At 67.5% G+C, this 57,671-nt stretch carries 35 protein-coding genes and 1 pseudogene (2 of these 36 cut by a window edge); 14 read left to right on the top strand and 22 right to left on the bottom strand.

The window, feature by feature from the left end; all coding sequences use genetic code 11:
* From VHP37_18375 to VHP37_18345, 7 genes are all read left to right on the top strand, one after another.
* A protein-coding gene (locus tag VHP37_18375) for a filamentous hemagglutinin N-terminal domain-containing protein (protein HEX2828326.1) crosses the window boundary here: on the top strand, positions 1-7,336 show its 3' portion. The gene continues 3,320 nt to the left of window position 1, outside the view; 7,336 of the gene's 10,656 nt are visible here — the last part of the coding sequence; the start codon falls outside the window, past its left edge; its stop codon occupies positions 7,334-7,336.
* Between the two features lie 104 nt (positions 7,337-7,440).
* Positions 7,441-20,739, top strand: a complete 13,299-nt coding sequence (locus VHP37_18370) for a filamentous hemagglutinin N-terminal domain-containing protein (protein HEX2828325.1) — start codon at positions 7,441-7,443, stop codon at positions 20,737-20,739.
* A complete protein-coding gene (locus tag VHP37_18365; GenBank protein HEX2828324.1) occupies positions 20,736-22,046 on the top strand; it encodes a FecR domain-containing protein in 1,311 nt (436 codons plus the stop codon). The genes VHP37_18370 and VHP37_18365 overlap by 4 nt, the downstream gene beginning before the upstream one ends.
* Positions 22,043-23,611, top strand: a complete 1,569-nt coding sequence (locus VHP37_18360) for a ShlB/FhaC/HecB family hemolysin secretion/activation protein (protein HEX2828323.1) — start codon at positions 22,043-22,045, stop codon at positions 23,609-23,611. Before VHP37_18365 ends, VHP37_18360 begins: the two co-directional genes overlap by 4 nt.
* Before the next feature lie 100 nt (positions 23,612-23,711).
* Complete coding sequence (locus VHP37_18355) at positions 23,712-25,439, top strand: IlvD/Edd family dehydratase (GenBank protein ID HEX2828322.1); 1,728 nt, start codon at positions 23,712-23,714, stop codon at positions 25,437-25,439.
* A 65-nt stretch (positions 25,440-25,504) separates the two neighbouring features.
* Positions 25,505-25,984: an SET domain-containing protein-lysine N-methyltransferase gene (locus VHP37_18350; protein ID HEX2828321.1), complete on the top strand. Its 480-nt coding sequence runs from the start codon at positions 25,505-25,507 to the stop codon at positions 25,982-25,984.
* A gap of 63 nt (positions 25,985-26,047) precedes the next feature.
* Positions 26,048-26,695 (top strand): methyltransferase domain-containing protein, encoded by a 648-nt coding sequence (locus VHP37_18345; GenBank protein HEX2828320.1) that lies wholly within the window; start codon positions 26,048-26,050, stop codon positions 26,693-26,695.
* A 3-nt stretch (positions 26,696-26,698) separates the two neighbouring features.
* On the opposite strand, the gene VHP37_18340 is transcribed toward VHP37_18345, so the two are convergent.
* Together VHP37_18340 and typA are read right to left on the bottom strand one after the other, a co-directional pair.
* Positions 26,699-27,100, bottom strand: coding sequence for a group II truncated hemoglobin (locus VHP37_18340; protein ID HEX2828319.1), 402 nt, complete (start codon positions 27,098-27,100; stop codon positions 26,699-26,701).
* A 202-nt stretch (positions 27,101-27,302) separates the two neighbouring features.
* On the bottom strand, positions 27,303-29,117 hold the full coding sequence (gene typA, locus VHP37_18335; GenBank protein ID HEX2828318.1) for a translational GTPase TypA: 1,815 nt from the start codon (positions 29,115-29,117) through the stop codon (positions 27,303-27,305).
* 128 nt (positions 29,118-29,245) lie between these two features.
* On the opposite strand from typA, the gene VHP37_18330 reads away from it, so the two are divergent.
* Positions 29,246-30,226 carry a tripartite tricarboxylate transporter substrate-binding protein gene (locus VHP37_18330; protein HEX2828317.1) on the top strand — a complete coding sequence of 327 codons (981 nt, stop codon included), beginning with the start codon at positions 29,246-29,248 and terminating at the stop codon, positions 30,224-30,226.
* 66 nt (positions 30,227-30,292) lie between these two features.
* Here the strand turns inward: VHP37_18330 and VHP37_18325 are convergent, their stop codons facing one another.
* The 5 genes from VHP37_18325 to VHP37_18305 all read right to left on the bottom strand — a co-directional run bounded on the left by VHP37_18325 (position 30,293) and on the right by VHP37_18305 (position 35,657).
* Positions 30,293-31,192 carry an ABC transporter permease gene (locus VHP37_18325; GenBank protein HEX2828316.1) on the bottom strand — a complete coding sequence of 300 codons (900 nt, stop codon included), beginning with the start codon at positions 31,190-31,192 and terminating at the stop codon, positions 30,293-30,295.
* Positions 31,189-32,166 carry an ABC transporter permease gene (locus VHP37_18320; GenBank protein ID HEX2828315.1) on the bottom strand — a complete coding sequence of 326 codons (978 nt, stop codon included), beginning with the start codon at positions 32,164-32,166 and terminating at the stop codon, positions 31,189-31,191. The genes VHP37_18325 and VHP37_18320 overlap by 4 nt, the downstream gene beginning before the upstream one ends.
* Before the next feature lie 55 nt (positions 32,167-32,221).
* Entirely contained in the window at positions 32,222-33,748 is a 1,527-nt protein-coding gene (locus VHP37_18315; protein HEX2828314.1) for an ABC transporter substrate-binding protein, read from the bottom strand.
* Between the two features lie 77 nt (positions 33,749-33,825).
* On the bottom strand, positions 33,826-34,038 hold the full coding sequence (locus VHP37_18310) for a DUF559 domain-containing protein (protein ID HEX2828313.1): 213 nt from the start codon (positions 34,036-34,038) through the stop codon (positions 33,826-33,828).
* A gap of 53 nt (positions 34,039-34,091) precedes the next feature.
* Positions 34,092-35,657, bottom strand: a complete 1,566-nt coding sequence (locus VHP37_18305; protein HEX2828312.1) for an ABC transporter substrate-binding protein — start codon at positions 35,655-35,657, stop codon at positions 34,092-34,094.
* 96 nt (positions 35,658-35,753) lie between these two features.
* Here VHP37_18305 and argE point away from each other — a divergent pair, with 96 nt between their 5' ends.
* Entirely contained in the window at positions 35,754-36,914 is a 1,161-nt protein-coding gene (argE, locus tag VHP37_18300; protein ID HEX2828311.1) for an acetylornithine deacetylase, read from the top strand.
* Positions 36,915-36,929: 15 nt separating this feature from the next.
* Here the strand turns inward: argE and VHP37_18295 are convergent, their stop codons facing one another.
* From VHP37_18295 to VHP37_18280, 4 genes are all read right to left on the bottom strand, one after another.
* Complete coding sequence (locus VHP37_18295; protein ID HEX2828310.1) at positions 36,930-37,658, bottom strand: amino acid ABC transporter ATP-binding protein; 729 nt, start codon at positions 37,656-37,658, stop codon at positions 36,930-36,932.
* A 102-nt stretch (positions 37,659-37,760) separates the two neighbouring features.
* Positions 37,761-38,453 (bottom strand): amino acid ABC transporter permease, encoded by a 693-nt coding sequence (locus tag VHP37_18290; protein ID HEX2828309.1) that lies wholly within the window; start codon positions 38,451-38,453, stop codon positions 37,761-37,763.
* A complete protein-coding gene (locus VHP37_18285; GenBank protein HEX2828308.1) occupies positions 38,453-39,208 on the bottom strand; it encodes an amino acid ABC transporter permease in 756 nt (251 codons plus the stop codon). The genes VHP37_18290 and VHP37_18285 overlap by 1 nt, the downstream gene beginning before the upstream one ends.
* A 72-nt stretch (positions 39,209-39,280) precedes the next feature.
* Entirely contained in the window at positions 39,281-40,192 is a 912-nt protein-coding gene (locus VHP37_18280; protein HEX2828307.1) for an amino acid ABC transporter substrate-binding protein, read from the bottom strand.
* 143 nt (positions 40,193-40,335) lie between these two features.
* On the opposite strand from VHP37_18280, the gene aspA reads away from it, so the two are divergent.
* Positions 40,336-41,769 carry an aspartate ammonia-lyase gene (gene aspA, locus VHP37_18275; GenBank protein ID HEX2828306.1) on the top strand — a complete coding sequence of 478 codons (1,434 nt, stop codon included), beginning with the start codon at positions 40,336-40,338 and terminating at the stop codon, positions 41,767-41,769.
* Between the two features lie 58 nt (positions 41,770-41,827).
* Here the strand turns inward: aspA and VHP37_18270 are convergent, their stop codons facing one another.
* Complete coding sequence (locus tag VHP37_18270; protein ID HEX2828305.1) at positions 41,828-42,688, bottom strand: alpha/beta hydrolase; 861 nt, start codon at positions 42,686-42,688, stop codon at positions 41,828-41,830.
* Positions 42,689-42,757: 69 nt separating this feature from the next.
* Between VHP37_18270 and VHP37_18265 the strand changes: the two genes are divergently transcribed.
* The 3 genes and pseudogenes from VHP37_18265 (at position 42,758) to VHP37_18255 (ending at position 47,602) form a co-directional block, all read left to right on the top strand.
* Positions 42,758-43,642, top strand: a complete 885-nt coding sequence (locus VHP37_18265) for a TraB/GumN family protein (protein HEX2828304.1) — start codon at positions 42,758-42,760, stop codon at positions 43,640-43,642.
* Positions 43,643-43,714: 72 nt separating this feature from the next.
* Positions 43,715-47,185 (top strand): DNA polymerase III subunit alpha, encoded by a 3,471-nt coding sequence (gene dnaE / locus VHP37_18260; protein ID HEX2828303.1) that lies wholly within the window; start codon positions 43,715-43,717, stop codon positions 47,183-47,185.
* A 165-nt stretch (positions 47,186-47,350) separates the two neighbouring features.
* A pseudogene (locus tag VHP37_18255) lies at positions 47,351-47,602 on the top strand (GxxExxY protein).
* 168 nt (positions 47,603-47,770) lie between these two features.
* Here VHP37_18255 and VHP37_18250 read toward each other — a convergent pair.
* Positions 47,771-48,106, bottom strand: coding sequence for a YqcC family protein (locus VHP37_18250; protein ID HEX2828302.1), 336 nt, complete (start codon positions 48,104-48,106; stop codon positions 47,771-47,773).
* A gap of 55 nt (positions 48,107-48,161) precedes the next feature.
* Between VHP37_18250 and VHP37_18245 the strand changes: the two genes are divergently transcribed.
* Positions 48,162-49,154 (top strand): TIGR03557 family F420-dependent LLM class oxidoreductase, encoded by a 993-nt coding sequence (locus tag VHP37_18245; protein ID HEX2828301.1) that lies wholly within the window; start codon positions 48,162-48,164, stop codon positions 49,152-49,154.
* A gap of 4 nt (positions 49,155-49,158) precedes the next feature.
* Here VHP37_18245 and VHP37_18240 read toward each other — a convergent pair whose 3' ends face one another.
* From VHP37_18240 to VHP37_18200, 9 genes are all read right to left on the bottom strand, one after another.
* Complete coding sequence (locus VHP37_18240) at positions 49,159-49,533, bottom strand: VOC family protein (protein ID HEX2828300.1); 375 nt, start codon at positions 49,531-49,533, stop codon at positions 49,159-49,161.
* Positions 49,534-49,603: 70 nt separating this feature from the next.
* Positions 49,604-49,912, bottom strand: a complete 309-nt coding sequence (locus VHP37_18235; protein HEX2828299.1) for a cupin domain-containing protein — start codon at positions 49,910-49,912, stop codon at positions 49,604-49,606.
* 27 nt (positions 49,913-49,939) lie between these two features.
* Positions 49,940-50,215: an acylphosphatase gene (locus VHP37_18230; GenBank protein ID HEX2828298.1), complete on the bottom strand. Its 276-nt coding sequence runs from the start codon at positions 50,213-50,215 to the stop codon at positions 49,940-49,942.
* Positions 50,212-50,637, bottom strand: coding sequence for a hypothetical protein (locus VHP37_18225; protein ID HEX2828297.1), 426 nt, complete (start codon positions 50,635-50,637; stop codon positions 50,212-50,214). The genes VHP37_18230 and VHP37_18225 overlap by 4 nt, the downstream gene beginning before the upstream one ends.
* A 29-nt stretch (positions 50,638-50,666) precedes the next feature.
* Complete coding sequence (gene pdeM / locus VHP37_18220; GenBank protein ID HEX2828296.1) at positions 50,667-51,338, bottom strand: ligase-associated DNA damage response endonuclease PdeM; 672 nt, start codon at positions 51,336-51,338, stop codon at positions 50,667-50,669.
* Between the two features lie 21 nt (positions 51,339-51,359).
* Positions 51,360-53,969: a ligase-associated DNA damage response DEXH box helicase gene (locus tag VHP37_18215; protein HEX2828295.1), complete on the bottom strand. Its 2,610-nt coding sequence runs from the start codon at positions 53,967-53,969 to the stop codon at positions 51,360-51,362.
* Entirely contained in the window at positions 53,966-55,564 is a 1,599-nt protein-coding gene (locus tag VHP37_18210; protein ID HEX2828294.1) for an ATP-dependent DNA ligase, read from the bottom strand. Before VHP37_18210 ends, VHP37_18215 begins: the two co-directional genes overlap by 4 nt.
* On the bottom strand, positions 55,561-56,646 hold the full coding sequence (locus VHP37_18205; protein ID HEX2828293.1) for a ligase-associated DNA damage response exonuclease: 1,086 nt from the start codon (positions 56,644-56,646) through the stop codon (positions 55,561-55,563). The genes VHP37_18210 and VHP37_18205 overlap by 4 nt, the downstream gene beginning before the upstream one ends.
* 23 nt (positions 56,647-56,669) lie before the next feature.
* A protein-coding gene (locus VHP37_18200) for a HAMP domain-containing sensor histidine kinase (GenBank protein HEX2828292.1) crosses the window boundary here: on the bottom strand, positions 56,670-57,671 show its 3' portion. It continues 213 nt past the right edge of the window; the window shows 1,002 of its 1,215 coding nt (coding positions 214-1,215); the start codon falls outside the window, past its right edge; its stop codon occupies positions 56,670-56,672.

Raw genomic sequence — 57,671 nt, 5'->3', positions numbered from 1 at the left:
CGCGGACATCGGCAACGCGAACGCGACGACGCCGACGACTACCGCGCTGACCGTGACCACGGGCGGCATCACGGGCGGGGCCGGCACCGTCATCGGCAACACGGTCAACCTGCTCGCCTCGGCCTCGGCCATCGGTACGGCCGCGACGCGCGTGAAGACCTCCGCAGGGACGCTGTCGGCGCAGAGCCAGGACACCGGCATCGCGCGCAGCGTGTTCCTGCAGGAGAACGACGCCGTGTCGCTCACGACGAGCTCGGCCGCGCTGAGCGGGACTTTCGACCTCACCGCGGGCGGGCCGATCACGCTCATCGGCAACGTCACGACCAACGGGGCGGGCGCGGTCAATCTCGCGACCACCGGCAGTTCTTCGAACACCATCACGCAGACCGGCGGCGGAATCAGTACGGGTACGCTGACGCTCACGACGGCTGGCGCCAACGTCGACTTGCCCAGCGTCACGAACGCAGTGACGAACCTCGGCCTGACCTCGCTCGGCGCGGGCTCGCTCAATCTGCGCGACACCGGCGGCATCGCCTTCGCGGGGAACCTCAATGCCTCGGGCGGTGTGACCGTCAACACGACCGGCGCCGTGACCCAGACGGGCCCGATCACCGCCACCGGCGCGCTGACGGTGAGCTCGAACAACAACCTCATCACGCTCGGAACCGCGGGTAACGATTTCCAGGGCACGGTCTCGCTGAACAGCGGCGGCGGCACGATCACCGTGGTCGACACGAATGCGGTGTCGCTCGGCACGACGAACACCGGCGGTTCTCCGTTCAGCGTGACCGCGGGCGGTCCGATCACGCAGACCGGCGCGATCAGCGCGAGCACGGGCGCGTTCAATGCGAACGGCAACGCGATCACCCTCACGAACGGGAGCAACGACTTCACCGGCCCCGTGACCTTCACCAACAACACCGCAACCGTCAGCGATATTTCCATTACCGATGCGAACGCGCTCGCGTTCGGGATCGCGGGAGCCGGCGGTTACCGTAACTTCACCGCGAGGGCGCTCGGCGGCGCGCTGTCGGTGCCGGCGCTCACCACCTCCGGTGCGCAGACGTTCCAGGGCACCGGCGTCACGCTCAACGGCGATCTCACGACGACCAGCGGGTCGATCTCCATCACCGGCGCGACGACGCTCAGCGCCGACCGGATCATCACCGCCGGAAGCGCCGGCGACATCGCGTTCAACGGCACCGGCAGCACGATCAACGGTCCGGGCTTCAACCTCACCCTGAACAGCACCGGCACGACGACGCTCGGCGGCGCGGTCGGCGGCGCCGCGCCGGCAGTGCCGCTGCTGTCGCTCACGACGAACGCCGGCGGCTCGACCGTGATCGGCGGCGGCACGATCCGCACCAGCGGCGCGCAAACGTACGGCGATGCCGTCACCCTTGGCAGCGCGACGACGCTGACGAGCACCGGCAACAACGCGATTACGTTCGCGAACACGGGCTCCGTCAACGGCCCGAGCGCACTGACGATCGCGACGGGCGGCGCGACGGTGCTCAACGGTCCGATCGGCACCGGCACGCCCCTCGCGTCGCTCGCGACGGGCACCGGCCCGGTCACGATCGGCGGCGGTTTCGTCACGACCACCGCGGGGCAGACCTACTCGGGGGCGGTTACGCTGACTGCCGATACGACGCTCACCGGCACCAACCCGACGTTCACGTCGACGGTGGCCGGCGGCGGCAACAACCTCGCGCTCGACTTCTCCGGCCTGACGACCATCGGCGCGAACTTCAGCGGCATACGCAACCTGTCGACGGGCAACAACGGCACGACGAGCATCACGGGCAACATCAGCACGACCGGCACGCAAACGTACAACGACGCCGTCACGCTGGACGGATCGACGCCGCTCACGCTCACGAGCACTGGCGCCGGGACGAACGGCAACATCGCCTTCAACAACACGCTCAACGGCGGCGCGCTTCCCGTGGCACTCACGATCGTGAGCCCGGGCACGACCACGTTCGGGGGCACCGTCGGCGGCGTCACGCCGGTGACTTCGATCGCAACCGATGGACCGGGCTCGACGTCGCTCGCCGCGTCGATCACTACGGCAGGCGCGCAAAACTACGGCGACGAGATCACCGTCCCGACCGGGGTTACCACGACCCTCGCCAGCACCGGCGGGGGAGACATCGCGGTGGGCGCTACGCTGAACGGGCCGGGGGCGCTCGTCGCCAACACGGGCGGCCTCATTACCCTCCCGGCCGGGACGGGAGCCACCACGCCGCTCGCGTCGATCACGACCGGCGGTACGGGTACCACCTCGGTGACCGGCACGGTCACGACGGACGGCGCGCAGACCTACAACACTATCCTCTTCCTGCGTGGTCCCACCGACACCACGCTCGTGAGCAACAGCTCGGGCAACATCGTCCTGGGAGGCGCTGTCGATGGGGCGCAGGCGCTGACGGTGAGCACGGGCGGCATCACGCGGTTCGGTGCACCGGTAGGCGCGGTTGCGGGTGTGGTGCCCACTTCGCTCACCACCGATGGCGGCGGCACCACCGAGATCAACACCGCGACCGTAACGACCACCGGCCTGCAAGACTACGGTGACAACGTGACGCTGGGCGTGGCCAACACGACGCTCAACGCCGGCGCCGCGGCGATCACCTTCGGCGGCACGCTCAACGGCGCGTCGAACCTGACGCTCACCACGACGGGTAACAAGACCTTCGGCGGTCTGGTCGGGGGCGCGCCCGGAGGCGCGCTCACGAGCGTGACGAGCAACGGCGGCACGACGTTGGTCAACGGCGGCGTTACGACGACCGGCAATCAGACCTACGCCGGCGTGACCCTGATCGGCAACAGCACCTTCACCGGCGCCGTCGGCGATTTCGGCGGCACGATCACCGGCGGCGGTTTCGATCTCGCGCTCAATTTCAGCGGCGCGAGCACGCTCGATCCGGCGACGTTCAACGGCGTGAAGAATCTGTCGATCGGCGGCGGCGGCGCAACGACGATCAGCGGCACGATCTCGACGACCGGAACCCAGACCTACGACGACGCGCTGACCCTCGGCGGCGCGACGACTCTCGCGAGCGCCGCGCCTGGCGGCGACATCACGCTCAACAACACCGTGAACGGCCCGTTCGCGTTCACGGTCACGACGCCCGGCACGACGGCGATCAACGGTGGCTCGGTGACCACGACCGGCGCGCAGACGTATAACGGGGCCGTCGCTCTCGGCGCGGCTACGACGATTTCCGCCGGCACCGCGGCGGTGACGTTCGGCGGCACTCTCAATTCCGCGACGGCTACCGCGCGTGCGCTGACGATCGCCACGACGGGACCGACGACTTTCACGGGTGCCGTCGGCAACGCCAACCCGCTGGCTTCGCTCGACACTGCGGCGGGCACTACGGCCGTCAACGGCGGCGGCGTGACCACCACCGGCGCGCAGACCTACAACGGTCCCACCACCGTCGGCGCCAACACGCTGTTCGCGAGCAACGGCGGAGGCGCGATCTCGTTCGGCACGCTGAACGGCACTGCCGCCGGGCTCGACGTCACGGTGAATACGACGGGCGACACGATCTTCCGCTCGCCGGTCGGCGCAGGCGCCCCCGCACCGGGGTCGCTCGCTACCAATGCGGGCGGCAGGACGCTGATCAACGGCGGCGCGATCACCACGACGGGTGCGCAGTCGTACGGCGACACGGTCGTGCTCGGCGCGGCGACCACGTTCGATGCCGGCGCGGGTAACCTCACTTTCGGCTCGACGCTGAACGGCGCTTTCGACGTCAACCTGAACAGCACCGGCACGACGACGTTCTCCGCCACGGTCGGCTTGACGACGCCCCTGGCATCACTGACGACCAACGGCGGTGGCACGACTGCGGTCAATGGCGGTCCGATCAGCACGACCGGCGCGCAGACCTATAACGACGCGGTGACGCTGGGCGCCGATACGACGTTCACCAGCACCGCGGGCGGCGCAGTGACGTTCGGAGGAACCGTGCAGTCACCGGGCACGCCCCGGGCGCTCACCGTCAGTGCCGGCGGTGGGGCCGCGTTCGCAGGTGCGCTCGGCGGCGGCGGAGCGCCGCTCGCTTCATTCACCACCGGTGGCGCCACGACCGCCACGATCAACGGCGGCAGCGTGACGACCGTCGGTCCGCAATTTCTCAACGGGCCGGTGAACGTCGGAGCCGCCACGACCTTCTCCAGCACGGGCGGCGGCGCGATCGAGTTTGCGAGCACGCTGAACGGCGCGTTCGACGTGAACGTCAATACGACCGGTGGGACGATGTTTGCCGGCGCGGTGGGTGGGACGACGAATCTCGCCTCGCTGACGACCGACGGCGGCGGCACGACTCTGATCGCCGGCGGCGCGGTCACCACGACCGGTGCGCAGAGCTACAACGATGCCGTGACCCTGTTTTCGAACACCGTACTGAACGCGGGCGCGGGCAATCTCACGTTCGGCTCGACGCTCAACGGCGGCGTCACGCTCGATGCGAACAGCACCGGTACGACGACGTTCGCCGGCGCCGTCGGCGGGACGGCTCCGCTGACCAGCCTCACGACCAACGCCGGCGGAACGACGTCCATCACCGGCGGCTCCATCAGGACCACCGGCGCGCAGACCTACAACGATGCGGTGAACGCGGCCGCGGTCGCGCTGACGACGACGGGCGCCGGCGCCGGCATCACCGCAACCAACGCCGCAAACGATTTCACCGGCGTCACGTCGTTCAACACCGCAGGCGCCGGCAATGTCAGCGTCACCGACGCCAACGCGATCACGTTCGGATCGACGAGCGTGCCCGGCGGGACGCTGGCGGTCATCGCGCCCGGCGGCATCGCGCAGACCGCGCCGATCACGGCCAACACGCTGACGATCCAGACCACCAATGCGAACGCCACGCTGAACGGTGCGACCAATTCGATCGCCACTCTGGGCGCATCCGACCTCGGCACCGGCACGCTGAACCTGCTCAACGGCGGCGCGCTGAACGTGGCCGGTGTCGTGACCGCAGGTGGCGCAACACTCAATACCACCGGAGCGCTCACCGACAGCGCCGGCGCGCGGATCGTCACCGCCGGCAGCAACGGCGCGATCGCGCTGACGGGATCCACGATCGGCACCGCGGCGGCGCCTTTCAGCGTCAACGCGGGCACCGGCGCCGTGAACGCCACTTCCACCGTCGGCGGCGCATTTCTCGAGCAGTCCAGCGGAGACCTGCTGACCAGCCGCTACACGGTCAATGTCCCGACCGGCCAGAACATCGGGCTTGCGGCGAACGCCGGCGGAATCACCGTCGATGCGAGCGTGAACGCGCCGAACCGCAATCTCGCGCTCACCACGTTCACGGCCGGTAACACGATCGGCATCGGCAACGGCGTCACGGTCGATGCGGCGGGGCTGACGATCGACACCACCGCCGCGAGCGCGACCCTGAGCATCGCCAACAGCGACGTGACGCTGAATTCGCTGGTGACGACCGGCGCCAACGTCGCGACGACGATCAGCGGCACGTCCGTCGTGACCGCGAACGGTGCGACGACTTTCGGCGGACCGCTTTCGTGGTCCGGCACCGGCACGCTCGCAGGCACCGGCGGCGTCACTGCCGGCACGGTGAACATGGTCGGCGGCAGCCCGCACCTGGGCACGACACTGACGACGACGACGTATAACCAGGGGCCGGGCGGCCTCACCATCGACACCAACGGCGTGCTCAACCTCACCAACGCAGGCTCTGCCACGATCAACGGCACGCAACTCGTCAACAGCGGCCGGGTGAACGTCGGCGGGGCGGGCTCGGTCCTCCTACGCAACAACGGCTTCCTGATCAATGCCAACCTGCTCGACGTGCAAGGCGACGTGAGCTTCGACAGCGACACTCCGGCGAGCCCCGGCGTCCTGATCAACACCGCCGGCTCGACCTTGCAGAAGTCCGCGGGCGCCGGCACGAGCGCGATCGGCGCCACCGGCGCGCTCACGTTCACCAACGGCGGTGTCCTGAGCGCGCAAACCGGAACGATCGAGTACCGGCAGAACAGCAATACGTTCAACACGGGGACTCAGTTCACCGGCGCCGGCACGCACCTCATCACGGGCAACAGCAACTTCAACGGCACGGCCACGAACGCGGGGACGCTCACGGTCAACGGCGGCACCCAGACGATCGCCGGTTCGCTGGTGAACAGCGCCGGTGCGACGCTGAACCTCGGCGCCGGGGGAGGCAACATCGCCGGTACCGGCACGCTCTCGAACGCGGGCTCGCTGACTTCGGCAAGCGCGGGCACGCATACGATCGCCAGCGGCAGCTTTGCGAATACCGGCAGCGTCACGGTCAACTCGGGGGCGCTGGTCGTGAGCTCGAACGATGTGGATGGAACGAGGGCGTCCGGCGACACCGGATCGTACGTCGTGACAGGCGGGGCCAATCTCGCGTTCTCCGATTCGACGCGCGACTTCCTCGCGGGCTCGTCGATCGGCGGCGCGGGTAACGTGACCTTCGCGAGCACTGCGTCGAGCACGTTCAACGTGCGCGGGCCGTACAGTCCCGGCGGCACCTTCATCAGGGGCGCCACGACGACGGTGAACTTCTTCGGCCCGACGACCATGGCGGCGCTCGACATGAATGCCGGCGCCATGGGCATCGGCGCCGGCGGCGTGCTCACCCTCAACGGCGCCGGTACGACGAGCATTACCGGCGGAACGCTGACCAACTTCGGCGAGATCGACGTCACCGGCGGGACCGCGGCTCTGAACGGCGCATTCCCGACGAACAACGGGATCGTGCGCATCGGCGGCGGCGCGACGCTGGCGACGACCGCGAACCTGACCAACGCGAGCACCGGTTTCATCGGCGGTACGGGCACGCTCAACGTCGGCGCCGGCAACACCTTCATCAACAACGGCACGTTCTCGCCCGGCGCTTCGCCCGGCACGTTCACGATCACCGGCAACTACACCCAGGGTCCCGGCGGCACCATGGCGATCGAGCTCGGCGGGACCAATCCGGGCGTGACCTACGACCTCGTGAACGTGAGCGGAGTCGCCACGCTCGGTGGCACGCTGAACGTGGCGCTCGTCAACGGCTTTACCCCCGCGGGGAGCGACCGCTTCGATTTCATGACCTTCGCTTCACGCGTTGGCGATTTCTCGACGTTCGCCTTCCCCGCAGGCTCCGGGCTCATATCGCAGCCGGGTGCCACGACCTATGCGCTCGTCGGCACCTTGCTGCCCTTCGACATCTCGGGCGAGCTGCGGCGCCTCTACGACGACATGCAGCGCCTCGCGGCGGAGGACTCGGTCCAGGAGGTCAAGATCGTGAAGGGCGGCCGCCTGATCTGCGAGTGATCGCCGCCGGTTGAGCGGCCGATGTGGCCGGGCCGTATTCGTGTATCGTATCGAGGATGAGGCGCGCGCCACTCGGTGCGCGTCGGTTCCCGGCGGATAAGACGATGATTACGCGCCAGGCCCCCTTCGCGCTGCGCCCCGTCGCCTTCTGTGTGATGGCTGCGTGCTGCGAGCTTGCGGCCGCCAACCCCACCGGTCCCAGCGTCGCTGCCGGCGCTGCGACCTTCCAGAACGCCGCCAAGACCCTCACGGTCACCAACACCCCCGGCACGATCATCAACTGGCAGGGTTTTTCGATCGGCAGCGGCGAGACCACCCGCTTCCTCCAGCAGTCCGCATCGAGCGCCGTGCTCAATCGCGTGGTCGGCCAGGACATGTCGAGCCTGCTCGGCACCCTCACCTCGAACGGGCGGGTGTTCCTCGTGAACCCCCACGGCATCGTGGTCGGGGCGGGCGCGCGCATCGATACCGCGGGCTTCATCGCGTCCACGCTCAACATCACCGACAGCGATTTCCTGCAGGGAAGGCTGCGCTTCGAAGGCGGCGGCGGCCCGCTCAGGAACGCGGGGACGATCCAGGCGAGCGGCGACATCATGCTCGTCGGCCCGCAGATCGAGAACAGCGGCATCATCCGCAGCGACAACGGCGCGGTGCTGCTCGCCGCGGGCCGCAAGCTCACGATCACCAGCCCCGACGCGCAGGGCGTGCGCTTCGAGCTCCAGGCGCCGACCGACACCGCGCTCAACGTCGGCACGCTCGACGCGCGCACCGCGGCCTCGATGTTCGCCGGGACGCTGCGCCACTCGGGCGACATCCGCGTCGGCGCCGCGACCGACGGAGCAGGGCATGTGACGCTCGTGGCGCAGAAGGATGCGATCGTCGACAAGGGCGCGACGGTGACCGCGGGCGGGGTGGACGGCGGCCGAGTCGAGATCGCCTCGGGGAACCTCACGGCTGTTGCGGGCCGCATCGATGCAGGCGGCACCGCAGGCGCGGGCGGCAGCGTGAGTGTGTCCGGCCCTGTCGTGATCCAGACCGGAGACTTGCACGCCGACGGCGCGAGCGGCGGTGCGGTGAGCGTGCGCGCGGATCGCCTGCTGCAGGCCGGTGCAGCCACAGCCGACGGTCGCGCCGGTGCCGGCGGAACCGTGACTGTCGCCGCGGACAAGATCATCCAGACCGAGTCTGCGCGTCTGTCGGCCGACGGCAACGGCGGGGCAGGCGGCATGGTCACCGTGGCGGCCGGCCAGGCGGCCGGCGACGGCATCTTCAGCTCGGCGACAGCGAGCGCGACGGGAACGGCGGGCGGCCGCGTCGCGATCACGGGCAACGAGATCATCCTGCGCGGCGCGCACCTCGATGCGAGCGGCGACAGCGCCGGGGGCACGGTGCTCGTCGGCGGCGACTGGCAGGGCAGGAACCCCGACGTCGCGAACGCACAACTGACGCAGCTCAACTTCTCGACGACGATCGCCGCGGATGCGAGGCAATCGGGCGACGGCGGCAAGGTGGTCGTGTGGTCCGATCGCGACACGCAGTTCTTCGGCGCGATCAGCGCCCGCGGCGGCGCGCAAGGCGGCGACGGCGGGCGCATCGAAGTTTCGGGCAAGGAAAATCTCGTGTTCGGCGGCATGGCCGATGCGGGCGCGCCGAACGGCAAACCGGGCGTGCTGCTGCTCGATCCGAAGAACATCGTCATCGATGCCGCGGGCAGCGGTCCTGCCGCGAGGGACCTCGTCGATCCGAATCTCAACCCGGACAACAATTTCGGTGCAGGCGCGGTGGTCCTGGCCAACGGCAACATCGTCGCGCCCGTGCCGACCGACGACTTCGTCGCAGCCGACGCGGGCGCGGTCTATCTGTTCAACGGCGGCACCGGTGCGCTGATCTCGACGCTCACCGGTTCTGCGGCGTCCGACCGCGTCGGCAGCGGCGGCGTGACCGCACTGCCCGTCAACGGCAATTTCGTCGTGAGCAGCCCCAACTGGAACAACGCCGCCGGTGCGGCGACGTGGGGCAGCGCTACGAGCGGCGTGGCCGGTGTCGTCAGTGCCGCGAACAGCCTCGTGGGATCCAGCCCGAACGATCTGGTCTCAGCCGCTACAGTGGGCTTCGCAGGGGTCAGGGCGCTCACCAACGGCAACTACGTGGTCTCGAGTCCTTCGTGGGATAACGCCGGGATATCCGACGCCGGCGCGGCGACGTGGGGCAACGGCACCACGGGTGTCACCGGCGCCGTCACCGCGCTCAACAGCCTGGCCGGCACACAGGCCAACGACGGCGTTGGATATCACGGGGCCACGGCGCTGACCAACGGCAATTACGTCGTGATGAGCCCGCTCTGGAACAACGGCGCCACGTTGGGGGCCGGCGCGGCAACCTGGGGCGACGGCACGACGGGCATCGTCGGTGCGGTGACGGCTGCGAACAGCCTGGTCGGCACCAGCCCGTTTGACGCGGTGGGCTTCAACCAGGTCGTCGTGCTCACCAACGGAAACTATGTGGTGCTGAGCGCCTCCTGGCGTAACGGCGGGGCGCTGAGGGCCGGCGCGGCAACCTGGGGTAACGGCACGACCGGCGTCGTCGGCGCGGTGACGGCTGCGAACAGCCTGGTCGGCACGACCGCCGAGGACAAGGTCGGTTCCGGCGGCACGGCCCTCACCAACGGCAACTACACGGTCCACAGCGCCACGTGGACCAACGGTGCGGTAGCGAACGCCGGCCATGTCACGTGGGGTGACGGCACCACCGGCGTCACCGGTGCGGTGAGCGCCGCGAACAGTCTGGTCGGCACCACTGCCGATGACATGGTCGGCGCCGGCACCGTATTCGCGCTCACCAACGGCAATTACGTCGCGGTGAGCCCGTTCTGGGCCAACGGCGCGGTATCGCAGGCGGGCGCGGTCACGTGGGGCAACGGCACGATGGGCATCACCGGCGCGGTGAGCGCGGCCAACAGTCTCGTCGGTTCGATCGCGAACGATCGCGTCGGCTCCGGCGGGGTGACCGCGCTGTCGAACGGGAACTACGTCGTGGCCAGCCCGTTGTGGGACGCCGCGGTGCAGAACGTCGGCGCGGCCACGTGGGGTAACGGCACGACGGGCATCACCGGCGCGGTGAGCGCGGCCAACAGTCTCACCGGCAACGTGCTGAACGATGAGGTGGGCCTCGGCGGCGTGACCGCGCTCACCAACGGCAACTACGTCGTGACGAGCCCGAACTGGAACAGCGGCATGGGCGCCGCGACGCTGCGCAACGGCGCGGCCGCGGATCCGGGCATCGTGAGCCCCGCCAACAGCCTGGTGGGCTCGACCCCGGCCGACGGCCTCGGCATGACGGTGACGGCGCTCACCAACGGCAATTACGTGGTCACCAATCCCGCGTGGGACAACGGCGGGAACGCCGACGTCGGCGCGTCGACGTGGGGCAACGGTGCGAGCGGCGTCACGGGAGCGATCAGCGCGTCGAACAGCCTGGTGGGCAGCGCTGCCGGGGATTCGGTGGGCGACGGTGGTGTGACGGCGTTGCCGAACGGCAACTACGTCGTGTTGAGCGCCAGCTGGCGCAACGGCGCCGTGGCGAACGCCGGCGCGGTGACGTGGGGCAACGGCAGCACCGGGACGACCGGTTCGGTGACGGCGTCCAACAGCCTCGTCGGTGCCACCAGTAATGATTTCGCGGCTGCGGCCGTCAGGCCCATCTCGGCCAACCGCGTGCTCGTCGCCAGCCCGCTATACGACAACGGCGCAGACGAAAGCGGCCGGCTGCAGATCTTCGACGGCAGCGGCGAATCGATCTTCAGCCCGCTCACTTTCGCGAACAACCCGGCGGGCGCCGTGACCATCAGGCCCGCGGCGATCACGTCGATCACCAACACCGGCACAGCGGTCGAGTTGCAGGCGAACAACGACATCACGCTCGCGGCCGGCTCGGACATCGTCACGACCGCGCCCGGCGACGGCGGCGCGCTGACGATGCGCGCGGGCCGCAGCATCACCCTCAATTCGAACATCACCACCGACAACGCGACGCTGACGCTCGTCGCGAACGAGACCGTCGCCAACGGCGTGCAGGGCGCCTTCCGCGACCCCGGCGCCGCCAACATCACGATGGCCCCCGGCACCACGATCAACGCGGGCAACGCCGACGTTTTCCTGACCATTGCGCCGGGCTTCGGCCACGCCGCGACGAGCGGCGCCATCACCGTCGCCAGCATCACCGCTGCGAACGTAGCGGTGCAGCACAACGGCCCGACCGCGAACGGAAAAATTCTTCGCGCCGACGCATCGTCGATGCTGACCGGCACCACGTCGCTGTTCCTGCAGATGGGGACGACCGGCGCGACAGGGAGTATCGGCACGCTTGCCGAGCCGATCCGCGTGACCACACCGGCGCTCGAAGCGTTGACGCCCGCTGCGGCCGGCGGCATCTTCATCTCGGGCACCGGCGATCTCGGCATCGGCGGCGTGCCGCTCTCGATCTACGGGGGCACCGTGCGCGGCGTGCAGGCGGGTGCGGGCGGTCCGATCTCGATCGAGACCACGGGCAATCTCACTCACTCGCCCGTCGTTCTGCCGTCGAGCATGTGCGGCCCCGGCAGCAACATGGGGAGCAACCCGATCTGCGCGGTCGGCGTGGGGGCCTCGATCACGCTCAAGGCCGCGACCATCGGCTCGCCCGGCGGCGGACGATTGCAGGTGCAGACGAGCGGCGCCGGCGTAAGCGCCGAGAGCACGTCGGGCGGCGTCTTTCTCCAGCAGGTGAACGGCACGCTCAACGTCAGCGACTACTCGCTGTCGACGCCCACCGGACAGGCCATCGAGCTCGCCAACCTCAACGGCGCGATCGCGGTCGATACCTCGATGCCCTTCGCGACGCGCCCGGTCACGCTCGTCACCGGAAGCAGCGACACGACGTTCGGCATCGTCACCGTCGATGCGTCCACGCTGACGCTCTCCGGCGGCGGCGCGGCACGCTTCGACAGCGGCACGACCACGATCAACGCGACGGTCACGAGCGACAAGCCGGTCGGCATCGATGGCGGCACAGCCATCTTCAGCAGCGGCGGATCGCTCAACAACGGCGTGACCCTGTCGAACGGCGGCCTCACCGTGAACGGCGCGACGACGATCTCCAACGGCGCGCTCTCGTGGTCGAACGGGACGATCGCGGGAACGGGCTCGCTGGCATTCGGGACCGGCGGTAGCGCCGCGCTTCCGGGCAACGGCGCACGCATTCTCAACGGCCCGTCGCTCACGATCGCGGACATGAACCTCGGCGCCGGCTCGCTCGACGTGCAGGGCGGCACGCTGACACTGCCCGGCATCGTTTCCAAGGCGCCGTCGGCGGCGCTGCTGCTTTCGGGGAGCGGGCAGATCGACGCAGTCGGCAGCGGGTTGCCGGGGCTGGTCATGACGGGAGGCACGCTCGCGCGCTCGGTGGCCGGGGATCTCGGCATCGGCGGCGATTTCAGTGTTACCGGCGGTGCCATTCCGGCCGGCGGCGGCGAGCTTGTCACGCAGGCGAGCACCACGATCGGCGGCGTCGTGTTCGCGCAGCGCAACTGGCGCAACAACGGCTCGCTCAACATCGTACCGGGCGGACGCTTGAGCCCGAGTCCCGGCGGCGGCTTCCAGTTCACCAACGCAGCCGGCGGCACGGTCAACCTCAGCACCAACCTCGATGCGCCCTTCGGCGCGGCGAACGAAGCCGTCGTGAGCAATCAGGGCATCATGAACGTCGCGGCGCCCGGGCCGGACGCGATGATCGTTCCGAACGCGTTCACCAACGCCCCGGGGGCGAATCTCAACATCACCAACGGCACGCTCGACCTTGCCGACGCGCGTACGCTCGCCGGCAACATGTCGATCCCGAGCGGACGCGCGCTGCTCGTCTCGTCGGGGAACAGCGCGGTCTTCGACGGCACCGCGATCTCGGGAACCGGCACGGTGCTCGTGCGCGGCGTCGACGGCGCCACGCCGCAGGCGACGTTCAGGGGCGTGAGCGCGACGAACAACGCGCTGACGGTGGACATCAACGGCACGGTCACGTTCGATACCTCGCCGTCGGCCTTCGGCAGTGTCTCCGTTTCGGGGGCGGGGCCGATGCCCGGGGAATTCGCCGGCAGCCTGACTGCCAACACCGGCGTCACGATCAACGGTCCGCTCGACGTCGCGGGGCTCGCGACGTTCAACGGCACCACCAGCGTCACCGGAGACGTCGCGCTGCGGGGCACGCTCGGCGGCAGCGGCGCCTTTTCGGCGCCGGGTCTCAACTGGATCGGCGGATCGATCCAGGGCGCGGGCGTGAAGACTTTCACCACCGTCTCGTCGTCCGACTCGCAGAGCACGCCGCATCTTGCGGGCAACGTCGCGCTCGCCGCCGGCGGCACGTGGAATCACAACGGCGTCATGGCACAGGACGGCGCCGGGCAGCTTGCGATCGGCGCCGGCGCAGTGGTCACCAACAACAACCTCGCGAGCTGGAACCTCTCGTCGAGCGTGGGCAACGCGATTTCCGGCGCCGGGCGCTTCGACAACGCGGGCACGTTCGCCAACTCGGGCGCCACGTCGCACAGCGTCACTGCGCCGTTCGTCAATACCGGAATCGTCAACATCGCCGACGGCAGCGCGCTCACGCTGGGGCCGGGCGGTCCGAGCGCCGACACCGGCGTCATCAGCCTCGCCGGCACCTCGTCGATCGCTTTCGACGGCGACCGTACTCTCGGCGCGTCGTCGCTCGTTTCGGCGTCGGGCGGCACGATCTCGGTCAACGGCGGTGCGCTGACCGTGAACGGCCCGGTCGTCACGAACGGTCCGATGGCGTTTAACGGCGGCACCGCCCTGTTCAATGCGGACGCACCGCTCACCGCGCTCACGCCGACGACGATGACCGTCGACGGCGGCACCGCGGTCTTTTTCCGTCCCGTGAGCATCGGCAGCACGCTCGCGATCTCGTCCGGCAGAGCGAACTTCAACGAGAGCGCCACTGTCGGCACCACGCTCACCCTTTCGTTCGGCACGCTCGGCGGCACCGGGCCCGTCGGAGTCAACGGTCTGACGACGTGGAGCGGCGGCGGCATGGACGGCAGCGGCACGACCACCGTCGACGGCGGCCTCGCGATCAGCGGGCCCGCGACCAAAGCGCTGGCGCTCGACCGGCGCGTGACGATCCCGGTCAGCACGACGGCGACGTGGACCGGCAGCGGCAACATCGTGGTCAGTGACGGCTCGCGCATCACGAACCTCGGCGAGTGGCTGGATCAGAGCGCGGGCGCGACCATCTTCGGCGGCCCCACCGGCGGCACGTTCTTCAACCAAGGGCTGTATCGGCGCGCGGCAGGCGACGGCTCCGCCTCCAGGGTCGGCATCAGGTTCGACAACGAGACGCCGGCTGCCTCGGTCGAGGTGCAGAGCGGGACGCTGCGCCTTTCCGGCGGCGGTACGAGCAGCCGGCCTTTCAGCGTCACGGGCACGCTGGACTTCGCGAGCGGCGCGGGCGGCTACACGGTCGGTGCCGGTTCCGACATCACCGGTTCGGGCAGCGTGGTGTTCAGCGCGGGAACGACTGCGCTCGACGGCGGCACGTACAACGTGGCGTCGACGCAGGTAACCGGCGGCACCGCCAATTTCAATGCCGGCGTCAACGTCAGCAATATCGGCGCGGTGCTGGTGCAGAGCGGGACGCTCAACCTCTCGAGCGGAGAGGCGATCGCCGCGCCGACCCTGACGCTTACCGGAGGCACGCTGGCCGGCACCGACAACGTCACCGTCAGCGGCGCGATGACCTGGCTCGGCGGCACGATGGCCGGATCGGGCAGCACGACCGCCGCCGGCACCCTCGCCATCGGCAGCGCGTCCCAGAAGAATCTCGACGGCCGCGCGCTGAACAACACCGGCACCGCGACGTGGGACGGCGTCGCCGGCTCGAACGACCGTATACGCACCGGCAACGGCGCGTCGATCAACAATTCGGGCACCTGGAACGATCGCACCGGCAATGGCGCGCACATCGCCAACAATCTCGGCGGCACGATGTCGACGTTCAACAACACCGGCGACTACGTGAAGTCGCTGCGCGCCGGTACGACGGTGAGCGAGTCGATGTCGATCGATATCCCGTACAGCGTGAGCGGCGGCGGAACGACCAGCGTGCAGGCCGGATCGCTGAGGCTGACCGGCGGCGGCACGAGCTCGCGCCCGTTCAACGTCTCATCGGGCGCGACGCTCGAGTTCGGCGACGGCGTTTACAACCTCGAAGCCGGCAGTAATTTCACCGGTGCGGGCGGCGTGCTCGTGACCGTGGGCACGGCCAACTTCAACGGCGGCACCTACGACGTCACGGGCGGCACGACCGTCACCACCGGCGGCACGGCGAACTTCAACGCGGGCGCGAACGTCGTCAACGTGGGCGCGGTCACGGTCAGCGGCGGAACGCTCAACCTCTCCAGCGGCGAGACGGTCTCGGCTTCGTCGCTCGCTCTGTCGAGCGGCACGCTCGCGGGCAGCGACACGATCAACGTTGCGGGCGTGACGAACTGGACCGGCGGCACGATGACGGGCCCCGGGACGACGACCGCCGCCGGCGGCCTCACGATCGGCGGTACGCCGGTAAAGAATCTCACCGCCGGACGCACGCTGAGCAACACGGCGGCCGCGACGTGGACCGGGGGCGACATCGCCACGGCGAACGGATCGACGATCGATAACTCAGGCAGCTGGACCGACCAGACTTCGGCCGGCCAGATCGCCAACACCGGCGCGCCGTCAACGTTCAACAACAGCGGCACGTATACGCGGGCGAGCGCCGGCAGCGGCAGCGCCAGCACGACGATCGCGTCGGGCATCGCGTTCAACAACACCGCCACCCTGGCGGTCGACAGCGCCACGCTGAGGCTCGGCGCGGGCACGAGCACGGGCTCGATCGGCGTGGCCGGCACGCTCGAGTTCACGTCCGGCGCCTACGATGTCAACGGCGGAACGGTGAGCGGCGCCGGCACGGTGCGTGCCGCGGGCGGCACGGTGAATTTCAACGGCGGGACGTATAACGTCAGCGGCCGCACCGAGGCGGCGGTCGCGAGCAGCGCGGTGTTCAACTCGGGTGCGACCGTCAACGGCGTCGGCGCGCTCGTCGTCAACGGCGGAACCGTCACCCTCAACAGCGGCGAAACGGTCCCGGCTTCGGCCCTGGATCTGTCGAGCGGCACCCTCGCCGGCACCGACACGATCAACGTCGCGGGCGCGACGACGTGGACCGGCGGCACGATGACCGGCGCGGGCAACACCGTCGCGAACGGCAACCTGACGATCAGCGGCGACAGCCCCAAGAACCTCGACGGCGTCCGCACGCTGACGAGCAACGCGACCGCGACGTGGAGCGGCGCGAGCGGAACGGCCGGAAACATCCGTACCGGCAACGGAGCGCGCATCGTCAACAACGGCACGTGGCAGGACCAGTCGGTCTCCGGTCAGATCAGTCATGACCTTGGCGGAGCTGCGTCGACGTTCATCAACAACGGCACTTACGTCAAATCAGGCGCCGGCACGACGACCGTGCAAAGCGGCGTCGCGTTCGATAACGCCGCTACCGGGCAGGTGCAGGTTCAGAACGGCGGCGTGCTGACGCTGGCGGGCGGCGGTATGTCGGCCGGAGCTTTCAGTCCCGCAGTCGGCGGGACGGTCGAGATCGCGGGCGCGGACGGTTACGTGTTCGGCGCAGGCACCTCGCTGAACGGCGACGGCACGCTGCGTATCTCCGGCAGGCTCGACGTCAATGCAGCGTTCTCGACCGGCACGCGCGTGCAGCTCAACAGCGGCACGGTGAACGCTGCGGCGGACGTAACGCTCAACGGCGTTTTCGACGTGGCCGGCGGCGAGTTCAACGGCCCCGGCGTGCTCACGACCGGCGCCGGCTCGACCACGACCCTCAGCGGCGCCGAGATCGCGTCGATCACCAATACGGCCTGGAACAACTTCGGCACGGTTACGATGACCGGCGCGTCGCGGTTCGCCTTCGGCGGAGACGGCAGCGTGCCGGTGGTGATCAACAATCGCAGCGGCGGCGTGTTCGACGTGAGCACCAGCGCGGCCGTACCCTTCAGCAGCCTCACGACGACGGCGAACAAGAGGTTCAACAACGAAGGCACGCTCAATCTCAACAGCGAGGCGGTCACGACCTTCGGCGTGGCGGCCGCCAATGCCGGCACGATGAACGTCAACGCCGGCAACGTCGGCATCTCGATGGCCGAGAACGGCGGCACCATCAATATTGCCGATGGCGCGACGCTACGTCCGAACGCGACCTTCGTGAACGCCGGCACGATCGGCGGCACCGGCACCTTCGACGTCGATGCCGGCACGATTACCAACAACGGTCACCTGCGGCCGGGCGCGACAGCGGGCAATACGATCGGCACGCTGCATATCGCGGGCAATCTCGTGCAGGGCGCAAGCGGCGCGGTCGATCTCGAGCTCGGCGGGACGGGCGCTTTCGACGTGCTGGCGGTCACCGGCGGCGCGGCGCTCGCGGGCACGGTGAACGTGACGGTGCTGCCTTCGTATACGCCGGCGATCGGCGACAGCTTTCCGGTGATCACTGCGGCTGCGCGCACCGGCAACTTCGCGACCGTCAACAAGAACTTCGGCACCAACATGACGGCGGCCTATGGCGCCGCGCCGGACGCGGCGCTGCAGTTCACGATCGGCGGCGGCCCGGTGAACTCGTGGATCTCGGACGCGAGCGGCGACTGGAGCGTGGGCGGCAACTGGAGCCTCGGCCACGTCCCGACGAATACCGAGACCGCGTTCATCGACCGCCCCGGCACGCTCACGATCACGATACCCACCGGCACCTTCACGCCCGACGCGCTGACCAGCCAGGAAAACGTCACGATCGACGGCGGCACGCTCTCGCTCGCGAATGCGTCCACGATCAACAATGCGTTCGCGATGAACGGCGGCACGCTCGCGGGCAGCGGCCTGCTCACCGTGAACGGCCCGGTCACCGTGACCGGCGCGTCGCAGCTTTCCGGCCGGCTCGCGACGAGCGCGCTGAGCCTGCCGAGCGGCTCGCTCATCGTTGCGAATGGCGGCGTGCTCAATCTCAACGGCGCCGTCGTCACCGACCTGCGCAGCGGGGCTTTCTCCAACGCCGGCAGCGTGAACCTGGCGAGCGGCGGCGCGCTCACGCTGGGCAACGGCGCGGACGGCGGGGTCTACAGCCTGCCCAGCGGGAGCACGCTCGAGTATGCGGCGGGCACGCGCGATCTCGACGCCGGCATCGCCTACACCGGAATGGGGACGCTGCGCATATCGGGCGGCACGGTGAACATCGACACGCCGCTGACGCAGCCGAGCGGCGGCGTGGCGCTCGCTATGGCGGGGGGGACGGTGAACAACGCCGCGGGCCTGGCGCTCAACGGCGCGTTCACATGGTCGGGCGGTACGTTCACCGGCGCGGGCGCGCTGACGACCGGCGGGGCGACCACGATCGACGGCATCGCGACGCTGTCGGGCACGACCTGGACCAACTTCGGCCCGATCGCGCTGACCGGAGACGGCCGCCTGGTGCTGTCAGGCAGTCCCACCACCGCGACGACGATCTTCGACAACCGCTCGAGCGGCGTGATCACCGACACGAGCGCGTCCGCGACGCCGATCGGTTTCTCGGGAATGCGCGCGAGCACGCGCTTCGACAACAGCGGACGCTTCGTCAAAGGAGCCGGATCGAACGCGACGCAGACGCTCGACGTGCCGATGACCAACACCAGCGGCGTCAATCCGGCGGCCATCGATGTGGACGGGGGCACGCTCGTCGTGAACGGTCTGCCGACGAACGCGGGCGCTATCAGCGTCGCGGGCGGTGCGACGTACTCGACCGGCGGCGCTGCGTTCAACAACGATGGCCGGGTGGCGCTCGCTGCGGGCGCCGCGTTCACGACAGTCGGCAACACATTCACCAACGTGGGACGCGTCGACCTCGTCGAAAGCTCGACCGTGTCGACCGGGGCGCAGCCGTTCACGAACGCCGCCGGCGGCGTGGTGAATGTGAACGCGGCAGGACGCACCGACCTCTCCGCCACGACCTTCAACAACGCAGGCGCGGTCAACATCACCGGCGGCACGCTTGCGCTCGGCAGCGGAACCGATTCGGGCGGGTACGACATCGCGAGCGGCAGGGTACTCGAGCTCGCCGCGGGGACGCGCGACCTCAACGCCGGCGTCGCTTACACCGGCACGGGCACGCTGCGCGTCGCGGGCGCGACGGTGAACGTCAATACGCCGCTGACGCAGCCGAACGGCGGCGCAGCCTTCGAGATAACGTCGGGAACGCTGAACAACGCCAACGCAGAAGGTCTCGCGCTCAACGGTGTGTTCACGTGGTCGGGAGGAACGGTCACCGGCGCGGGTCCGCTGACGACCCGCGGGACGACCACGATCGACGGCATCGCGACGTTGTCCGGCACGACCTGGAACAACTTCGGTCCGGTCGCGCTGACCGGAGACGGACGCCTCGTGCTGTCGGGCAACCCGACGATCGCGACGACGGTCTTCGACAACCGCTCGAGCGGCGTCATCACCGACACCAGCGCGGCGGCGACGCCGATCGGTTTCGCGGCGACGCGCGCGAGCACCCGCTTCGACAACAGCGGCCGGTTCGTCAAGGCGGCGGGATCGGCCGCGACGCAGACGCTCGACGTGCCGATGACCAATACCAGTGGCACGACGGACGCGGCGATCGTCGACGTTCAGAGCGGCACGCTGGTCGCGAACGGGCTTTCCACGAACGCGGGCATCATCAACATCGCGGGCGGCGCGACGTTCTCGACCGCGGGTGCGCCGCTGACCAACGGACCGCGGAGCGTGCTGCAAGGCAACGGCACGCTCGATCTGGGCGGCGAGACCTTCAGGAACGACAACATCGTCGCGCCGGGCACGTCGCCGGGCACATTGACGATCGCGGGCAATTACGTGCAGGGACCGAACGGGATGCTGGAGATCGATCTCGAGGGCCCGCGGCAAGGGATCGACTACGACCTCCTGAAAGTGAACGGCAACGCTACGCTCGCCGGGACGCTGCTGCTCAAACCGGGCCCGGCGGTGGCCCCCGGAGACAGCTTCCAGCCGATCACATACGCGAGCGTGACCGGCGACTTCGCGAAGATTCTGCCCCCCGACGTGCCGTTCAGCGGGACGCCCGGGCCGACGTCGTATACGACCACGCGCACCGCGTCGACCACGCCTGCCGAGTTCGCACGGGACGAAGTGCTGCCCGAGAGAAGAGACCCGGTGGTCTTCGACCCGTATCAGCAGCGGCCCGACAAGCCGCAAGGCAACCTGCGCGAGCAGCAGGACCAGCGCGAAGCGCGCGACGACCGCCGGAAGGTCATCCCGGAGTGTCGATGACGGGCGCGCGTTCGATCCTCCTGTTGATCGGCGCGGTATTGCTGCCAGCCTGCGCGCATGCCCAGGTCGCGCGCGTGATGAGCCTCGAAGGCACGTCGATGCTCGAGCGCGCGGGGCAGGCGCCGCGCATCCTCGGCCTCGGCGACGCGCTCGCCGAGCGCGACACGATCAATGTCGGCCGCGCGAGCAATGCCCTGCTCGAGTTTCGCGACCGTACGCGCATCACGCTGCGACCCAACACCATCTTCCGCATCAACGCCTTCTCCGACAACGAGCGCGCGGCGATGGACGTGCGGCTCGTCAAGGGCGGCATGCGCACCACCACCGGCGACATCGCCAAGCGCGAGCCCACCGCGGTGAAGTTCCAGACCAACACCGCGGTGCTCGGCGTGCGCGGCACCGAGTTCGACGCGCGCATCTGCGAGGAGGACTGCACCGCGGACGAGCGCTTCAAGCCGGCCGCGGGACTGATCGCGATCGCGGCGCGCGCGATCGAGGTGAACGGACAGGTGACCGCGGTCGCGAACCGGGTGCCTCGCGACCTCGCTGCCGGCGGCGCGCTCCAGCAGGAAGAGAGCATCGTCACGTCCGCCGACGGCACCGTCGTGCTCGCGTTCCGCGACGGCACCCGCATCTCGCTCTCGCCGCGCAGCGAGCTCGCGATCCAGCGCTTTCATTACGACGAGCGCGCGCAGTCGGGTCACGTGCACCTCAAGCTCATCGCCGGGCATGCGCACGTCTATACCGGCCAGCTCGCCAAGCTCGGCGGCGATGCGTTCCTGTTCGAGACGCCCGCCGGCATGCTGCGGCCGCAGGGCACCGGTTTCTCGGTCGGTGCGGAAGACTTGATCGTCGTGCACACCTGGGACGGCACGGTGATCCTGCAGCTCGGCGACCAGCGCGTCGAGATCAAGAAGACCGACACCGTCGCGATCGCCGTCGTCGACGGCAAGATCACCTTCCTCGCGTCGCCGCCGCCGTTCGTGACTGACCCCAAGGTGCCGCGGCCCGACGGCGTGCAGGTCGATCCCGCGACGTTCGGGGACGCCGGTACAGTCGAGCGCGGGCTCTACGTCTGGGTGCGCGACGGCGCGGTCGTGATGGACAAGGATGCGAAGCAGCTCGTGATTCCCGCCGGTGGCGCCGCGCTCGCGACGGGTGACAAGCTCGCGCCGCTTGGTACCATACCGAACTTCATGCGCTTCGATCCCACGCCCCGCGGCAACTTCACGCCGCGCACCACCGGTTTCCAGCTTCCCGTCTTCAAGGCGCCTGACGGCTCGACCGTCGGCCTGTGCAAGCCTTGACTCGGTTAACGCGCGCCAAGCGCGTTAACCTCCTGCGCGGCGCGGTGTCGGCGGCGCTGCTCGCGCTCGCATTGGCATGCCCGGCGCACGCGCAGGACGGCCCGCGCTTCGCGGTGCGCTCTTTCGACATCGAAGGCGAGCTGCCGATCCCGCGCGAGCGCGCGCTCGCGATCGTGGCGCCTTATACCGGCGACGCCGTCGATCTCGATCGGCTCCAGGAAGCGGTGAAGGCGCTCGAAGGCGAGCTCGCCGCGCGCGGTTTCCCTTTCTATCGCGTGGTGCTGCCGCCGCAATCGCTCGACGGCGTGGCGGTGATCCGCGTGCTGCCGTTCAGGCTCGCCAACGTGAACGTCACCGGCAACCAGTACTTCTCGCGCGAGAACGTGCTCGCGAGCCTGCCGGCGCTCAAAGCGAACTCGTCGCCGAACATCGCGGAGGTCGGCCGCAACCGCTCCGCCGCCAACGAGCATCCGTCCAAGACCGTCGAGGTCACGTTCCGCCAGAGCGAGACGCCGGACTCGGTCGACGCCGACGTCGCGGTGACGGATCTGCCGCCGCAGAGCTTCTTCCTGGGACTCAATAACACCGGCGAGCCGCGCACCGGCCACTGGCGCGCGTCCGTCGGATATCAGCACTCCAATCTCTGGAACCGCGACCACAGCCTCACCGCGAGCTACACGACCTCGCCCGATCATTTCAGCGACGTGAAGCAGTACGGCTTCTACTATCGCATCCCGTTCTATTCGGTCTCGGGGGCGCTCACGCTGTTCTATGCGTTCTCGGACGTGAACTCCGGGACGGTCGCCGGCGCTTTCCAGGTGAGCGGGCGAGGGCGCTTCTCGGGCGTGCACTGGCGGCAGCATCTCACGCCGTTCGGCGCGTACTCGCACGCGCTGGAGGCGGGCATCGACGATCGTTTCTTCGACAACAGCGTGGACTTCTCCGGCCAGCAGATCGGCGTCGACGTGAGGAGCCGGCCGGCGACGCTCCAGTACAACGCGCGTTACGACACCGCGAATTCGATCGTCGCGGGCAACGTGCAGTACGTGCGCAACCTGGGCGGGGGCAAGGACAACAACGACACTGCCTATATCGGCAACCGCGCCGGCGCTTCGCCCGACTGGGACGCCCTTCGCTACGGCGGCGACCTGAACCTGCGCGTTTCCACCGTGCTGCTCTCCGCACGCCTGCGAGGACAGATCTCGAACGAGCCGCTGATCCCGGGCGAGCAGTTCGGCATGGGCGGCGCGCTCAGCCTGCGGGGCCTGCGCGAGCGCGAGGTGGTCGGCGACAGCGGCATCACCGGGACCGTGGAAGCGCTGGTGCCGCTGCCGTTGACCGGCTTCTCCGCGCTCGCTTTCGTCGATGGCGGCGAGGTCCGCTCCAGGGAGATCGCCGCGGGCACGCCGTCGCATCAGGCCGCGTTCAGCGCGGGCGTGGGCATTCGCTGGAACCTCCCGCGCAGGATGTCGCTGGGCATCGATGCCGCGCACGTGCTCGACGGCACGACGACGACCTCGTCGGGTGACCGGCGCGTTCATGCATCCGTGGTCATCCGTTTCTAACCGTAGGGTGCGTGCCAACGCGCCGCTAGAGGCTCGGTGCGCTCGCGCGCACCCTACGGAGTAAACTGCCGCTTTCCCTCGTTTTACCTCGAATCCCCTCATGGCAAACGACAAGCGCGGCATGCGCCGCAACCTCACCGCTTACGGCGACGAGGAGTTCTCGCTCTTCCTGCGCCGCGCGTTCATCAAGGCGATGGGCTATACCGACGATGCGCTCGAGCGGCCCATCATCGGCATCACCAACACCTTCAGCGGCTTCAACGCGTGCCATCGCACCGTTCCCGACCTGATCGAGGCGGTGAAGCGCGGGGTGATGCTCGCGGGCGGCCTCCCGGTCGAGTTTCCGACGATCACGCTGCACGAATCGTTCGCCCACCCGACGAGCATGTATCTGCGCAACCTGATGGCGATCGACGCCGAGGAGATGATCCGCGCGCAGCCGGTCGACTCCGCGGTGCTGATCGGCGGCTGCGACAAGACCGTGCCGGCGCTGCTCATGGGAGCGGCGAGCGCCAACGTCCCGGCGATCCTCATGGTGACCGGGCCGATGCTCACCGGGAACCACAAAGGCGAGCGCCTCGGCGCGTGCACCGACTGCCGCCGCTTCTGGGCGCGCTACCGCGCCAAGGAGATCGACGACGCCGAGATCAACGAGGTGAACGCCAAGCTCGCGCCCACCGCGGGCACGTGCATGGTGATGGGCACCGCGAGCACCATGGCGCTCTGCTCGGAAGCGATGGGCATGATGCTGCCCGGGGGCGCCGCGATCCCCGCGGTGCTCGCCGAGCGGCTGCGCAACGCCGAGGCGACCGGCGCGCGGGCGGTGGCGCTGGCGAAAGAGCGTCTCACGCCCAGGGACATCATGACCCCGGCGGCGATCGAGAACGCGCTGCGCATGCTGCTCGCGATCGGCGGCTCGACCAACGCGATCGTCCACCTCGCGGCGGTCGCGGGGCGTCTCGGCTTCGAGCTCGACCTCGACGCTTTCGACCGCATGGGGCAGGAGACCCCGGTGCTCGTCGATCTGAAACCGACCGGTCAACATTACATGGAGCATCTGTACGAGGCGGGCGGCTGCTCGACCATCCTGCGCGAGCTGAAACCGCTGCTGAACCTGGACGCGAAGACGATCACCGGCCGTACGCTGGGCGACGAGATCGAGGCGGCGCGCATCCCCGAGAAGCAGGACGTGGTCCGCCCCCGCGACAATCCCATCTTCGGCACCGGCGGCATCGCGGTGCTGCGCGGCAACCTCGCGCCGAACGGCGCCATCATCAAGCAGGCCGCGGCGACGGCGAAGCTCATGACCCACACCGGACGCGCGGTCGTCTTCGAGTCGCTCGAGGATCTCGCGGACCGAGTCGACGATCCGAAGCTCGACGTGAACGCCGACGACATCCTCGTGCTCAAGAACGCCGGACCGAAAGGCGCGCCGGGCATGCCGGAAGCAGGGTACATACCGATACCCCGGAAGCTCGCTGAGAAAGGCGTGAAAGACATGGTGCGCATGTCGGATGCGCGCATGAGCGGCACCGCGTTCGGATCGATCGTGCTGCACATCTCTCCCGAATCGGCGGTCGGCGGTCCGCTCGCGCTGGTGAAGAACGGCGATCGCATACGTCTCGACGTGCCCGGCCGCAAGCTGGAGCTGCTCGTCGAAGACGCCGAGCTCGAAGCGCGGCGCAAGCAATGGAAGCCTCCGCAGCACGACGAGCAGCATCGCGGTTATCGCAAGCTCTTCCTCGATACCGTGCAGCAGGCGCACCAGGGTTGCGACTTCGATTTTCTCGCCGCGAAGGTTACAATGAGCGTCCCGAGGTCGCGGTGAACAACAAACCCACGAAGCACTGAACAAACGCTTCATCCGGCGCCTCTACTCGCATCTGAAGGCTCATGGCACGCATCAACGGCAATAGCGACACGAAAACCGGGCGCCGCATCATCGTTCGCCGCTCGGGCATACACGGCAAAGGCGTCTTCGCGCTGGCCGACATACCCAAGGGCACACGGCTGATGGAATACGTCGGCGAGCGCATCTCTCACAAGGAAGCCGACCGCCGTTACGCGGCCGAGCACGAGCATTCGCCGCACACCATGCTGTTCGCGGTGGACGACAAGGTCGTGATCGACGCCACCCAGTGGGGCAACTCGTCGCGCTTCATCAACCATTCGTGCTCGCCCAACTGCGAGGCCGACGAGATCGACGGCCGCATCTTCATCTCGACGATCAAGGACGTCACCGCCGGCGCCGAGCTCACCTACGATTACAACCTCATCCTCGAGGAACGCCACACCGCCGCGGTCAAACGCGCGCACGCCTGCTTCTGCGGGACGCGCAAGTGCCGCGGCACGATGCTCGGCAGCAAGCGGTAGACGTGCGCCGCGCCGGCGGCGTCAGCAGCACCCGGACGCTCGAATAACGAGAACGGAACAGGGATGGCCATCGATCGCGACCACTTGGAACGGGTTTATTCGAGCTACGCCGGCGTCTACGATCGGGTGTTCGGGCGCGTGTTCCAGGAGTCGCGCGAGGCCGTCGTCCGCAACCTCACCATAGCGGAGGGCGAGCGCGTCCTCGAGGTCGGCGTCGGAACCGGCCTGTGCCTGCCGATGTATCCCGGGCACGCCGACGTCACCGCGATCGATCTCTCGCAGGCGATGCTCGACAAGGCTGCCGAGCGCGTGAAGGACGAGGGGCTCGCGAACGTGAAGCTCCTCAGGATGGATGCGGGGGAGATGAGCTTCCCCGACGACAGCTTCGACCTCGTCATCGCCGCGTACGTCGTCACCGCCGTCCCCGACTATCGCAAGCTCATGTCGGAGATGGTGCGCGTCTCACGCCCCGGCGCGCGCCTCGTGCTGCTCAACCACTTCACCCAGGATTCGCCCCTCATCTCGTTCGTCGAGAAGGCGATCTCGCCGATCTGCGTGAAGATCGGCTTTCGCACCGATCTCTCGGTGGACGAGGTCATCAACGGCTGGCCGCTCATCAAGGAGCGCGACCAGAAAGTGAAGCCGCTGGGGATGTGGCACGTCGTGGAGTGTGTGAACGCCAAGACCAACGGCGTGCGCCACGAGCCGTAAACCTTATTCCGGCCGGTTCCTCATCCAGTCCGCCGTCCCGAACAGCGACTGAAGCAGCCAGGCGCGCATCCCTTCGTCGACCTCGGAGTCTTCCATCGCCTGCTTCATGCACGCCATCCAGCCGTCGCGCTCGGCGACGCCGATGGAAAACGGCAGGTGCCGCGCGCGCAGCATCGGGTGGCCGTGCTTCTGCACGTAGAGCTGCGGGCCGCCCAGCCATCCCGACAGGAACATGAAGAGCTTCTCGCGCGACCCGGTGAGGTCCGCGGGATGCAGCTTGCGCACCACATAGAACTCCGGGACCTCGTCCATGAGGTCGTAGAACCTGTCGACGAGCTTGCGGACCGCGGCTTCGCCGCCGAGGAGGTCGTAAGGAGGGACGTCTGGAGTGGGATGGGCTGACATTACGAAAATCTAAAAGCTGTTTAACCGCAAAGGACGCCAAGGAAAATCAAGTACGTCATTGCGAGGAGCGCCAGCGACGAAGCAATCGCGTTACGAACGAAAGGCCGTGTGCGCGCCACGGGATCGCCACGGCGCTTCGCGCCTTGCGATGACCGTTCAGGTTTCCTTGGCGTCCTTCGCGTCCTTGGCGGTCACTTACGCCTTAAGCCGCTTCGCGCGAAGCGCGCTTGCGCTCGTGCTCCTTGAGGAACCGCTTGCGGATGCGGATCGACTTGGGCGTGATCTCCACCAGCTCGTCGTCGGCGATGAACTCGATCGCGGACTCGAGGGTCACCTGGATCGGCGGCACGAGGCGGACCGCTTCGTCGGTACCCGAGGCGCGGATGTTGGTGAGCTGCTTGCCTTTGATCGGGTTCACCACGAGGTCGTTGTCGCGGCTGTGGATGCCGATGATCATGCCTTCGTACAGCGGATCGCCCGGGCTCGAGAACATCCGGCCGCGGTCCTGGAGCTTCCACAGCGCGTAGGCGACCGCCGCACCGTCCTCGCCCGAGATCAGCACGCCGTTGCGGCGCTCGGCCATGTCGGGCTTCATCGGGCCGTAGTCGTCGAAGACGTGGCTCATGAGACCGGTGCCGCGAGTCATGGTCAGGAAGTCCGACTGGAAACCGATGAGGCCGCGCGCGGGAATGCGATAGTCGAGGCGCACGCGCCCCTTGCCGTCGGGCTGCATGTCCTGGAGGTCGCCGCGGCGCAGCCCCAGCGCTTCCATGACGCCGCCCTGGTGGTCTTCTTCCACGTCGACGGTGAGCATCTCGTACGGCTCCTGCTTCTCGCCGTTCACTTCCTTGATGACCACGCGCGGACGCGATACCGCGAGCTCGTAGCCTTCGCGGCGCATGTTCTCCAGCAGGATCGTGAGGTGCAGCTCGCCGCGTCCCGACACTTCGAAGATGTCGGCGTCGGCGGTGTCGTTCACGCGCAGCGCGACGTTCGCCATCAGCTCGCGCTGGAGGCGCTCGCGAAGCTGGCGGCTGGTGACGAACTTGCCCTCGCGGCCGGCGAGCGGCGAAGTGTTCACCTGGAAGTTCATGGTGAGCGTGGGCTCGTCGACTTTCAGCAGCGGCAGCGCTTCGGGCTGGTTCGGATCGGCGATCGTGACGCCGATGCCGACTTCCTCGACGCCGTTGATGAGCACGATGTCGCCGGCCTGCGCTTCGTCGACGACCACGCGCTCGAGGCCTTCGAAACTCAGCACCTGATTGATCTTCGCATTGACCGGCGGCTTGTCGCCGTTGAGCACCAGGACCTGCTGGCCCGGGCGGATGCGGCCGCGCTTGATGCGGCCGATGCCGATACGGCCGACGTAGCTCGAGTAATCGAGCGAGGAGATCTGGAGCTGGAGCGGGCCGTCGGGATCGTCGTCGCGCACCGGCACGTACTTGAGGATCGCGTCGAAGAGCGGCTTCATGTCGGGGCTCTTCTTCGACAGGTCGTCGGTCGCCCAGCCTTCCAGCGCGGAGGCGTAGATCACCGGGAAATCGAGCTGCTCCTCGGTCGCCCCGAGCTTGTCGAACAGGTCGAAGGTGTGGTTGATCACCCAGTCCGGACGCGCGCCGGAGCGGTCCACCTTGTTGACGACGACGATCGGCTTCAGGCCCAGCGCCAGCGCCTTACGCGTGACGAAGCGCGTCTGCGGCATGGGCCCCTCGACCGCGTCCACCAGCAGCAGCACGCTGTCGACCATCGACAGCACGCGCTCGACCTCGCCGCCGAAATCGGCGTGCCCGGGCGTGTCCACGATATTGATGTGCGTCCCGTCATAGGTGACGGCGCAGTTCTTCGCGAGGATGGTGATCCCGCGCTCCTTCTCGATATCGTTCGAGTCCATCACGCGTTCTTCGACGTGCTGGTGTGCCGCAAACGTGCCTGACTGGCGCAGCAACTTGTCCACGAGCGTGGTCTTGCCGTGGTCGACGTGGGCGATGATGGCGATGTTGCGGAGCGCGCGGGCCATTAAGGTTCCTGGTGACGAGCAAAGCCGGCCATTATACCATGACAGGTCGTGCTATTTACCTGTTTCAACGCAAAGTTCGGGCCGACTTTGCCCTTCATAATCACGGCCCCACCTGAGGAGACACAGCTATGGCATTTCGCATCATGAAAACGTTCCTGACAGCGACCGCGTTCGCCGCGGCCGCGTTCCCGGCGGCGGCGCAGGAATACCCGACCAAGCCGGTGGTCGTGGTGATCCCGTTCGCCGCGGGCGGCCCCACCGACACGCTGGGTCGCCATCTCGCTCAGGTGATGTCGAAGTCGCTGAAGCAGCAAGTCCTGATCGACAACACCGTCGGCGCCGGCGGCACCATTGCCGCGGGCAAGGTCGCGCGCGCCAAACCCGACGGTTACATGATCCTGCTGGCCCACATCGGGATGTCGACCGCTCCGGCGCTGTACCGCAAGCTTTCCTTCGACCCGCTGAAAGACTTCGAGTACATCGGACAGATCGCCGACGTGCCGATGACCGTCATCGCGCGCAAGAGCCTGCCGCCCGACAACTTCAAGGACTTCATGTCCTACATCCAGCAGAACAAGACCAAGCTCAACTACGGCAATGCCGGGCTCGGTGCGGCATCGCACCTGTGCGGCCTGCTCCTCCTTTCCGCGATGCAGACCGACGTGCAGACCGTTCCCTATAACGGCACGGGGCCGGCGATGACCGCGCTGATGGGCGGCCAGATCGACTTCATGTGCGACCAGACCACGAACACGACCGGCCAGATCATGTCCGGCGCCGTCAAGGTCTACGGCGTCACGAGCCCGAAGCGCGTGCCGTCGCTGCCGCAGGTGCCGACGCTCCAGGAGCAGGGCCTCAAGGGCTTCGACGTGGTCGTGTGGCACGGTCTGTACGCGCCGAAGGGCACGCCCAAGGCCGCGCTCGACAAGCTCAACGCCGCGCTGAAGGCCGCCGTCGTCGATCCGGGCTTCAAGGAAGGCCTCGCCAAGCTCGGCTCGGTGCCGGTGACCCCCGACAAGGCGACGCCGGAGAGCCTGCAGAAACACCTCGCCGCGGAGATCGCGAAGTGGGGCCCGGTCATCAAGAAGGCCGGCGTCTACGCCGACTGATCCAGCGAATCCCCCGTAGGGTGCGCGCAAGCGCACCGCGCCTTTAGCGGTGCGTTACCACGCACCCTACGTCTGCAATCGCGGGTTGAGCACGTCCCGCAGGTGATCGCCGACCAGGTTGATCACCACGATCGTCACCAGCAGCGCCACTCCAGGAAAGAAGCTGATCCAGTAACGCCCCGACAAGAGGTGCGCGTAGCCGTTCGCGATGAGCAGGCCCAGCGACGGCGAGGTGATCGGCATCCCCAGCCCCAGGAAAGAAAGCGTCGCCTCGAGCGCGATCGCGTGCGCGACCTGCACCGTCGCGACCACGATGAGCGGCGGCAGGCAGTTCGGCAGGATGTGCCGATAGAGGACGCGCAGCGGGCCGTACGCCATCACCCGCGCCGCGTCGACGTATTCCTTGCGCTTCTCCACCATCGCCGAGCCGCGCACCGTCCGCGCGTAATACGCCCACTGCACGGCCACCAGCGCGATCACGATCTTGTCGACGCCCTGGCCGAGCACCGCGAGCAGCACCAGCGCGATCAGGATCGACGGAAACGAGAGCTGGAGGTCGACGATGCGCATGATGAGGCCGTCGACCCAGCCGCCGGCATAACCCGCCGCGAGCCCGATCAGCAGTCCCAGCGTCAGCGCGATCACGGTCGAGGTGACGCCGACCCCGAGGCTGATGCGCAGGCCGTAGAGGATGCCCGAAAGCATGTCGCGGCCCTGGTCGTCGGTGCCGAGCCAGTAGGTCTTGCCGGCCATGCTCTGCGCGCCGGGCGGCAGCTTCGAATCGAGGATGTCGAGCTGCGCGAGGTCGTACGGGTTCTGCGGCGCGATCACCGAAGCGAGGACCGCCGCCAGCACGATCGCCGCGAGCACGATGAGGCTGCCGAACGCGATGCGGTTGCGCGCGAAGCTCGCGAAGAGCTCGCGCGACGGCGCGCGTCCGCCGGCGGCTTGCGCGGCCGCGCTCATGCGCGCGCTCCGCTCAGGCGCACGCGCGGATCGAGGGCGGTGTAGAGCAGGTCGACGACGAGGTTGATGACCACGAAGAGCACCACGATTACGAGGAGGTAAGAGACGATCACCGGACGGTCGAGCACGTTGATCGAGTCGATCAGCAGCTTGCCCATCCCCGGCCACGCGAAGATCGTCTCGGTGACGATGGCGAACGCGATGACCGAGCCGAACTCGAGACCGACCACCGTCACGATCGGTATCAGGATGTTCTTCAGCACGTGCACGCGCACGATCGTCTTCTCCGGCACGCCTTTGGCGCGCGCGAATCGCACGTAGTCCTGCACCATCGCTTCGCGCGTGCCGGCGCGCGTGAGCCGGATGAGCAGCGCGAGCTTGAACAGCGCGAGGTTGAGCGCGGGCATCGCAAGGTGGCGCAGGCCGTCGAGCGTGAGGAAGCTCACTTCGATGCCGAGCACTTCGACCGTCTCGCCGCGGCCGGTCGGCGGCAGCCAGCCGAGCCACACCGAGAACACCATGATCAGCATCAGCCCGACCCAGAACGTGGGCAGCGAAAAGCCGACGATCGATCCGGCCATGATCGCTTTCGAGGAAGCGGATTCGGGATGCAGGCCTGCCCACAGGCCCAGCGGCAGGCCGAGCACGAGGGCGATCACTATCGCCGCGAGCGCGAGCTCCACCGTCGCCGGCATGCGCTGGAGAATGAGATCCATCGCCGGCACGTTCGACGAGAACGAGCGTCCGAGCTCGCCGCCGAGCGCGCCCTGAAGGAAATGCCAGTATTGAACCGGCAAGGGTTTGTCGAGCCCCAGCGCCGCGGTCGCGCGCGCGATCTCCGCCTGATCGGCCTGCGGGTTGATCAGGATATCCACCGGGTTGCCGATCGCGTAGACGCCGACGAACACGAGCGCCGACATCGCGAGGAGCACGAGCGCGCTCTGCGCCAGGCGGCGCAGGACGTAGGTCAGCACAAAAACATTCCCTCCCCCTCAGGGGGAGGGTTAGGGTGGGGGTGGGTTTTGTTTGTCACTTCACCGTTCTGAAAAAGTGCGCATACGTGAACTCATCGACCCGCGCGGTGTAATCGAGGTTGCGCTTCATCGCCCACGTCGCGACCTGATAGTGCAGCGGGATGAACACGACCTCTTTCGCGGCGTACGCGCTCGCGGCGCGCGCGGCGGCTTCGCGCCTGGCCGGATCGACCGTCGTCAGCGACTGCTCGACGAGCTTGTCGAGCTGAGGGCTCGAATAGCGCGCCCAGTTCCACGCGCCCCAGCCCTTGTCCGGATTGGTCGTCGCGGCGAGCGAGCGCAGCGCGAGGTCGGACGCGAGCGAGCCCCATCCGAGCAGCGCGACGCCGAACTCGCGGTTGCGCGCGCGCCCGAGGTACGCGGCCAACGGCAGCGCTTCGACCCTGGTGGTGACGCCGATGCGCGAGAACATCTGCGCCACCGCCTGCGCGACCTGCTCGTCGTTGATGTAGCGGTTGTTGGGCGTGGCGAGCGTCAGGGTGAAACCGTTCGGATAACCGGCTTGCGCGAGCAGCTTCTTTGCGCCTTCGGCGTCGTACGCTTCGGGTTTCACCGCCGGATCGTGCCCGATCACGCTCGGGCTGACCGGGTTCGCCGCGGGCATCGCCAGGCCTTCCATCACGCGCTCGGCGATCGCCTGGCGGTTGATCGACTTCGACAGCGCGAGCCTCACGCGCGCGTCCTTGAACGGGTTGGCGGCGAGCGGCTTGCCCGATTTGTCGGTGACGCCCGGCGGCGGCACGCGGTCCTGGTCGAGGTGCAGCAGGATCGTGCGCCACGACACCGCCTGCGCGAGGCGGTGCGCGCTGCTCTTCTTCAGGCGCGCGAGGTCGGCGGTCGGCACGTTCTCGATCGCATCGACCTCGCCCGAGAGCAGCGCGGCGGTGCGCGCGGGATCGCTCGGCAGGATGCGCAGCGACACCGAATCCCATTCGGGCTTGCCGGCCCAGTACGCGTCGTTGCGCGCGAGTTGCACGCGGTCGCCGCGCGCGAACTTCACCAGCTTGAAAGGACCGGTGCCGATCGCGGCCTTGCCGCTGTCGAAATCCTCGCTGCTCGCGTTCGTTGCGGCTTTCCTCGACACCAGCAGCACCTGGGCGAGGTCCTGAAGCAGCGGACCGTACGGCGCCGCGGTCTTGAGGCGAAGGGTGTGTTTGTCCACGACCTGCTTCGCGATGATCGGCTTGACGTAAGCCGCGAAACCGCCCGGGCTGCCCTTGATCGTCAGCGGCCGCTCCAGCGAGAACACGACGTCGTCCGCGGTCAGCTCCGAGCCGTCGTGGAACTTCACGCCGGGCCTCAGCTTGAACTCCCACGTCAGCGGATCGGGCGTCGACCACGACTGCGCGACCCCCGGCGTCACGCGGCCCTTTTCGTCGATGCGCACCAGCCCCTCGAACACGTGCATCTGCACCGTGAGATTGGGCTGCGCCGCGACGAAGTGCGGATCCATCGTCGTCACGTCCGCGGAGAGGCCGATGCGAAGCTCGGCGGCGAAGGCGGGGGTGGTGATGAGCAGCACGAATAGGATGTAGATTCGACGCCATAGCGATTGCCGCGGAGCGCGCGACGAACATCCCCTCCCCTTCAGGGGGAGGGTTAGGGTGGGGGTGGGGTTTTCTGCTGCAATGCGTTCCAAATCGCTTCCTTCACCGAATCGATCGCGGTGAGCACGTCGCGATCGGAGAATCGTAATACCACATAGCCACAAGAATTCAGGTACGCAGTGCGCGCTTCATCGTAGTGCGACTGCTCGGCATGTTGGCCGACCTTCCGCAGCTCACGCCAGAGCTTTTGCTCCGCGTCCGTCATGTTCGAACGCAGCTTGCGGACCCCGGCCCTCCCCCTGAGGGGGAGGGAGAGTTTTACTGCGGCCTGAACTCGAACGCGAACGTCCGCTCGTCGGCGCGCGGGGTGTAGACGACGCCTTTGCGGGTGGCCCAGATGCTTTCCTGGTGGTAGAGCGGCACGATGCCGACGTCGGCCATCGCGATGGCGGTCGCGTCCTGCAGGAGCTTCTCGCGCCTGGCGTCGTCGACGGTCGCGAGCGCCTGCGCGAGCAGCGCGTCCAACTTCGCGCTCGAATAGCGGCCGCGGTTCGCCTGCCCCATGCCTTTCTCGGCGCTGTAGGTCGCGAGCAGCGCCTTGAGCGGCGACGAGGCCTCGGCCGTATCGGAACCCCAGCCGACGAGCATCAGCGAGAACTCGAGCTTGTTCGCGCGGCTGAAATACACCGCCGAAGGCATGGTCTCGACCCGGGTCGCGATGCCCACGCGCGACAGCATCTGCGCGATCGCCTGCGCGATCTGGTCGTCGTTGACGTAGCGGTCGTTGGGGCCGTGGATCGTCAGCCCGAAGCCGTCGGGATACCCCGCTTCGGCGAGCAGCTTCTTCGCGCCGTCAGGGTCGTACGGCTCGGCCTTCAGCGCCGACGACCAGCCGAACATCCCTTCCGGCATGAGTTGTCCGGACGGCCGCGCCGCGCCTTCCATGACGCGCTCGACCAGCGCCTGCCGGTTGATCGCCTTGGAGATCGCGCGGCGCACGCGCACGTCCTTGAGCGGATTCTTCGGCAGCGGCTTGCCGGCCTTGTCGGCGACGAACGGCGAGACGTCGCGATGCGAGTCGACGTGCAGGTACATGATCCGGTGCGACACGATCCGATAGACCGAGAGATCGGGCTGTTTGGAGATGCGCGCGAGGTCGGCGGTCGGCACGTTCTCGATCGCGCGCACTTCGCCCGAGAGCAGCGACGCCACGCGCGTCGGATCGGACGTGATGATGCGCAAGGTCACGCGGTCCCACGGCTCCTTCGCTCCCCAGTAGCCGTCGAACCGCGAGAGCTCGATGCGGTTGCCTTTCTGCCAGCGCACGAAGCGCAACGGGCCCGTGCCTATCGTCGCCTTGCCGCTGTTGAAATCGTCGGTCGTCGCCCCTTTCGCGGCTCGCGACGAGACGATCAGGACCGTGCTCATGTCGTTCGGCATGAGCGGGTAGGGCGCCGCGGTCTTGAAGCGGATGGTGTACGGATCGACGATCTGCTTCTCGGTGATCTGCTTGGTGTACGTCGTGAACGGAGACGGACTGTTGGGCACCGTCGGCACGCGGTCGATGCTGAACGCCACGTCCGCCGCGGTGAAGTCCGAGCCGTCGTGGAACTTCACGCCTCTGCGCAGCTTGAACTCCCACGTGACATCGTCGATCGTGCGCCACGATTCGGCCAGCGCCGGCACGAGCTTGCCGCGCGCGTCCTTGGCGACCAGGGTCTCGAAGACGTGGCTGCCGACGTTGATGTTCGGCGTGAGGTTGTGGAAGTGCGGATCCATCGACGTCACGTCGGCGGAGAGCGCGAGGCTCAGGTCCGCCGCGCGGGCGACGGGAGAAACGAAGGCGACAGCGACCAAGTACAGCGCGAGTGCGACGATTCTCATGGACGAGGCTCCCCGAACGTTTCGCGCAAGCATACCGCACAACATACCCGCCACAGCGGCGTTGACGCCGCGGTGACGCGCACCTATGCTGGCCCGATGGTTACGAACGCAAGCTCACCCGCGATCGACATGATCGCGAAGCTCATCGGCATTCCGACGGTGAGCCGGGATTCCAACCTCGCGCTCATCGACTTCGCGCGCGAGCACCTGGCGCGGCTCGGCGCCGACATCCGCCTCACCTTCGACGACGAGCGCCGCAAGGCCAATCTCTTCGCGACGCTGGGGCCGCGCACCGACGGCGGACTGGTGCTTTCGGGGCATACCGATGTGGTGCCGGTGGAGGGGCAGGCGTGGGACACCGATCCTTTTCAGCTCGCCGAGAAGGACGGCCGCCTCTACGGCCGCGGCACGTCCGACATGAAAAGCTTCATCGCGATCGTCCTCGCGTTGCTGCCCGAGTACGCGCCGCGTCTGGACAAGCCGCTGCACGTCGCGCTGTCGTACGACGAGGAAGTGGGCTGCATCGGGGTCGGGCGCCTCATCGACGACGTGGTGCGCGCGGGCGTCAAGCCTTCGGGCTGCGTCGTCGGCGAGCCGACGCTGATGTCGCCGGTGATCGCTCACAAGGGCAAGCGCAGCTATCGCTGCGACGTGCGCGGGCGCGCATCCCATTCCGCCTACGCCCCTACCGCGGTCAACGCGGTCGAAGCGGCCGCCGAGGCGATCGCGTATCTGAAGCGCATGGCGCGGCGCTTCCGCGATCAGGGACCGCACGACCACGGCTTCGACGTGCCGCACACCACCGTGCACACCGGCGTCGTGCGCGGCGGCACCGCGCTCAATATCGTCCCGCACGAGTGCACGTTCGACTTCGAGTTCAGGTATCTGCCCGGCGAGGACCCCGACGCGCTGCTCGACGAGCTGAAGTTGCACATCGGCCGCGATATCGAGCCGGAGATGCACGGGATCGATCCCGACTCGGGCTTCAGGATCGCTCAGCTTTCGGAGATCCCGGCGCTCGATGCAGGGCCCGAGTCGCCCATCGTCGGCCTCGTGCAGGAGCTCACGGGAAATGCCGAGATCGGCAAGGTTTCCTACGGCACCGAAGCCTCGCAGTTCCAGCGCGCGGGCATGCCGTCGGTCGTCTGCGGTCCCGGCTCCATCCTCCAGGCGCACAAGCCGAACGAGTACGTCGAGATCGCGCAGGTCGAGGCGTGCGAAGCGTTCCTCCGCAAGCTCCTCGACCGTTTGGTTTGATGCCGGCGCAGCGCGTCAGTGCTGCAGGATCTTCGACAGGAACACCTGCGCGCGCTCCGAGCGCGGGCTGCCGAAGAACTCGTCCTTCGACGCGTCCTCGACGATCTCGCCCTGGTCCATGAAGATCACGCGGTTCGCGACCTTGCGCGCGAAGCCCATCTCGTGGGTGACCACCATCATCGTCATGCCTTCGTGCGCGAGCCCGACCATGACGTCCAGCACCTCGTTGATCATCTCCGGGTCGAGCGCGGAGGTCGGCTCGTCGAAGAGCATCGCGATCGGGTCCATCGCGAGCCCGCGCGCGATCGCCACGCGCTGCTGCTGACCGCCGGAGAGCTGGCCGGGAAACTTGGCCGAGTGCGCTTCGAGGCCGACGCGCTTCAGGAGCGCCATCGATTTCGCCGTCGCGTCCTCGCGGTTGCGCCCCTTCACCTTGATCTGCCCGATGTTGAGGTTGTCGACGACGCTCATGTGGGGAAAAAGCTCGAAGTGCTGGAACACCATGCCGATGTTCGAGCGCAGCTTGTTGAGGTTCGCGCCCTTGTTGCCGACCGATTCGCCGTTGACGACGATCTCGCCTTCCTGGAAAGGCTCGAGCCCGTTCACGCACTTGATCAGCGTCGATTTCCCCGAGCCCGACGGCCCGCAAACCACGACGACCTGGCCCTTCTCGACCCGCGTCGAGCAGTTCTTCAGGACCTGGAAGCTGCCGTACCACTTGCTGACGTTCTTAAATTCGATCATGGGAACTTCGCTCCGTGCGTCCGTAGGACGCACCTCGAATTTCCCCTCCCCCCCAGGGGGAGGGGTCGGGGGTGGGGGTGGGTCGTTGGTCGATAAACCATCTCACCTGACGATCGCAATGCGGCGCTGAAGTACCTTCACCAGGTACGACAGCGAGAACGAGATGACGAAGTAGACCACCGCGCAGAAGGTGTACATCTCGACCAGCCGGTAATCGCGGTTGGCGATCTTGGCCGCCGCACCGAAGAAATCGGTCACCGAGATCACGTACACGAGCGAGGTGTCCTGGAACAGGATGATGGTCTGCGTGAGCAGCACCGGCAGCATGTTGCGGAACGCCTGCGGCAGCACGACGTGGCCCATCACCTGCCAGTAGTTCAAGCCGAGCGCCTGGCCCGCCGCGACCTGGCCGCGCGGGATCGACTGGATGCCCGCACGCATGATCTCGGAGTAGTACGCCGCCTCGAACATCGTGAACGTGATGACGCACGACCAGAACGCGCCGACCGCGATCGGCTGGGAGGCGCCGACGATCCACGCCGCGATATACGGCACGAGAAAGTAGAACCAGAAGATGACCAGCAGCAGCGGCACCGAGCGCATCAGGTTCACGTAGCCGCCGGCGACCGTGCCGAGCACCTTCAGGCCGGAGAGACGCATCATCGCGAGCAGCGTGCCGAAGATGATGCCGCCGGTCATCGCCATCACCGTGAGCGTGAGCGTGAACGTCATGCCCTCGCGGAAGAGGTACTGCCACGAGCGCGCGATGACGTCGAAATCGTAGCCGGCGAACATCAATGGCCTCCGCCGGTCGGCGCGGAGCCGATGAAGCCCGGCACGCGCACCTTGCGCTCGAGCACGCGCATGAGCAGCACGACGATGAGGTTGGTGAGCAGATAGATCACCGTCGCCGCCGCGAACGCTTCGAAGACCTTGAAGGTGAACTCCTGCATCGCGCGCGCTCGCCCGGTGAGCTCGAGCAGGCCGATGGTCAGCGCGACCGACGAGTTCTTGATGATGTTGAGGAACTCGGAGGTGAGCGGAGGCAGGATGATGCGGAACGCCATCGGCAGCACGACGAAGCGATAGGCCTGCGGCATGGTGAGGCCGAGCGCGGTCGCCGCCATCATCTGGCCGCGCGGCAGCGACTGTATGCCCGCGCGAACCTGCTCGGCGACCCGCACCGACGTATACAGCCCGAGACAGAGCACGGCGGGCAGGAACGAGCCCCACGGCGGCGCCATCTGCTTGACCGCGTCCCCGAGCTGCTGCGGCAGGAGCTCCGGCATCACGAAGAACCAGAGGAACATCTGCACCAGCAGGGGAACGTTGCGGAAGATCTCGACGTAGGCGTTGCCGATGCGCACCACCCACTTCATCGGCGTCGTGCGCAGCGTGCCGACGATCGAGCCGATGACCAGCGCGATGACCCACGCCGACAGCGCGGTCGCGAGCGTCCACACGAGGCCGACGAGCAGATACTGAATCCACGGTCCCGAGCCGTCCGTGGCCGGCTGGAGATACACGCCCCACTGCCAGTTGTACTTCAAGCGGGTCCCCTTACCCGATGGTCACAAACGAAACGGGGGACCTGCGAGGTCCCCCGTGTGAGCGGCCGCTCGTTACTTGTACGCGTGCGGATCGGGCGAATCGGTCGGGTTCGCGAAGAGGTTCTTCATCTGCGACGACAGCGGAACGTTCAGGTTGATGTTCTTCGGCGGGATCGGCTTGAGGAACCACTTCTCGTAGAGCTTCGCCGCTTCGCCGCTCTTGTAGATGCGGCTCATGGCGTTGTCGACCACTTTCTTGAACGCCGGATCGTCGCGGCGGAGCATGATGCCGTACGGCTCGGGCAGCGACAGCGCGAAGTCCGAGATCACGAACTCGGACGGATTGCGCGACGAGGCGACCAGGCTGTAGAGCAGGATGTCGTCCATCACGAAGCCGACCGCGCGGCCGGTCTCGACCATCTGGAACGCTTCGGGGTGGCCGTTCGCCGGGATGATGTTCATCCCCATGTTCTTGGACGTGTTGAGGTCGGTGAGCTGCTTGATGTTGGTGGTGCCCGAGGTCGACACCATCGTCTTGCCCTTGAGGTCCGCTTCCGATTTCAGGTTCGCCGATTTTTTGCTGACGATGCGGTTGGCGGTGAGGAAGTGCGTTATGGTGAAGGCGACTTCCTTCTGGCGCGCGGCGTTGTTGGTCGTCGAGCCGCACTCCAGGTCGATGGTGCCGTTCGCCATGAGCGGGATGCGGTTCGCCGACGTGACCAGCTGGTACTTGACGTCGAGCTTGGGCATCTTCAGCTCCTGCTTGATCGCGTCGACCACGCGCAGGCAGAGATCCATGGCGAAGCCGATGGGCTGCTGCTTGTCGTCGTAGTAGGAGAACGGGATCGAAGCGTCGCGATGGCCGATGGTGATCGAGCCGCTGTCGTGGATCTTCTTGAGCGTGCCGGACTGCTCGGCTGCGTTGGCGTTGGTAAACCCGACGCAGGCGGCCAGCGCCAGCGCCAGTGCAGTGAAGCGTTTCATGCGGGAATCCTCCTGGCACGAAGCCGGATTAGTTATGGAGATTTAACGACTTGGCAGCGCCAATCTAGCCGAAGGCCTCCGGGTTGTCTAGCATGGCACTACCCTTGCGTCTGCGGCACCGAAATGTATCAAGGTAAGCACCTATGACTTCGTCCCCATTCCGGCGGGAGCACGACCTCCTCGGCGAGCGCTCGGTCCCTGCCGCCGCCTATTACGGCGTCCACACCCTGCGCGCGCTCGAGAACTTCGCGATCAGCGACACACCCATTTCCATTTACCCCGATCTCGTGGTCGCGCTCGCCTGCGTGAAGGAAGCGGCGGCGCTCGCCAACTACGAGCTCGGGCTGCTCGACGAGGAGAAAACCAACGCGATCACCCGCGCCTGCGTTGACATCCGGGACGGCATGCTGCTCGACGAGTTCGTGGTCGACGTCATCCAGGGCGGCGCGGGCACCTCGACCAACATGAACGCCAACGAGGTCATCGCCAACCGCGGCCTCGAGATCATGGGCCGCGACAAAGGCGAATACCGGTTCCTGCACCCGGTCGAGCACGTCAACATGAGCCAGAGCACCAACGACGTCTACCCGACCGCGGTGAAAGTCGCATTGGATTTCGGAATACAGCGGCTCGGCGAGGCGATGGCGGAGCTCAGGCACGCGTTCGAGGAAAAAGCGGAAGAGTTCAGGGACGTGCTCAAGCTGGGCCGCACCCAGCTCCAGGACGCGGTGCCGATGACGCTCGGTCAGGAGTTCTCGACCTATGCGGTCATGCTGTCGGAAGACGAGCAGCGCCTGAAGGAGGCGGCGCTGCTCATCCACGAGATCAACATGGGCGCGACCGCGATCGGCACCGGCATCAACGCGCACCCGAAGTACGCGGAGACCGTGACCCGCAAGCTGTCCGAGGTGACCGGGATCGACCTCATCGTCGCCGTGAACCTCGTCGAAGCGACGCAGGACTGCGGCGCGTTCGTGCAGCTCTCGGGCGTGCTCAAGCGCGTCGCGGTAAAGCTGTCCAAGGTCTGCAACGACCTGCGGCTCCTGTCTTCGGGGCCGCGCGCGGGCCTGAACGAGATCAACCTGCCGGCGATGCAAGCGGGCTCGTCGATCATGCCGGGCAAGGTGAACCCGGTGATCCCCGAGGTGGTGAACCAGATCGCGTTCGAGGTGATCGGCAACGACGTGACGGTGAGCTTCGCGGCGGAAGCGGGCCAGCTCCAGCTCAACGCGTTCGAGCCGATCATCGCGCACAGCCTGTTCAAGGATTTGAAGCACCTGCGCGCGGGCTGCCTCACGCTCGCGCAGCGCTGCGTCAAAGGCATCACCGCCAACCAGCAGCACCTGCGGCGCATGGTCGAGAACTCGATCGGCATCGTCACTGCGCTCAACCCCTACATCGGCTACGAGCGCACGAGCGCGGTCGCCAAGGAAGCGCACGAGACCGGCAAGAGCGTCTACGCGCTCGTGCTCGAAAAAGGCTGGATGTCCAAGGAACAGCTCGACGAAGTTCTGCGGCCGGAAGTGCTGACCCAACCGAGGCCGCTCACGCTCCCGCCGGACGCCGCGGCCCCGTAGCGCAGGCGCCTCGCCTGCAGTAAAGGGCGCCGGGATAAGGCAGGCGAGGGCGCCTGCGCTACAGGAAAGCTTCGATTGTTTGCGCGAGCCTCGCCGGTTGATCGTGATGCATCATGTGCCCGCAGTCCTCGAGCTCCGCTTCCTGCAAGTCCCTGAAAGCCGCCTTGCGCTCCGCGTACTGCTCGGGATGGTCCTTGAGCCACGCGCGGATGTGCGAGTCGCGCCCTTCGACGAACAGCGCCGGCGCGGTGATGCGCCGCCAGCACGCGAGCGCTTCCTCGATGCGATAGAGATAGGGGTTCGCGGCCTTGTGCCGCGGATCGCTGCGCAGCTCCACTTTGCCGTCCGTCGTCTCGCGGCCCCAATGGCGCGCGAGGAACTCGGCCTTGTCGTCGGGCAACCGCGGATTGTTGCGCTTCAGGCGCGCGGCTAGCTGTGAAAACGACGCATAGGGCGCGAAGCGCGGTGCTTCGATCTGCGCGTCCATCCAGTCGACGATGCGCTCGGGCGCTCCCGACGGGTCGGTGCGGCGCATCCCCAGGCCTTCGAGCAGGACGAGCTTCGCGACGCGCTGCGGGCGCAGTCCCGCATACGTCCCGGCGATGTTGCTGCCCATGCTGTGGCCGACGAGCAGCACGGGCGAGTCCGGCTGATACAGGGCGAGCAGGGCGTCGAGATCGGCGTAGTAATCGGGGAACCAGTAGCCTTCGCGCGCCCAGTCGGTGAGGCCGAAGCCTCTCCAGTCGGGGGCGATCACGTGCCAGTCGCGCGTCAGGCAGTCGACGAAGAACTGGAACGACGCCGACACGTCCATCCAGCCGTGGAGCAGGAACATCTTCGGCGCCGCAGGATCGCCCCACGTCCGCACGTGATACTGCAGCCCGCGGATCGGATGGTATGCGGAAGTGCTCGGTTTCATGAACGATTCCGTGGCAGGGTCGGGCAAGGCGGCGCATTATGCGCCGAATCATCCGCGTCCCCCAACACCGTGACCTTCGCCGCCCATCGCATTCTCTTCGCGCTGCTCCTCAGTCTGTTCGCGCTGTCGTCGGCGATCGCGCAGACGACGGCGTACACGCAGGGGCTGTTGTGGAAGGTCGAAGGCCGCGGGCGGGAACCGAGCTACGTCTTCGGAACGATCCACATCAGCGATCCGCGCGTGACCGCGCTGCCCGCGCCGGTGAGAAGCGCCTTCGACGCGGCGCGCAGCTTCGCCGTCGAAGTGACGCTCGATCCGGCGACGATGCTGCAGGCGGCGCATCGCACGATCTACACCGACGGCCGCGACCTGAGAACGGTGATCGGCGCGCCGCTCTTCGAGAAAGTGGCGGCGGGCTCGGGCACGCTCGGGCTCCCGCCCGAGCTGCTGAAAGGCTTCAAGCCGTGGGCGATCGGGCTCTTCCTCAGCACGCCGGACGTCGATCCGACGAACGTCCTCGATTTCGTGCTCCAGCGCAACGCCATGGAGCAGAAGAAGGCCCTGCACTCGCTGGAGACGATCGACGAGCAGCTCGACGTGTTCGACAAGCTCTCCGAGCGCGACCAGGTCGCGTTCCTGCGCGCCGCGCTCGAAGCGCGCGAGCGGCTGCCCGCGCTGGTGCAGCGCATGACCACCGCGTACCTCGCGCGCGACCTCGCCGCGCTCACCCGCATCAGCGAGGAAGAACGCGGAGATGCCGAAACGCGGCGCATGACGACCGCGCTCATGCAGCGCCTGCTCTACGACCGCAACGTGCTCATGGCAAAGCGCGCCGAGACGCTGTTCGCCGGCGGCAACGTTTTCGTGGCGGTCGGCGCCTTGCATCTGTACGGCGATCGCGGCGTGCTCGCGGAGCTCGCGCGGCGGGGCTTGCGCGTGTCAAGAGTTTACTGACGGGCGCCGCGCCTGCCGAATTTCGGGCTTCGCGAGCGGTCGCGGAGGCGATTCGAAGTTAAAATTCGCAGCATGACCGGCCCGTCCTTCGTTCACCTCAGACTGCACAGCGAGTACTCCGTCTCCGACGGCATCGTGCGGCTCGACGAAGCGATCGGAGCGGCGGTCGCGGATCGCATGCCCGCGCTCGGCCTGACCGATCTGGCGAACATGTTCGGGCTCGTCAAGTTCTACAAGGACGCCCGCGCCAAAGGCCTCAAGCCCGTCGCCGGCTGCGACGTGTGGATCTCGAACGAAGCCGACCGCGACAAGCCTTTCCGCCTGCTGCTGCTCGCCCAGAACCGCGCCGGCTACCTCAATCTGTGCGACCTCCTGACGCGCGCGTATCGCTCGAACCGCCATCGCGGGCGCGCCGAGCTCCTGAAGAGCTGGTTCGCGGAGCTCGGCACCGACGGCCTGATCGCGCTGTCCGGCGCTCACCACGGCGACGTCGGGCAGGCGCTGCTCGCCGACAACCGCGCCGCGGCGCAGGCGCTCGCCAAGGACTGGGCGACGCTGTTCCCGAACCGCTATTACATGGAGCTCCAGCGGATCGGGCAGGGCGCAATGACGAGCGGCGCGGCGGTGCTGCCGCTCGCGGTGCACGTGCAGCGCGCGGTCGAGCTCGCGGCCGAGCTCGGCCTGCCGCCTGTGGCGACCCACCCGATCCAGTTCGTGAAGCAGGACGACTTCCGCGCCCACGAAGCGCGCGTGTGCATCTCCGAAGGCTACATCCTCGCCGACCAGCGCCGGCCTAAGACCTTTCACCGCGAGCAGTATTTCAAGACGCAGGCCGAGATGGCCGAGCTCTTCGCGGACATCCCGGAAGCGCTCCAGAACAGCGTCGAGATCGCCAAGCGCTGCAACCTCACGCTGACTCTCGGCAAGAGCCAGCTTCCGCTGTTCCCGACGCCGAACAACGTCGGCCTCGACGAGTACCTGAAGACCCGCGCGCTGGAAGGGCTGGAAAAACGCCTCGAAGCGCTGTACCCCGACGCCGCCGAGCGCGACAAGGAGCGGCCGCGCTATCTCCAGCGCCTCGACTTCGAGACCGGCACCATCATCCAGATGGGTTTCCCCGGCTACTTCCTCATCGTCGCGGACTTCATCAACTGGGCGAAGAACAACGGCGTGCCGGTCGGCCCCGGCCGCGGCTCGGGCGCGGGCTCGCTCGTCGCGTACAGCCTCGGCATCACCGACCTCGACCCGCTGCGCTACAACCTGCTGTTCGAGCGCTTCCTGAATCCCGAGCGCGTGTCGATGCCCGACTTCGACATCGACTTCTGCCAGGACGGGCGCGACCGCGTCATCGATTACGTCAAGAGCAAGTATGGCGCGGACAGCGTGTCGCAGATCGCGACCTTCGGCACCATGGCGGCGAAAGCGGTGGTGCGCGACGTCGGCCGCGTGCTCGACCTCGGCTACAACTTCTGCGACCAGCTCGCCAAGCTGATCCCGTTCCAGCCGGGCAAGCACATCACGCTCGCCGACGCGCGCGAGATGGAGCCGCAGCTCAAGGAGCGCGAGAAGAACGAGGAAGAAGTCGCCGAGCTCCTCGCGCTCGCGGACAAGCTCGAAGGCCTGACGCGCAACGTCGGCATGCACGCGGGCGGCGTGCTGATCGCGCCGGGCAAGCTCACCGATTTCTGTCCGCTGTACATCGCCGACGGCAGCGACGCCGCCGTCAGCCAGTACGACAAGGACGACGTCGAGGCGGTCGGCCTGGTGAAGTTCGACTTCCTGGGCCTCACCACGCTCACCATCCTCGACTGGACGCTGCGCTATATCAGGCAGCTCGACGCTTCGTCGGACATCAGGCTCGAGGAGCTGCCGCTCGACGATCGCGAGTCGTACAAGATCTTCTGGACTGCGAACACCAGCGCGGTGTTCCAGTTCGAATCGCGCGGCATGCGCGACATGTTGAAGCGCGCCAAGCCCGACCGTTTCGGCGACATCATCGCGCTGGTCGCGCTGTATCGCCCGGGCCCGATGGACCTGATCCCGTCGTTCTGCGAGCGCAAGCACGGCCGCGAGCGCGTGGTCTATCCCGACCCGCGCGTCGAGCCCATCCTCTCCGAGACCTACGGCATCATGGTCTACCAGGAGCAGGTGATGCAGATGGCGCAGATCATCGGCCGCTACAGCCTCGGCGGCGCCGACCTGCTGCGCCGCGCGATGGGCAAGAAGAAGCCGGAAGAGATGGCGGAGCACCGCCTGATCTTCCGCAAGGGCGCCGCGGAGAACGGGCTCTCCGAAGAGAAGGCCGACGAGCTCTTCGACCTGATGGAGAAGTTCGCGGGCTACGGCTTCAACAAGTCGCACGCCGCGGCGTACGCGCTGGTCGCGTACCACACCGCCTACATGAAAGCGCACCACACCGCGGCCTTCATGGCGGCGAACATGTCGGCGGTCATGGCGGACACCGACAAGGTGCAGGGGCTGGTCGACGACTCGGTCGCCAACGGGGTCAGAATCCTGCCGCCCGACATCAACCTCTCGGGTTACCGCTTCGAGCCGGTGAATCGCGAGGCTATCCGCTACGGCCTCGGCGGCATCAAGGGCAGCGGCGAAGGCGCGATCAACCACATCGTCGAAGAGCGCACCCGGAACGGTCCGTTCAGGGACCTCTTCGATTTCTGCCATCGCGTCGATAAAAGGATCGTGAACCGCCGCACCGTGGAGTCGCTGGTGAAGGCGGGCGCTTTCGACACGCTGAACGACCATCGTGCGAGCCTGATGGCGTCGGTCGGCATCGCGCTGGAGAGCGCGGAGCAGGCGAGCCGCGCCGTCAACCAGGTGAGCCTGTTCGGCGATGCGGAAGAGCCGGGCTCGGCGGTGTCGCTCGTTGCGTGCCCGCGCTGGACCGATCTGGTGAAGCTGCAGAACGAGAAGAGCGCGCTGGGCTATTACCTCTCGGGCCATCCGTTCCAGAGCTACGCGCCGGAGCTTTCGAGCTTCATCAACACGCGGCTCGACAGGCTCCAGCCCGCGAACGGCGTGCTGCTCGCGGGCATCATGAACAGCCTGCGCATCCAGATGACGCGCCGCGGGCGCATGGCGGTGATCCTGCTCGACGACGGACACGCGCGCGTCGAGCTCACCGTCTTCAACGAGCTCTTCGAGCAGCACCGCCACATGCTGAAGGAAGACCAGCTCCTCATCGTCGAAGGCAAGGTCGCGAACGACGAGTTCTCGGGCGGCTTGCGGATTTCGGCGGAGAAGCTCTTCGACCTTTCGACCGCGCGCAACCGCTACGCGCGCGGCATCAGGATCCGCTGCAACGGCGCATCCTCGGGCGCGAAGCTGAAAGAGCTGCTCGGCCCGTACCGCAGCGGCAGCCTGCCGGTCAAGATCGAGTACTACAACAAGGGCGCGAGCTGCGAGATCCTGCTCGGCGACGACTGGAGGATCTCACTCTCCGACGATCTCATCCGCTCGCTCGAAGAGTGGGTGAAGCCGGAGAACGTGCAGATCGTCTACCCGGCCAGCGCGTACGCTCAGTAGCAAATCGAAAGCAGGGAAGAACAAGGACGCCAAGGGAAAACAAAGGACGCGAAGGAAAAGCGTAGTTATTCAAAAAACAGAAGCACGGCCAAAGTGAACGGCAAGGTCGCCAAGCGGTTCTAACGCTGCCCATGGTGGCAATACCATCTCGCCACGCGGCAGCAGCTTTCGGTCCAAAAGCAGGTTCCGATGCCGGTCCAGTTCGGCAGCGCATACTTGCCGATCGCGTACCGCCTCGACATGCTCGTGGCCGGCACAGTGGTGGTCGAGATCAAATGCGTCGAGCGCCTCCACGATCTTCATCGCGCACAACTGCTCAGTTACCTGAAGCTCGGCGGCTTCAGGCTCGGCCTGTTGCTCAATTTCAACACGCTGCACATGCGCAACGGCGTCAAACGCGTCGTCAGCAAGGGATAACCGCCGAAATCGGCCATCTCACGAGGATCCACCCGATACATCGTAACCACGACCGCTGTCAGAGCCGCTTGGCGCCCTTGCCTTCACCTTGGTCTTTGGTTTTTTGAATAGTTGGCTTTTCCTTCGCGTCCTTTCTTTTTCCTTTGCGTCCTTGTTCTTAATCTGCTTTTAAAAATACCGCGGCCGCCGCTTGCCCGACATCTCCTCGACCGCCTGGTCGAACTCGCACAGCAGCGAAACCAGCTCCTCCGCTTCGGTGCATCCGTCGAGATTCTTGATCGCCGCGGTCCCGACCTGGCTCTCGTCCGGCAGGTCCTTCTCGGCGATCCGCTGGCGCGCGGCCGGCACGAACACGCGCGCGAGCCATCCTTCGAACGACATCTCGTTCATGCCGAACGCCGAGTCGACGCGCTCCGGCTCGCCGACCTCGCCTTTGAGGTATCCGAGGTTGCGCAGCTCGGCTTCTATCGCGTCCAGCTTGCGGGTCAGCTCTTCGTAGGTCATGACGGCACGCCTCCTGCAGCCTCGACGGCGACAGTATGGAACACCAGGAGGCGAAATGCTGCGATTGGGCTGGAAAGCAGGCACCGAACAGTACGCGCCCGGCGAGCTGCTCGAGTATGCGGTGGCCGCGGAGAGCGCGGGCTTCGACGTCATCGACGCGAGCGACCATTTTCATCCGTGGGCCGAGGTCGGGCAGGCGTGCTTCGTATGGAGCTGGCTCGGCGCGGCGGCCGCGAAATCGAGCCGCATCACGCTCGGCACCGGCATCACGTGCCCGATCCTGCGCTATCACCCCGCGGTCATCGCGCAGGCGGCGGCGACGATGGCGTGTCTCGCGCCCAAGCGCTTCTATCTCGGCGTAGGGACGGGCGAAGCGCTCAACGAGTACTCCGCGATGGGCGAGTGGCCCGGCTACAACGAGCGCCGCGACCAGCTCGAGGAAGCCATCGAGCTCATGCGCGAGCTGTGGGCGGGCGAAAAGGTCACGCACGAGGGCATGTATTACGAGACGAAGCAGGCGAAGCTCTACACCCTGCCTGACGAGCCGGTGCCCATCTACATCTCCTCGATGGTGCCGAACAGCGCGCACTTCGCCGGCCTGCACGGCGACGGCCTCATCACGGTGGGCGGCGAGGAGCCCGACACGTATCGCGAGCTGCTGAAGAACTTCGAAGCGGGCGCGAAGGAGGCGGGCAGGGATCCGTCGAAGATGCCGAAGATGATCGAGATCGGCGTCGCTTACACCGACGACGAGGAGAAGGCCATCGAGGAAAGGAAGAAGTACTGGGCGGGCACGTTCGTGCCGGCGCAGTTCACCGAGAAGATCTACACGCCGCAGATGTCGGAGCAGAACGGCAAGGTCGTCGGCGCCGACACGGTGAAGAAAGCGGCGTGCATCTCCGGAGATCCCGCGGAGCACGTGAAGTACGCGCGGCAGTACATCGAGCTGGGTTTCGACCACCTGATCTTCCACTCGGCGGGGCCGCACCAGCGTGGCTTCATCGAATCCTACGGACGCGACGTGCTGCCGAAGCTGCGCAAGGCGTAAGGCGTCAGACGCTCTGGATGATCGCCATGATGTTGCCTTCGGAGTCCTTGAACCATGCCGCCTTTGCGCCGCCGCCGGTGAGAATGCCGTTGTCGCCCATGCCGGGCAGGTCGTAGCGCTCGAAGCTCACCCCGCGCGCTTCGAGCTCGGCTTTCTCGCGCTCGACGTCCTCGACCTGCCAGAACGCCTGGCTCGCCTGGGAGGTGCCCGCGTTGGGCGTCGGGTAGAGAAAGCACGCCGTGCCTTTGCCGAACTCGTATACGATGCCGCCGGCGATCTCCTGCGAGGGTTTCAGGCCGACTTTCTCTTCGTAGAACTTGCGCGCGCGGGCGACGTCTTTGGCGGGGATGTACGCGTACATCGCGAATTTCTGGAGCATGACGTCCTTCCTTTACTTCATGGAGTGCAGCCCGATCATGTTGCCTCCGGTGTCGGTCACGTGCGCGATGTCAGGATCGGTGAAACCAGAACTCGATCTCGGAAGTCTCCTGTTCGAACCGCGCCGCGTGCTCTGCGCGTGCCGGAACGTGATACCACTCTCCGGGACCGAAGCGCTTTTCTTCACCGCCGAGGGTGAGGATCAGCTCGCCCTGGGTGATCACGCCGACGTTCTCGGTGTCGTGATGGTGCGCGGCAATCGACGTTCCCGCCGGATAGGACGCGAAGAGCACGTCGCAGCCCTGCGCGGCGAGCTTGTAGGCGTCGAACGGTCCCTCGAACGGGGGAAGCTCACGAAGCAATGGCGGAAAGTGGGCCACGGGGGGGCTCCTTTCAAAGCGATAGGATCATTCGGTAGGCCGCGACGCGAAGCCGTCGAATTCCGCGGGGGCTCGCTCTTCGATCTCGAGGTCGGTCACCTGCGCGCTCGACGGCCCGCGCCGCGTCCACGCGATCAGCCGGTCGACCGATCCCTGGTCGCCCTGGACCAGGGCTTCGACGGTGCCGTCGCTGCGATTTCGCACCCAGCCGCTGACGCCGAGCCGCACGGCCTCGGCGCGCATGTGGAAGCGGAAGCCGACGCCCTGCACGCGGCCTCGCACGACGAGATGGCGTGCGATCATGCGTTTCTCCATGCGACGCGCGCGATCCAGTTCCTGGCGCGCCGCGCGAGTCTCGAGTCTTCACCTTCCCCGTCGAAGCTCGCCGGCGCGAGTCGCAGCTTCGCGCGGTCGACGTTCTCGAACGTGTTCACGTTCACCACGGCATAGAGCCTGTCTTCGATGCGGCTCGTCACCACCGGCACCACGCCGCAGCGCGTGCAGACGTGAAACTCGGCGGTGCGGGTGCCGAACTGGTAGTTGGACACCAGCGACCGATCTTTCGCCGTGATCTCGAGCGATCCGGCCGGATTGGACGTCCACACCCCGCCGTGCTTCACGCAGAACGAGCACGAGCACGCGCGCGCGGGGATCTCGACGGGGTCCGGATCCCACGTGAGCGAGAACGCGATGTTGCCGCAATGGCAGCGGCCGCAGATCAGCATAGGTCGATCACTTTACCTGGCGCGGCGGCTCATTCCGCGACCGCGATCACCGACGATCCAGCAACGACATAGACGCGATCGCCTTGTTCAGGCTCGATGCCGGCCATACCGGTGAACGGCCCGAAAGCGGGCAGTATCGCGTAGTCGCTGCCGAAGAAAAAGCAGGGCAACCGCACGAGCTCGCGGCCGCGGCCGGCGAGGCGTACCGACGGATGCACGTGGCCAGCGATCGCATAGTGGTCGGGCACCGTCTGCGGCATGTGGCAGAGCGCGAGGCCGTCGAGCAGCCACGGCTCGTCGACGCATTCGACGTCCCATTCGCGCGGCGGATCGCCCGCGCGCTTGTCGTGGTTGCCGCGCACCAGCGTGACCTCCAGGGCCGCGTGCCTCTCGCGCCAGCGCGTGAACGCGCGTGCGGTCGCGTCGCGCGCGACCTTGTTGTGGAGCATGTCGCCGAGGAAGACGAGGCGCGTCGCGGTGAATGCGTCGATCAGCTCCGACAGCTTCCGCAGGTTCTCGTCGGTGGTGCCCGCCGGCACTGCAACGCCTTCGCGCCTGAACGCCGCGGCTTTGCCGAGGTGGGCGTCGGCGATGAGGAGCGTCTGCTCGCGAGGCCAGTAGGCAGCACGCTCGGGGAGTAGCCAGAGGGATTCGCCGGCGGCTGTAGTTTCGAAAGCGCCGTGCGGAATTTGTCGGGTCATCGAACGAAACCCACCCCCACACTAACCCTCCCCCTGAGGGGGAGGGGATTGTTTACGTGGTTTGCTGTCGGGTTTCTGCATCGCGAGCTGCAGCCGCTCCACGCGCGTCGCGAGCTTTTCGGTCGAAAGCTTGTTGCGCATCTGCTCGGCGACGAGCGGGAGCGCGAGCGGCGTCATGCGCGAGGGCCTGACGAGCACGATGCGGCGCCTTTCGAGATCGACCAGCGTCGCTTCGAGCCGCGCGAGCTCGAGCTCGCGGTCGAGCACTTCGCGCTTCGCCTGTGCGAGCAGGAGATTGTCGGGATCGTGCCGCGCATAGACGTCGTAGAGCAGGCCGCTCGTGATCTGGAGCTGCTTCGCGCTGCGGCTGTCGCCGGGATAGCCCTGGAACACCAGCCCGGTGATGCGCGCGATCTCGCGGAAGTGGCGGCGCGCGAGCTCGGCGGCGTTGATGCTCGACAGGAGATCGTCCATCGCACGCTCGCGCGCGAACAGCGCTTTCAGCAGCACTTCGTCGATCCCGTAAGCGGTCGGCGACAGCAGCTCGAAGCCGTAATCGTTGAACGCCATGCTGAAGGTGAGCGGGAAGCGCTGTCCGAGGCGCCATGCGGCGAGCGCGGCGAGACCCGAATGCACGTGGCGCCCGGCGTACGGAAAGACGCACAGGTGCACGCCTTCGCGCGTCTCGTGCAGCTCGACCAGGAGCTCGTCGGGCGCCGGCACATGCGACCGGCGGCGCTGCATCTCGATCAGCGGCTTCACCGCCTGCACTTCGGGCGAGTCGTCGGGCCGCTGCAGCTCGTCCTGTATGCGCTTCGACAGCTCCCCCGACAGCGAGAGCTTGCCGCCGAGCCACCGCGGCACGATGGACGATCCGCTGCCGGCGCGCTTCACCCACGCGTTCATGTCGCGCATGCGAACGAGCTCGACGGCCTTGCCGCCGATGGTGAAGACGTCGCCCGGCGAGAGCTTGGCGAGGAAGCTCTCCTCGACGCTCCCGATCCTGTCGCCGCGCATGAACTGCACGTTGACCACCGCGTCGGAGACGATCGTGCCGATCTGCACGCAATGCCGGCGCGCGAGCTTGGGGTTGGTTACCCGGTAGACGCCGTCCTCGTCACGCTCGATGCGGCGGTATTCGGGATACGCCGCGAGCACGCCGCCGCCGCTCGCGAAATCGATCGTCCAGCGCCATTCGTCGCGTGTGAGCTCGCGGTAGGCGTGGGTCGTGCGCACTTCGTCGTACAGCGCGCCTTCGCTGAAGCCTTCGCCGACCGCGAGCGTGACGACGTGCTGGATGAGCACGTCGAGCGGCGCGCGCAGCGGCCTGCGCGCTTCGATCGCGCCCGCGCGCGCCGCGGCTCGCGCCGCCGCGGCTTCGACGAGCTCGAGCGCGTGCGTCGGCACGCACGTGATCCGGCTCGCGGCGCCGGGCCGATGGCCGGAGCGCCCCGCGCGCTGGAGCAGCCGCGCCACGCTCTTGGGGCTGCCGATCTGGATCACGCGGTCGACCGGTGAGAAATCCACACCGAGGTCGAGACTCGACGTGCACACCGCGGCTTTCAGCGTTCCGTTGCGCAGGCCGTCTTCCACCCAGCGCCTGACCGAGAGATCGAGCGAGCCGTGATGCAGCCCGATCAGGCCTGCCCAGTCGGGCCGGTGATCGAGCAGCGCGCGATACCAGAGCTCGGCCTGCGAGCGCACGTTGGTGAAGACGAGCGTCGCGTTGCTCTTGTCGATCTCCGCGGCGACCTCCGCGACCGAGCGGATGCCGAGATGGCCCGCCCATGGGAAGCGCATCACGTCGGCCGGGATGAGCGAATCGACGACGATCTCTTTCGGCTCGGTGCCCGACACCGTCGCACCAAAGCCTTGCGGAACGAGCACCTCGCGCGCCTGATCGAGGTTGCCCAGCGTCGCGGACAGGCCCCATACGCGCAAGTGCGGCGCCACCCGCCGCAATCGCGCGAGCGCGAGCTCGACCTGCACCCCGCGCTTGCTGCCGATGAGCTCGTGCCATTCGTCGACCACGACCAGCGTGAGCGCGCCGAACGTTTTCTCCTGGTCCTTGCGCGACAGCAGCAGCGACAGCGATTCGGGTGTCGTCACCATCGCATGCAGGCCCGCGCGGTCCTGCCGCGCGCGGGCGGCGCTCGGCGTGTCGCCGGTGCGCAATCCGATACGCCAGGCAAGACCGAGCTCCGACAGCGGCTCGGCCAGCGCCTTGAACGTGTCGGCGGCGAGCGCGCGCATCGGCGTGACCCACAGCACTTGCAACCGGGGTCTGACCCCGGTTTTATCGGGGTCAGACCCCGGTTTTGCGTCGAGCGCCTCCATCACCGGCCCCAGCCACGCCGCGAGGGTCTTGCCGGTGCCGGTGGAGGCGTGCACGAGCCCGCTCTCGCCCGCGAGGTAACGCGACCACACCTCGCGCTGGAACGCGAACGGCTCGATGCCCCGCCGCGCGAACCACGCTTCGACGCGCTCGATCGCGCGGCCCCGATGCATGGGCAGCGCCGTGGATTCGATCGTGGTGGGCGGCCCCTCGTCCTCTTTCGGCGGCTCGCGGCGCAACTGTTTGCGCAGCCGCCGCGCGGCCTCGGCGACGAGCCTGCGCTCTTCGGGCTTCATGCCGATGCCTCCAGCAGCGCGCGCACGCTGGCGAGGGTGTCGGCTTCCTCGGGTTTCTTGTCGCGGCGCAGCCTCGCGATGCGCGGGAAGCGCACCGCGATGCCCGACTTGTGCCGCGTCGATTTCTGGATCGCTTCGAACGCGAGCTCGCAGACGAGGCGCGGCTCGACGTGGCGCACCGGCCCGAATTTCTCGACGGTGTGCTCGCGGACGAAACGGTCGACTTCGCGGATCTCTTCGTCGGTGAGTCCCGAATACGCCTTGGCGAACGGCACGAGCGCGCCGTCGTCCCACACGCCGAAGGTGTAATCGGTGTAGAGGCTCGCGCGGCGGCCGTGGCCGCGCTGCGCGTAGATGATCACCGCGTCGACGGTGTACGGCTCGATCTTCCACTTCCACCACGCGCCGCGCACGCGGCCGACGCCGTAGGCCGAATCGCGGCGCTTGACCATCATCCCTTCGACGCCGAGCTCGCGGCTCGTCGCGCGCAGCGCCTTCAGCTCTTCCCACTCGGCCGCTCGCACGATCGGCGAGACGCGCAGCGCGGACGAGATGCTCTCGCGCCGGAGCAGCGCTTCGAGCTGCTCGCGGCGTTCGGCGAGCGGCTCCATGCGGATGTCGCGGCCGTCGAGCTCCAACAGGTCGTACGCGACGAGCGAGGCGGGCGTGTCTTTCAATAACGCCTTGCCGGGCGCTTTGCGGCCCAGCCTCTTCTGGAGCGCGTTGAACGGCGCCGCGCGGTCGCCCTCCCACACCACGATCTCGCCGTCGATCACCGTGCCTTCAGGCAGCGTGGAGCCTGCAGCGACGAGATCGGGAAAAGTTTCGTTGATCAGCTCGTCGCCGCGCGACCAGACGTATACCGCGCCGCCGCGGCGGATGATCTGCGCGCGTATGCCGTCCCATTTCCACTCGACCTGCCATTGCGCGAGATCGCCGAGCGCGTGCTCCGGATCGCCTTCGAGCGCGTGCGCGAGAAAGAGCGGATAGGGCCGGCTCGCGACACCCTGTTCGCCTTCGGTGGAGATCAGCGAGAGATAGCTGTCGCGAGTCGGCTGCCATTTGCCGGCGAGCCGGTGCGCGACGATGCTCGCGTCGACGCCCGACAGCGCCGAAACCGCGCGCACCACGCTGCGTGCGGACACGCCGATGCGGAACTCGCCGGTGATGAGCTTGTTCCACACCAGCCGCGCGACCCCGTCGAGCTCGCGCCACGCCTGCGTCAGCGCGCCGACGCGCTCTTCGTCGGCCGCGCCGGCGAGGGGCAGCAGGCGCCGCTCGACCCACACGTGCAGCGGAATATCGGACGGTGTGTCCGCGGGGGGCAGCACGTGCGCGACCGTCTCCGCGAGATCGCCCACCGCTTCGTAGCACTCGTCCATCAGCCACGGCGGCAATCGGGCGATCGAGCCTGCGAGCTCGTACAGCCGGCGCGACGGCACGACCTGCCGCGGCTTGTTGCCGGTGAGGAAGTACACCGCCCACGCGGCGTCTTCGGGCGCGGCGTCGCGGAAGTAGCGCTCGAGCGCCGCGAGCTTGCCCAACGTCGAGTTGGTGCTGTCGAGCTCGGCGTAGAGCTGCGCGAAACGCTTCATCGTCGTCCCCGCGAAGGCGGGGACCCATTTTGACTTTCGTCCAAAATGGATTCCCGATCGTTTCGGCTATCGCCGGTCGGGAATGACGAATCCTCGCTGCCTTCTTCGCCCGCGTATTCGGTCTTCAGCGCCTGCGCATCGAGGCCGTGCTCGCACAGCCATCGCACCAGCGGGTCGCTGTAACCGTGCGTGACGTAGACGTGCTGCGCGCCCGTCGCCGCAATGGCGGATAAAAGGCTCGGCCAGTCCGCGTGATCGGACAGCGCGAATCCGCGATCGACCGCCTTGCGCCGGCGCACCCCCCGGATCTGCATCCAGCCCGAAGCGAAACCGTCGGCGAGATCGCCGAAGCGCCGCATCCACGGCGTGCCCTGCGCCGACGGCGGCGCGACGATGAGGGCGCGCGAGTAGTCGTGCCCTTTCGGCAGCTCCGCGACCCGCTGTGTCGGGGGCAGCGCGACGCCCGACGCGCGATACGCTTCGTTCAGCGCTTCCACCGCGCCGTGCGTGTAGATCGGGCCGATCGACGCGTCGACGCTCGACAGCAGCCGCTGCGCCTTGCCGAGCGCGTACGCGTACACGACGCTCGCCCGATCGACCGCCTGGTTCGCGCGCCACCACGCGTCGACTTCCGCGAAGACGTCACGCGGATCGCGCCAGCGGTAGATCGGCAGTCCGAACGTCGACTCGGTGATGAAGGTATCGCAGCGGACCGGCTCGAACGGCGCGCACGTCGGATCGGGCTGGAGCTTGTAGTCGCCCGATACCACCCACACCTCGCCGCGGTGCTCGAGCCTCACCTGCGCCGAGCCGAGCACGTGTCCGGCGGGATGCAGCGAGACGCGCACGCCGTTGATGTCCAGCGGCTCGCCATATTCGATCGTCTGCAGCGCAGCTTCGGGCAGGCGCCTTCTCAGCACCTGCTCGCTCGCGCGCGAGGCGAGATAGTGCTCGTGCCCCCAGCTCGCGTGGTCGCCGTGGCCGTGCGTGATCACCGCGCGCGAGACCGGGCGCCAGGGATCGATGTGGAAGTCGCCGGCTTCGCAGTAGAGGCCGGCGGGTGTGGAGATGACGAGCGGCATGGGGCTTCAGCAGCCCCTTGCGATCAGCGTGCCACTTTCTCGATGACGATGAGCGGCTCGCGGGCGCGCAGCGGCAGGCGCACTTCGAACTGCGCCCCGAGGCCGGGGCCGTCGCTCGAGGCGCTGATCGAGCCGCCGTGCTGCTGGACGAGGCGCTGGACCAGCGCGAGGCCGATGCCCAGGCCGTCGCGCCCGGAATGAGGCTCGTGCACGCGTGCGAAAAGCTCGAACACGCGCTCGAGCTTCTCAGGCGCGATGCCGATGCCGTTGTCGCGGACGGCGATCACCGCGTTGCCGCCGTCCTCGTGCAGCGCGAGCGAGATGTAGCCGTCGGCATCGGTGTACTTCACCGCGTTGCTGAGCAGGTTGCCGACGATCTGGGTTACGCGCGCGAAATCGGCGTCGACGTGGATCGCGTTCGCCGGCAGCGCGACGCTCATGCGGTGGTTGCGCTCCTTCACGAGCGGGTCGACGACCTGCAAGGCCTGGTCGATCGCGCGGCGCAGGTCGAAGCGCTCGATGCGCAGCTCGAACTCGCCGCGGCCGATGCGCGCGAGATCGAGGAGATCGTCGACCAGTCGACCGAGCTGCCGGCTCTGGCGGTCGAGCACCTCGAGCGATTTGGCGACCGCGGGATGGCTCGAATCGACCAGCTTGCGCACGACCTCGAGCGAGTTGCGGATCGGCGCGAGCGGATTGCGCAGCTCGTGGCCGAGGATCGCGAGAAACTCGTCCTTGCGGCGCGACAGCTCTTCGAGCGCGGCGGCGCGCTCGGCGTCGTTCGTGCGCTGCTGCGCGTCGCGATGCTCGATGTAGCGGCCGATGCTCGCGTCGACGGCGTCGTCGATGAAGATGCCGACGGCCATCGCCTCGCGGTAGAGGAGCGGGCGCTTGAGCGCGTCTTCCAGGTAATCGAGCAGCGCCACCCGCAGGAGCTGGTAATCCCGGATCAGCTCGGACAACGACCAGCCGTGTTCCCAGCGTTGCTCGCCGTGCGCCTTCGCTTCGCGCCGCGGGGTGGACGT

This window comes from Burkholderiales bacterium, assembly GCA_036262035.1.
In the GTDB taxonomy this organism is placed as follows: domain Bacteria; phylum Pseudomonadota; class Gammaproteobacteria; order Burkholderiales; family SG8-41; genus JAQGMV01.
This window is presented reverse-complemented; position numbering and strand designations above follow the sequence as displayed.

Coding starts and splice junctions, on each gene's coding strand:
- VHP37_18345 (HEX2828320.1), top strand. CDS start 26,048: ATGGCCATCGATCGCGACCACTTGGAACGGGTTTATTCGAGCTACGCC.
- VHP37_18290 (HEX2828309.1), bottom strand. CDS start 38,453: ATGTTCGCCGGCTACGATTTCGACGTCATCGCGCGCTCGTGGCAGTAC.
- dnaE (HEX2828303.1), top strand. CDS start 43,715: ATGACCGGCCCGTCCTTCGTTCACCTCAGACTGCACAGCGAGTACTCC.
- pdeM (HEX2828296.1), bottom strand. CDS start 51,338: ATGACCCGACAAATTCCGCACGGCGCTTTCGAAACTACAGCCGCCGGC.
- VHP37_18305 (HEX2828312.1), bottom strand. CDS start 35,657: ATGAGAATCGTCGCACTCGCGCTGTACTTGGTCGCTGTCGCCTTCGTT.
- VHP37_18310 (HEX2828313.1), bottom strand. CDS start 34,038: ATGACGGACGCGGAGCAAAAGCTCTGGCGTGAGCTGCGGAAGGTCGGC.
- argE (HEX2828311.1), top strand. CDS start 35,754: ATGGTTACGAACGCAAGCTCACCCGCGATCGACATGATCGCGAAGCTC.
- VHP37_18280 (HEX2828307.1), bottom strand. CDS start 40,192: ATGAAACGCTTCACTGCACTGGCGCTGGCGCTGGCCGCCTGCGTCGGG.
- VHP37_18250 (HEX2828302.1), bottom strand. CDS start 48,106: ATGACCTACGAAGAGCTGACCCGCAAGCTGGACGCGATAGAAGCCGAG.
- VHP37_18210 (HEX2828294.1), bottom strand. CDS start 55,564: ATGAAGCGTTTCGCGCAGCTCTACGCCGAGCTCGACAGCACCAACTCG.
- VHP37_18230 (HEX2828298.1), bottom strand. CDS start 50,215: ATGATCGCACGCCATCTCGTCGTGCGAGGCCGCGTGCAGGGCGTCGGC.
- VHP37_18350 (HEX2828321.1), top strand. CDS start 25,505: ATGGCACGCATCAACGGCAATAGCGACACGAAAACCGGGCGCCGCATC.
- VHP37_18295 (HEX2828310.1), bottom strand. CDS start 37,658: ATGATCGAATTTAAGAACGTCAGCAAGTGGTACGGCAGCTTCCAGGTC.
- typA (HEX2828318.1), bottom strand. CDS start 29,117: ATGGCCCGCGCGCTCCGCAACATCGCCATCATCGCCCACGTCGACCAC.
- VHP37_18355 (HEX2828322.1), top strand. CDS start 23,712: ATGGCAAACGACAAGCGCGGCATGCGCCGCAACCTCACCGCTTACGGC.
- VHP37_18270 (HEX2828305.1), bottom strand. CDS start 42,688: ATGAAACCGAGCACTTCCGCATACCATCCGATCCGCGGGCTGCAGTAT.
- VHP37_18365 (HEX2828324.1), top strand. CDS start 20,736: ATGACGGGCGCGCGTTCGATCCTCCTGTTGATCGGCGCGGTATTGCTG.
- VHP37_18325 (HEX2828316.1), bottom strand. CDS start 31,192: ATGAGCGCGGCCGCGCAAGCCGCCGGCGGACGCGCGCCGTCGCGCGAG.
- VHP37_18340 (HEX2828319.1), bottom strand. CDS start 27,100: ATGTCAGCCCATCCCACTCCAGACGTCCCTCCTTACGACCTCCTCGGC.
- VHP37_18205 (HEX2828293.1), bottom strand. CDS start 56,646: ATGCCGCTCGTCATCTCCACACCCGCCGGCCTCTACTGCGAAGCCGGC.
- VHP37_18370 (HEX2828325.1), top strand. CDS start 7,441: ATGATTACGCGCCAGGCCCCCTTCGCGCTGCGCCCCGTCGCCTTCTGT.
- VHP37_18245 (HEX2828301.1), top strand. CDS start 48,162: ATGCTGCGATTGGGCTGGAAAGCAGGCACCGAACAGTACGCGCCCGGC.
- aspA (HEX2828306.1), top strand. CDS start 40,336: ATGACTTCGTCCCCATTCCGGCGGGAGCACGACCTCCTCGGCGAGCGC.
- VHP37_18215 (HEX2828295.1), bottom strand. CDS start 53,969: ATGAAGCCCGAAGAGCGCAGGCTCGTCGCCGAGGCCGCGCGGCGGCTG.
- VHP37_18240 (HEX2828300.1), bottom strand. CDS start 49,533: ATGCTCCAGAAATTCGCGATGTACGCGTACATCCCCGCCAAAGACGTC.
- VHP37_18330 (HEX2828317.1), top strand. CDS start 29,246: ATGGCATTTCGCATCATGAAAACGTTCCTGACAGCGACCGCGTTCGCC.
- VHP37_18225 (HEX2828297.1), bottom strand. CDS start 50,637: ATGCTGATCTGCGGCCGCTGCCATTGCGGCAACATCGCGTTCTCGCTC.